Genomic DNA, 56,504 nt, shown 5'->3' on the forward strand with positions numbered 1-56,504 from the left:
GTTCGTTTCTTAGAGCAATTCAAATCTGCTTTATAATTGAAAAAAGACATTCACATTCCTGAAGTTTCCGGAGTTCAAATTATTGCTGTTTTAGAATATAACGATATCTACAAAACAGACGATTGGAACATCTACATCTTAAATGAAAAAGACGTAGACCTGGAAATGATCGTTATTGTATCTAAAGGTTTTGATGAAAAAGATCAAACTTCTGTGATGCGAAAGAAATTAGACACTTTACCTGCCAAGTCTTTTGCAAAAGTAGAATTGATTCAGCCCGAACTTTTTAAGTTGAACAATCAGTTTCAGGTAACTTTTTTTGCAGATAATACCTTGTTTGACAAAACATTTACGTTTTCTAAAAACACCATCAAAGAAGGAAATCTTCGAATGATTCCTGCCCTGAATAAGCGAGGTATTTTAGCTAAGTAATTCCTGTTTTTCCTTTTTCATCGAGAAAACAACTGTGTTTATCGACTTTTTTTCGTTTTCCTTCGTGTTGTTCTTTGCTTTGACCCAGAATAATTAAATTTAAAGCATTATGAAAAATCGAAGTTTTATCTTGTTGCTAAGTGTGTTACTTTTTAGCTCTTGTTTTGTAAAATCGTTACATCCTTTCTATACAAAAGATACCATCTCTTACAACGAAAATTTGATTGGAACCTGGAAAGACAACCAAGGAGCCACATGGGAAATTATTCCTTTTAAAAGTGAGTTCTATAAAGAACACAATATCATGGGAAAAACCGGTGAGGTAGAGTTTAATGGAACTGTAAAAATGGATCCTCCTTTAAAGGGAGAAGATTTGAAGTTTTATGAAGAATACAAGAATGGTTACTACATCAAAAGAACCAAAAAAGGAAAAGAAGCTGTTTTCTTTGCAAACCCATTTAAAGTTCAAGGTCAGTACTTTTTAGATTTTACTCCGTTAATGATCAATTTGGAAACAGAGTCTTTAATAGAAAATCATTTGGTAAGTACTCATTCGTTGGTGAAATTTGATATTGCCGAAGATAAAAGTGTTCGTTTAAACTGGTTGGATGAAAGTCGTTTGAAAGAACTTTTTAAACAGAAGAAAATAAAAATTGAGCATGAAAAAACCGGAATTGACAAAAGTGGTATTTTGCTAACTGCTAAGTCAAAAGAATTGCAGAAGTTCATAAAAAAATACATGGCTTCAAAAGATGAAGATAAGTGGAAATCGGACACAAAATTTACCTTAACTAAAGTCAATGCAAAACCTTAGATTTCTTTTCAATAAAAAAGGCAAACGCAGCACATGGATCTTTAACCTTGTGCTGTGGTTGGCTTCTTACTTTATCTTACTCTTCTTTTTTGCCGAGAGTTTTTCGCCTTTAAGAATTGATTATATCTATACAGGAGCTTTTATTTTTACCATTATTATTCCTGTTTTTATCAACCTCTACGTTCTCATTCCTCTATTACTGAACAAAGAGCGTTATTTTATTTTTTCGGTATTGTTTTTGGCAAACTTATTTCTCTTTACAGAAGTAAATAAGTTGTTTTTCAATTCGTATATCGATGTTATTTTTCCTGATTACTATTTTGTTTCTTACCATTCAAATACCACGCTATTTATCATCTTTACAGTCTTTTTAGTAGGCACAATGCTGCTTAAACTATCAGAAGATTGGTTCCGACTCAATAAGGCCAGAAATGAGATTCTTAGAATTGAGAACATGGAGATTCAAACTCAATTGAAATCTTTAAAATCTCAGATCAACCCTCATTTTTTATTCAATTCTTTAAATGTATTGTACTCATTGTCTTTGGAAGAAAAGGAAGAAACCTCATCTGCCATTCTTCAACTCTCTCATATTTTGAGATACGTTTTATATGATACCTCAGGAAAAATGATCTCCTTAAAAAAAGAGGTGGATCTCATTCAGAAGTACCTTGATTTTCAAAAATATAGATACCACGATTCTGCTGATGTTTCTTTTGAAGTTTCTATTGAAAATGAAGCCTATGAGTTATATCCGATGTTATTGCTTCCTTTGATAGAAAACAGTTTTAAACACGGAATCAAAGGTGAGATTGAAAACACTTTTGTTCACATGACATTAACTCAAAAGAAAAAAGAGCTCTCCTTTTATATTAAAAACAACGTGTCTGAAAACCAAGTGATCAAAGATGAAGAATATTCCGGTCTAGGAATTCAAAATATCCGACAGAACTTAGAATTGGTTTACCCGGGCAAACATACATTTGCTATTGAAGAAACAAAAGATTCGTTTGCTGTTACTCTAAAAATCACCACTGATGAAAATTAATTGCCTGATCATTGACGACGAACCAACCTCACAGTTGGTTTTAAAAAACTTTTTATCTAAGCTGGATTTTTTGCATCTGTCCGGTGTTTGTAACAATGCTATAGAAGCTATGTCGGTGCTTTCTCAGCAACCTGTTGATCTTATTTTTTTAGACATTAATATGCCTCAGATCTCCGGCTTGTCTTTTTATAAATCTCTGAGCAATCCTCCGGCAGTTATTTTCTCTACAGCTTATTCTGAACATGCAGTAGAAGCTTTTGATGTAAGTGCTGTAGATTACCTTCTCAAACCCTTTTCTTTTGAGCGTTTTTTGGTAGCAGTAAATAAGGCAGTACAGCAAATTCAATCAAAAGATGTAGGGAAACAAGCATCAGAAAGTATATTGATCAAAGCAGATAAGAAACTTCATAAAATAGAAACGGATAACATCTATTATATCGAAGCTTTTGGCGATTATGTGAAAATTCATTTAGAAAATGAGTTTATCATGACCAATAATACGTTTAAGAAGATTTTAGCCATGTTGCCAACAAACTTTGTTCGCATACATAAGTCTTATGCGATCAATTTAAAAGAGGCTTCTACAGTTGAAGGAAATTTGGTGGTTTTAAATGATAATAAGTTACCGATTGGTGTAAAGTTTCGTCCTGATTTTTTAGATCGTTTTAAAAACGAATGATCTTAACAAAAATTCTTGTGTTTTTAAGCTTCGTCTTTCTCGTGTTCTTCTAAATCTTTGGTAAGATCTAATGCTCTAAAGGATGGAGATACGATTCCGGTGGTAACAACTGTGATAAGTGTCATGGTTCCGCCAAAAACAACTGCGGTTACAGTTCCCATAAGTTTTGCTGTAAAGCCGCTTTCAAAGGCTCCTAACTCATTTGAAGATCCTACAAACATCGAGTTTACAGAAGAAACTCTTCCCCGCATATCATCCGGTGTTTTTAATTGTAAGATCGTTTGTCGTATTACCATAGAAACTCCATCTGTCATACCGCTAAAGAATAAGGCAACTAAAGAAATCCAAAAGACCGTTGAGATTCCAAAAACAATAATACTCACACCAAAACCAAAGATGGCCATGAGTAATTTCATTCCCGCATTCCTGCTAATTGGCATATAGGCTGTTATAAACATGGTTATAAATGCACCAACTGCCGGTGCTGCTCTTAGCGCTCCAAACCCAGCGGATCCTACTTCTAAAATATCTTGTGCATAAATAGGTAATAAAGCCACGGCTCCTCCAAACAATACAGAGATCATATCTAAAGTCATCGCAGTAAAAATTGCTTTTGTTTTAAATACAAACTTGACCCCTTCTTTTAGGCTTTGAATAACAGGTTCGCCAATTTTCGGGTTCAGTATCGGTTTCTTTTTGATAAAGAAGACCATAATAAGTGAAAAAAGTACTAATCCGAAGACAAAACACAAAGACCAGTGAACGCCTATCCAAAGAATAGAAAATCCTGCAAAAGCTGGTCCTAAAACGGATGCGATCTGCCAAGTAGAACTGCTCCAGGTTGCTGCATTAGGATATAGTTTTTTAGGAACGATTAAAGCAATTAATGAAAAGATGGTAGGGCTAAAAAACGAGCGTAAGAAACCGCCAAAAAATACTAGTCCGTAAATGCTATAAAGAATTGTATCGGTTGACCAGTTGGCCACTACTTCCGGCCATGTGAGTATAAACAATCCTAAACTAATGAGAGAAAAGGCAGCGATACAGAGCGCAAATAAATTTCGCTTTTCTTTTTGGTCTACAATATGTCCCGCAAATAATGCCATAGATACAGCGGGAATAACTTCCATCAATCCAATAATTCCTAAAGACAATGGATCTTTTGTAATACTATACACCTGCCATTCGATAATGATAAATTGCATAGACCACCCAAAGACCAAGGCAAAACGAAGAATTAGAAAAATATTGAATTCTCTAATTCGTAACGATGCGTAAGGGTCTTTCTTTACCTTTTCCACTGCTGGTTTGGGGCTATTTTGCTTTGATATCCATTAAGATGGCAAATGTTTGATTGATGTCTTCTTCTTTAACAACAATCGTCATTTCATTGGTGGTTGAGATTACCTCTTGAAGAGAGATATCTGCCCAGGCTAATTGCTTTAAAATAAAGTAATAGATTCCAGATTGTTCAAGGTTTTCTTTGGGAAGTTTAATGGTGATAGAAGCCAAGTTATTTACGCTACTAATCATTCTTTCTTCCTTAAAGAACTCTTCTACAAAAGATTGCAAGCTTTCGCTAATTACAATATTGGTTTCAAAAATCCCTTGAGAAACGGTAATAAAATAATCATTGCTTTCTGAAGCCTTGTTTAAAATTCTGGCAATCTCTTTTAAAAGCGAGTTTGTGTTCTTAAACGTGTAGTCACTTAGATCAGAACGCACAATAAAATCTCCCAAACTCAATGTAAACTTTCGAATATTTTTACGAATTCGTAGCTCACTGGCAGGAGATAATCGGTTAATGGCCATCATTACCGCTCCTACTTTTACTTCTTTTTGTAAAAGCTTAGATACGTCCGGTAAAATCTCTCTGGCTAAGGATGAAACATTGATCAACTTCTCATTCAATGCCTCTTCTATAAAGGGTGTTTTTCGTATGGTTCTTTCAACAGCTTCTTGGATTGTTTTCATGATTGTTGAATTTCTAACACTGTGTTATATTTTGTAAAAATATCAAATAAAATTGTACTTGATGATTGTCTGGCGTTCTTTTGTGATAAATTTTAACATTTATGGTGGTTATGAAGTTTGGAGGAACTTCTGTAGGAAGTTCAGAAAGCATCCAAAAAGTTGTAGAAATTGTTCGTTCAGAAGAGAGGCAAAAAATTGTTGTTTTGTCGGCTTTTTCGGGAGTTACCAATCTTTTGGTACAGATTAGTTGCGAACATGAGAGAGGTAATGAAAATGTTTTGGAAACCATTCAACAATTAGAAAAACGTTGTTTGGAGGTTGTGAATCCTTTGTTTCAAACAGCCACTTATTTACAGGTAGCCAAAGGTCTTATTCAAAAGAGAATAGACGGAATTAAAACTTTGATCCAAACGCCTTATCGCCCTGAATTGACCAAGCAAACTCTTGCGCAAGGTGAGTTGATCTCTACACATATTTTTGAACTCTATCTTCAAGAACGTAATATAGACGGCGCTTTGGTTTCTGCCTTAGATTTTATGGTTTTAGACGCCAATCAAGAGCCTGATATTGATCAGATCTCTCAGAATATTCGTCCTTTTATTGGCAATACCGATATTACCATTACACAAGGGTTTATTTGTAAAGATCATGAGGGTGTGATTGCCAATCTAGATCGTGGTGGAAGCGACTATACGGCTTCGCTTATTGGTGCTGCTGTAAATGCTGATGAAATTCAGATCTGGACAGATATAGACGGAATGCATAACAATGATCCTCGTTATGTTGATAATACATTTTCGGTAGAGGAAGTTTCTTTTGACGAAGCTGCAGAGTTGGCTTATTTTGGTGCTAAGATCTTACATCCACAGAGTTTGATCCCGGCAAAGAACAGTAATATTCCTGTTCTGCTGAAAAACACCTTTAACCCAGAACAAAAAGGAACTATTATAAAAAACTCTTCTGTGAACGAAGGGGTTACTTCTATTGCTGCCAAAGACGGAATTACAGCCATCAAGATCAAGTCGTATCGAATGTTAATGGCTTATGGTTTTTTAAAGAAGGTTTTTGAGGTTTTTGAAGATTTTAAAACACCTATTGATATGATTACCACTTCTGAGGTGGCGGTTTCTCTTACTATAGATCAAGACAAACATTTAGAAGAAATTGTAGAAGGTTTACAAGAGTTTGGGGCTGTAGAAGTAGATAGAGATTTGAGTATTGTTTGTGTGGCCGGAGATTTTTCTCAAAACAAAGAAGGGTTAAGCGCTCAGGTTTTTACAGCACTGCAAAACATTCCTATTCGTATGATCTCATACGGAGGTAGTAACTACAATATTTCTTTATTGGTAAAAACCTCTGATAAGGTAGAAGCATTGAATGCGTTGAATCAACAACTTTTTAAAAAGCAACTAGAGCCTTTTGCTTAATTGAGCTTTGTTGTTAGCTTTTCAAATACTTTTTTTGCCTCTTTTCCATCGTATAATACGCTGTACACAGCGTCGATGATGGGAGTTCTTGCTCCTTTTTCTTGGTTGAGTTTGTAAGCACTTTTGGTTGCGTAGTAACCTTCTGCAACCATACTCATTTCAAACATGGCAGATTTTACGGTGTATCCTTTTCCAATCATGTTTCCAAACATTCGGTTTCTACTAAAGGTAGAATATCCGGTTACCAACAAATCTCCTAAGTAAGCAGAGTTGTTAATGTTTCGTTTCATCTTGTGTACTTTTCGAATAAAACGCTTCATTTCTCGAATAGAATTACTCATCAATACAGATTGGAAATTGTCTCCATAACCTAATCCGTGACAGATTCCTGCAGCAATTGCGTAAATATTCTTTAACATTGCAGCGTATTCTGTTCCAATAATATCATCAGAAATTTTAGTTCTAATGTATCGTCCTTTTAAACGTTTGCTAACAAACTTAGCTTTGTCTTGGTCTTGACAGGCAATGGTTAAATACGACAAACGCTCCATAGCTACCTCCTCTGCATGACAAGGTCCGGTAATTACTCCAATATTCTCAAAAGGAATGTTGTATTCTTCAAAGAAATGTTCTCCTACGATATAACCGGATTCCGGCACAATTCCTTTAATGGCAGAAAAGATGATCTTTCCCTCTAAAGATTCGGTAAGTTTATCCAATTCCGATTTTAAAAATGCCGAAGGAATCGCAAAGATCAAATAATCGTAGTTCTTAACTGTTTCGTTGATATCGTATGATAGATCTAGTTGTTCCGGGTGTAGTTCTGCAGAACTCAGGTAGTTAGGGTTGTGTTTATTTCTTTTAATGTGTTCAACCGCGTAGACGCTTCGCATATACCATCCAATATTGTCTAAGTTCTCAGACAACATTTTAATAATGGCTGTAGCCCAGCTTCCCCCTCCTAAAACGGCAATCTTAGGATCTGTACTCATACGTATGGATTATTAGTTGCTTCAAAAGTACTAATTTCTTTTATCTGAAACCTAAGTGAATTAGTATATTTGTTTGTCTGTAAAATCAATCATTTTAGTACGTGTTGCATTCGTTAAAATGAATTATCACAATAAAATTTTTAAACCCGTTAGCAATTCAGAGAATGGTGAAGTTTCTGAAAGCTTGCGATTTCACTACCATCAAGAAGGAAATATCCTTACTTGCGAATACTCCGGAGGAGCTATTAGCAAAGGACATTTGATAGGAACTGTAGATGAACATGGTGTTATTGATATGCGATACCATCAAGTGAACAGTAAAGGCGAGCTAAACACCGGTGTGTGTACTTCTACTCCTGAGGTGTTGGCAAACGGAAAAATAAGACTACACGAATCTTGGCAATGGACATCCGGCGATAAATCGAAAGGAAGTTCTGTGCTAGAAGAAATCTAAACTATTTATTTATGAACTTACAAATCATCAACAAATCAAAACATCAAATTCCTGCTTACGAAACAGAACAATCTGCAGGTATGGATCTTCGTGCCAATATTGATGAGCCTATTACATTAAAACCTTTAGAAAGAGCCATTGTAAAAACAGGTTTATACATTGCGCTGCCGCCGGGGTTTGAAGCACAGGTTAGACCGCGAAGCGGTCTCGCGGCAAAAAAAGGGATCACTGTTTTGAATAGTCCCGGAACTGTTGATGCAGATTATCGTGGTGAGATTGGAGTAATCTTGGTGAATTTGTCTAACGAAGATTTTGTAGTACAAGATGGCGAGCGTGTGGCTCAGTTAGTTATTGCCAAACACGAGCGTGTAAACTGGCAAGAAGTAGATGTTTTAAACGAAACAGAACGCGGTGCCGGTGGCTTTGGAAGTACGGGAGTTTAAGTTCTATCTTCAAAAAGCTCCAACATTATTTCCATCAAATCATAAACATCTTTAGAAGCAGATAAATCTACCACTTCTAGAGCTACACAATAAGTAGCTAGATAATACACGTTTTTTAATGACTCATAGTATTGTTTAGCTTCTTTTGGTTCTAGTAGTTTTAAGAGTTCTTTTTGTGCGGGTGTAACTTCTATTAGTTCTCTTTTCATTTCCTTTTTTTTATGCTTTAAAGGAACTGTTTATTATTGATTCTATTCATGCCATATATGACAACTTTTTATTGATATTTGTGCCTTGGATCTAAGATTTGACTATGGAAGAGTTTGTAACGAGAAAACCCAAAAACCCTTTTTTACACGATACCATTTCTTATTACTATTTTCACACATCAGCTAGTGATTTGCTTCACAAGAAATATATCTATTACCCAAATTTTAAGAACGCCTTTACTATATACAAGAACTCGAAAGTTGTATATAGTGAAAACAATTCTATAAGCACACCAGACAAAAATGTAGATTTTAGTTTTTTGTATTCGGGTGTGCAAAAACAGTTTAGAACTGCCGAAATTATTGCTCCTTTTGATAAGATCGGAATTGTTTTTCAAGAGTTGGGAATCAATCATTTTATAGAAGTTTCTCTCTCTCAGATTGCTAATGATCCTATTGACAAGTCTTTTGATTACTACGGAGAAGAAATGATTCGGTTATGCGATGCTATCTATGCGGAAAAAAGTATTGATACAAAGGTGGAGTTGTTGGATTCCTTTTTTTTGAAAAAATATCGCGCTTTTGATGAGGATCGATTGAAAAAATCAATTCAACAGATCTTAAGCTCTACTCAAAAAATTCAAGTAAAAGAAGTTGCTCAAGCTTGTGATGTAAGCGAAAAGACCTTGTCTAGAATTTATAAAAAGCACTTGTGCTGCACACCAAAAGATTATATTGATGTGGTACAGTTTAGAAAAGCGTTGAACGATTATTTGTTGTTTAAAAAGAATTCATCACTAACAGAACTGGCTATTAACAATACATACTACGATCAGGCACAGTTTATCAAACATTTTAAAAAATTGACCGGCGTAAACCCAAAACGCTTTTTTAAAGACGTACAACATTTAGGCTACGAAGATACTTTTTGGACTTTTAGTTCGTAGGTGTCCGTTTTCACCAATTTAATTGTTTGTTTTTTGCATTTTTTTGCTAAAAAATTAAACACATGAGATCTTTATTTTTAGCAGTATTGTTTTTAGGTATAAGTCAACTAACTTTTTCTCAAACTCAAAGAGACAGTTTGCATAAATTACAATCAAAGTCTTTTAATGACCTCCGTGAGATTAAAGTTCATCTTCCTAAAGACATGAAAAAGGATGAGCGTCTTCCGGTTGTTTTTGTTTTTGATGCCCAGTGGGATCCGTATTACAAATTAATTACCTCTACTGTTGATTATCTTACAGAGATCAAAGAATTTCCAAGGAGTATTGTTGTAGGTATCAACAATAAGAAAAGGCAATATGAGTTAACACCTGCTCCTGTTAATGAAGATTGGAAAGTTCCTAATTTAGGCGGGGCCAAGCTTCTTGAGAGCCACCTTATGAATGAGGTAATTCCTTTTCTAAAAAAAGAGTACAACTCCGGTGATTATAGAATTGGTTTGGGCCATTCGTTAGGAGGAACTTTTGTTTTAAATAGCCTTGTTGATAACTCTAGTTTGTTTAATGCTTATATAGCAATCAGTCCAAACCTTCAGCTAGACGATGAAGAAATAACCTTAAAAATTCAACGAAACCTTTCTGCTCTTAAAAATAAAAAAGCCTTCTTTTATGTAACAATGGGTACCGAAGGAGGAACAGATACACAGTTCTTACCTCCTATCAAAAAGTTAGACGCTATTATGAAAGCACATAAAAATTCTAATTTCAAATGGAACTTTAAAATTCTTGAAGGCTATCACCATGGAACAACACCTCTTACTAGTATTCAAGCGGCTTTGTTGGCTTTTTCAAAAGATAGAAAAAAACAATAATGGTTCTCACGCAACCTTTTTGTAACTTACTCATCTATAGGGTATAAATCAAACTCGAAAAACTATGAAAACGAAACTAGTAGCACTCCTATTCTTTGTAAGTCTTTTTACCGCTTGTACCAAAAATGATGAAGCTCAGTTATCTCTTGATGAAGCTTTAATTGGTAATTGGAACTTAAAGAAAGTATATGGTGGTTTGCAAGGAATTAATATTGATTATTCGCAAGGTGAGGTAATCTGGACATTTAATTTTCAAACCAATGAAATTACGGTTGTAAACAACATTACTACAAATGGTCCGGAAGACATTCATGCCGGTTTAGATAGCGGAACTTATAGTTTTAATATTCAGCAAAACGGACAGTTGATATCTCTTTTTATTGAGGGAATTAAAAAGGGAGATCTTTTGATAGAAGATGATAAGTTGAGTATTGATGATGGCTTGGCTGCCGATGGTTTTGTCTCTGTTTTTGTAAAATAAGAGCTGTTGTTTTTTCGTTTATTAAAGAGTCTTTATTCTTGATAAAAACGATATGACAAATAAAAAAGAAAACTATTTTCAGGAAAAAGATGCTCTGTTAAAAGAGACTCTACAAAAGCTGAAGCCTGATGAAGTTAGCATACATGTTTTAAAAGATATTTATCTAATTTCTAACTATGAAATTCTTGTTATAGAGAAGATCTTAGAAAGAAAAACCAATCGAGAAATTGCCGATGAGCTAGATCGTAATCGTCCGGCAATTGATAATCTTATTAATAAAAGTATTTTAAAGAAATTAAACGTAAGCAGTAAGTTTAAGCTTATAGATTTTGTACAATCTAAACTTGGTTTAGATATCTAAGTCTCTAACAGAATGATTAAAAACCTCGTCTTTTTTGTTGGTTTGTTCTTCTCTTTTGTTGGCCTTGTTTTGGGTCTTATTTTTACGATCAATAGCTTTATTATTAAATCTAAATCTCTTCGGTTTTTAGGAATTGGTATTCTTTTAATTGGTATTCTTGTTTTTTCTATTTCCTACTATTGGTACTATTAGATCGTTAAAAAAGTAGTGTTTTACGCCGTTTTTTTTATTACTTATCTCTCTCGTTTGTAAGAAAGTTCCATAATATTGATTAACTTTAGAGAAATCAACATGTCCTCAATTTGTTGAAAGTTCTTATGAAAAAACGGGTTACTCTCTTATTATCAGTCTTTTGTTGCCTGTTTATCTATGGGCAAAAAAGCTATCAATATTCTGCTCCAAAAGAAACCGGTGATGGATGGAAAACTGACGGTTCTTGGTTTCAAAAGGTAGATACTTCAAAAATTTATCAACTTTTTCAACAGCTGTATAATGCAAAGCATAAGATCAATAGTGTTTTATTGGTAAAAGACAATGTGCTTATTCTTGAGGAGTATTTTAACAAGCGTTCTATAGATCAACAACAAGATCTAAGATCTACTTCTAAAAGTATTCGTTCTATCCTGTTGGGAATTGCTCTTGATAAAGGATTTATTGATGATGTAAATGATCCTATTTCTAAGTACCTGAAAACACATCAACCAAAAAAGAAATTAGATCCCCGTAAAGCTGATATTACTATTGCTAATTTGATTACTATGTCTACCGGACTGGAATGTAATGATTGGGATAGAAAGTCGAAAGGACAAGAAGATAGAGTATACAAGAAAAAAGATTGGATTCAGTACACCTTAGATCTTCCTATGGTAAATAACCCTGGAGAGGTGTCTAACTATTGTTCTATGGGTGTAGTAATTCTTGCTGAGATCATTAGTCAGGCATCCGGAATGAGCATCGATGAGTTTGCAGATAAGTATTTGTTTGCCCCACTTGGTATAGAAAATGTAAGTTGGGGACATACTTCCGAAAAAAAGGTGATTGCTTCCGGAAAACGATTGAATATGACTCCTCGTGATATGGCTAAGATCGGGCAATTGATCTTAAACAAAGGAATGTGGAAAGAAGCTCGAGTTGTTTCTCAAAAATGGGTAGAAAAATCTATCTCACCTAAGACTACCATCACCGGAATTAATTACGGGTATTTGTGGTGGAAGCTTCCTTTCTTTGTAAAAGATAAACTACATCTTTCTACTGCAGCAACCGGAAATGGCGGGCAGTATATCCTTATTTTTCACGAGATAAATATGATTGCTGTTTTTACAGGAAGTGCTTATAATTCTCAAGAAGATAAAATTCCTTTTGTGATTATGAAAGATGTTTTATTACCAACTTTATTCCGTCATTAACGGATCAATTCAAGGTTTTTACCATCTTATACATTCCTCTGTATTCTTTGTATACCAACGGAAATTCTATAAATACTTTATCTACTTCTTTGAAGTCTAATTTTTGGTAAAAGTAAAGTGCTTGATCTTGTTTTTCCATCACTTCTAACCACAGTTTTTTGTAGCCTTTTTTAGTAGCACTATTAATCAACCAAATCATAAGTTGATAGCCTATTCCTTTGTTTTGTATGGTTTGGTCTAAATAAAGTCTATGTAATTTTACATAGTTTTTATCTTCTTGATAGTGTGTATCTAAATTCCATACAACACGAAGAATACCAATGATCTTATCATCTAAAACAACAAAGTAATAATCGGCGTTGGTATCTTCTAATTCCTTCTGTAGGTTTTTACTATTATACAGATCGTTCACATACCATTCTCCATTGTCTTCCCAATAGTTGATATAGGCCGGTGGATAGATACGACACATAAGATCATACAATGTTTGATGATCTTTTAGTGTAATCTCTTTTAGGTTGATATTTTCTGATACTTGTATCATAAAAAAAGCTGCTAATTCACATTAACAGCCTTTGTTTTATAAGTTTAATGCTTATTAGTTATTCTTGATTATCGATAGCTTCTTTGATCTTTCCTTCCAACTCTTCCATTAGTTCCGGGTTGTCTTTGATCAAGCTTTTTACAGCATCTCTTCCCTGCCCTAGTTTGGTTTCTCCATAACTAAACCAAGAACCGCTTTTCTTGATAATACCTAGATCTACTCCAATATCTAACACCTCTCCTACTTTAGAGATTCCGGCTCCGTACATGATGTCAAATTCTGCCGTTTGGAATGGTGGTGCTACTTTGTTTTTTACCACTTTTACCTTGGTAGAGTTTCCTATCACACGATCTCCATCTTTGATCTGAGTTCTTCTTCTGATATCTAAACGAACAGACGCATAGAATTTTAATGCATTACCTCCTGTTGTAGTTTCCGGGTTTCCAAACATCACTCCAATCTTTTCACGCAATTGGTTGATGAAAATTACGGTACAGTTGGTCTTGCTAATAGTTCCTGTTAACTTTCTTAAGGCTTGAGACATTAAACGAGCGTGTAATCCCATTTTAGAATCTCCCATTTCTCCTTCGATTTCCGATTTTGGTGTTAAGGCAGCAACCGAGTCGATCACTACAATATCAATAGCTCCGGAACGGATTAAGTTATCAGCAATTTCTAAGGCTTGTTCTCCATGGTCTGGTTGCGAAATGATCAAGTTATCAATATCAACACCTAAACTTTCAGCATAAAAACGATCGAAAGCGTGTTCTGCATCAACAAAAGCAGCAATTCCTCCTGCTTTTTGAGCTTCAGCAATAGCATGTAATGTCAACGTTGTTTTACCCGATGATTCCGGTCCGTAAATTTCAATAATTCTTCCTCTTGGATATCCTCCTACTCCTAAAGCCAAATCCAATCCTAAAGATCCGGATGAAATAGCTTCTACATCTTCTACAACACTATCACCCATTTTCATTACAGCTCCCTTTCCATAAGTCTTATCTAGCTTATCTAAAGTTAATTGCAACGCTTTGAGTTTGGCTTGTTTTTCTTTATCTGTTGACATGTTCTATGCTCTTTTTTAAATTAAAAATACGAGATAGCAAGGTACGAAAAACAAGTAATATTTTGATGTGGTACTTATGAAGTTCTCAACATTTTAATATGAGGAATTCCATCTTCTAAATACCCTTCTCCTTGCTGTTGAAAGCCGTGAGAATTGTAGAATTTTCTCAAATATGTTTGTGCTGAGATTAAAATATTTTTTTCTGTAAAGTTCTGCTGAATGTAATCAATAGAATGCGCTACCAATTCGTGCCCATATTTGTATTTTCTCTCATCTTCTTTTACAACAATTCTTCCAATACTAGGAAGATTAAAATAGTAACCGGAATCGAATATTCTAGAATAAGCCACCAAGATATCCTCTTTATATCCTAATACGTGATATGCTTTTTGATCTTTGTTGTCTATATCTTGATATACACAGTCTTGTTCTACTACGAAAACCTCAGAACGTAATCGGAGCATTTCATACATTTCAACAGCTGTTAATTCGTCAAATATTTTGACTGTAAATTTTACCATTAACAAGCGGGAATTTTATTGACTCTGTTTTGATGTCTACCTCCTTCAAATTCTGTTGCTAAAAAGGTTTCTACCATTTGAAGTGCTTGAGGTATTGCAGTAAATCGTGCAGGAATACATAAGATATTTGCGTTGTTGTGTTGTCTTATCAATTCAACAATTTCTTTTGTCCAACACAAACCGGCTCTTACTTCTTGGTATTTATTGGCTGTCATGGCCACACCATTGGCGCTTCCACAGATTAAAATTCCAAAATCTGAGCGTTTTTCAACAATATCTTTGGCTACCGGGTGTACAAAATCCGGATAGTCTACACTATCAAAAGAATCGGTTCCGTAGTTTTCAACTTGAATCCCTTTTGATTCTAATAATTTTACAATTGCAAACTTATAATCTGTTCCTGCGTGATCATTTCCTATGGAAATCTTCATAATGTGTTGGTTTTAATTGTGTTGTTGCTTACAAAAATACAAATAGCCTCCGTTATTAACAGGTTTAAAAATTCATTTTTTTCATTTTCTTAATAACCTGTTCAAATAGAAGCTTTTAATAAGTTTTATCTTAATGTTAAGAACTATCAGTAAATTTTTAAAAATAAATTTGATTTTCTAGAAATTAATTACAATACCACAGTTTCTTTTAGATATGCAACAAGTTTTTTTCTTTTTTAATGAACATTTATCAACATAAAATTTACAATTTATTTACAGTTAACAACAAATAAGAAATTCAAAAAAAGCTGTTTATTGATGTTTATAACTTTTGTTAATAACCTAAAAATTTCTTTGATTTCTAAGACATTACCATATTCATAACCTGTGAACCTTTTTTAATAAGTAACAAATCAAAAAATATAACTCAGTTTTTATTGTGAATATTCACAATCTATAATAACAATCATATTTAAATTTTAAAAAAAGAAGAAAAAGATTATAATAAATAAGAATGTTAATAACGTTGATAAAACCGTTGTTTGATTAAACTGCTTTTTTATCCTTGTTGTCTTTTGATTGGGTTGAATCTGTAGAGTCTTTGGAAATTTCAACCGTCTCTATAGTGTTCTTTTGCTCTAATTTGTTGTTAATAGAAGCAATAGTAATTGCTGTTCCTACAACAAAGATGAAGATAAATAGAGCTATTATTTTACGTAAGTCTTTCACTTAAAAGAGATTGTTTCTTATAGTAAAGACGACGTATTTTAACAATCGTTACAATTTTCTTAAGATTTTTTTAACTTTATTAACCTTTCTTTGCAAATCAATTCAACTAAAAAATTATATGAAAAAACTATTACTTTGTGGTATTCTCTTCACAACTTTAAATATTTTTAGTCAAACCCAGTTAGGAAATAACATAACTGGAGTTTCTGGTGGTGATGAATCTGGATATTCTGTAAGCTTAAGTTCAGATGGCACCATTGTAGCTATAGGGTCTCCTTTAAATGATATGAATGGTCAAGATGCAGGCCTTATTCGTGTGTACAAGTTTAATAACGGTACACTAAGCTGGGAGCAACATGGAAATGATATTTTAGGAGCGGCAGCAGGCAATCAAGCAGGATATTCTGTAAATCTATCAAATGATGGCTCTATTTTAGCAATTGGTGAGCGTTTTAATGGTTCAAATAACGAGGGGCTAGTTCGTACGTATTCATACAATACTAATAACAATACATGGGAACAATTAGGAAATGATATAAATGGTGCATCAAGCGGAGATCAATCTGGACATTCGGTAAGTTTAAATTCAGATGGCACTATAGTAGCTATCGGAGCACCTTTTCATAATATAGATAATGGAAAAGTAAATGTGTTTTCTTACAATACCAATACTAGTATTTGGGAGCAATTAGGTTCAGATATAATAATTGGAAACTCAAGTAGATTTGGCTTTTCAGTAAGCTTGTCTTCAGATGGGCATACATTAGCAATAGGTGCAATATCAGGAATTGAAGGTGGTTCTCGTTCTGGATTAGTTCAAATATATACTTATAATACAAACACTGATGTATGGGAACAACAAGGTTCTACGATTCCTGGCGAGTCTAGTAATGATGATTCGGGTTATTCTGTAAGCTTATCGTCAGATGGTTCTATTGTGGCTATTGGAGCACCTTTTAATAACGGAAGTGGACCAAGTTCTGGTCATGTTAGAATTTATGGATATGATTCTAATTCAGGAGATTGGGAACAACTAGGAAATGATATAGATGGTGAATTTGCTGTAGATGATTCAGGAGTTTCAGTAAGTTTATCTTCTAACGGTTCTATTGTAGCTATTGGTGCTAGAGGAAGTAATGGTTTAAGAGGTCAAGTTAAAATTTACAGATATAATAATACATTAGAAATATGGGAGCAATTAGGAATGAATATAGTTGGTAATTTTGATTCAACAGCAGGTACTTCTGTGAGTTTAAGTTCCGATGGTTCTATTGTTGCTGTTGGTGCGCCTCATGATGATGATAGTAGTGCACCTAATACCGGTTATGTTGGAGTATATAGTATAGCAGAAATATTATCAACAAACGATCTATCATTACAAGAAACCATTTTTTATCCTAACCCAACAAATAATGAGTTTACCATTCAACTAAAGGAAGGAATTCAATTACAAAAAGCAAAAATATATAATCAATTAGGTCAATTAGTGAAAACATCGACAGATATAAACACTAGTATTCACGATTTATCATCAGGTATTTACTTTGTTAAAGTATATACAGATTTAGGAATTTTTAAGCATAAGTTGATTATTGAGTAGCTGGAATTATAATTTGTATTGCATTAGGTATAATAGATACGTTTAAAGATCCTTTTCCTAGCAATTCTCCATCTGCCTCAATATAAGAATGTTGCTCTTTATTTTCTTGTATTTCTAAAGAAGTAGCTTTGTAATTAATCACTTTTTTATGGTTGACTATTTGACCGTTGTATAGTTTAGGTAAGTTAAAAACCAGATCAAAAAAAGAGAAGTTCTTTGCAATGGTTATGTCTAATAGTCCATCTTTAGGATCCGGATCTTGAGTCATTTGCATTCCACCTCCGGAATATTGACAAAGTCCAAATAAGACCATCAAACACTTTTCTTCAATGAGTTGATCGTTGATTTTGATCTGATAAGATGTCTTTTTATAGAACAACAATCCATACAAACCACTTAATAAGTATGCAATAGGTCCAAATTTCTTTAAAGAATTCAACTTATTAACAACATATCCGTCATAGCCAATACCGGCAACATTGATGTAATATTCTTTTTGATTATTTGTATGATTGATCAATCCAATATCTTGATATTCAGTATGATCTTCAACTAAAACATCAATAGATTTTTCAATAGAATTTGGAATTTGATAGGTCTTAATCCAGTCATTTCCGGTTCCCATTGGAATAACACCTAGTTTTATTTCTGAAGTTTTTACATATCTTTGCGTCATAATTCCATTCACAACATGATGTAGGGTTCCATCTCCACCTACAGATATGATTTTCCTAAAGCCTCGTTTTAAAGATTCCTGAACAAGAGAAATCTCGTGTTTAGAATGTTGAGTTAATGAAAAAGAGAAATCTATCTCCTTGTGTTTTAAAATTTGCTGAATACGATTCCAAGCTTTTGAAAAATTACGAACTCCAGAATTAGGATTTACAATAAGAAACCAGGAAGAAGATGTGTGAGAATTCTCTTTAAGAGACATAAAAATGAATAATTAAGCAAGCAAAGTACAAAATAGAATCATAACTGTTTCTTAATAATTACAGACAAAGATTAATTTGTACTTTGTACACAATATATAAAGAAGAAAGATATATGAGTAGAAAGAAAAAAATGTACAAGAAAAAAGGAAAGGTAATTAAAGATCTAACCAGAAATATCTTTAAGATCCTGAATGAAGACAGTAGTAAATTTTATAATTACAAACAAATTGCAGCAAAAATGGGTGTTACCGATACAGATGGTAAAACCCAAATACTTAAAAAATTAGCAGAACTTAAAGCTAACAAAAAGATCAAAGAAATTGATAGAGGAAAATATCAGATCAATGAAGACAGAAAATATTTTATTGGTACTGTAGATGTAACCAGAACCGGAAATGCTTATTTCATTTGTGATGATTTTGAAGCTGATATCTTCATTCCTTCTGTAAACTTAGGCAAAGCACTGCATGAAGATACAGTTCGTGTATATGTGTATAAGAGAAAAAGAAGTAACAAATTAGAAGCAGATGTTGTAGAGATCCTAGAGAGATCTAAAGTAGAATTTGTAGGAACGCTTCAAATGAGTAAGAACTTTGGATTTGTTTTACCGGATAATGAACGAATTCCTGTTGATTTCTTCATAGCAAAAAGCAAAATTAATGGAGCTGAGCATGGTGATAAGGTTGTAGCGAAACTAACAGATTGGCCGGATAACTCTAAAAATCCGTTTGGTAAAATCACTCAAGTATTAGGAAAACCTGGAGATCATGATACAGAAATCCATTCGATTTTATTAGAATACGGACTTCCTTATGAGTTTCCTAAACATGTAGAAGACGATGCTTCTAAATTGTCTGTAGAGATCACGAAAGAGGAAATTTCAAAGAGAAGAGATATGCGATCAGATCTTACATTTACGATTGACCCAAAAGATGCTAAAGATTTTGATGATGCTTTATCTTTTACCAAACTCGAAAATGGAAATTATGAAGTAGGAATTCATATTGCAGATGTATCTCATTATGTTCAACCGGGAACAGAATTGGATAAAGAAGCATATGACAGAGCTACATCTGTATATTTAGTAGATAGGGTAGTACCTATGTTACCGGAAATGCTATCTAACGGAGTGTGTTCTTTACGACCTAATGAAGAGAAACTTACCTTTTCTGCTGTCTTTGAAATAAATGAAAAAGCAGAAATTGTAGATCAATGGTTTGGAAGAACAGTTACCTATTCTGATAAGCGTTTTGCTTACGAAGAAGCACAGGCAATTATTGAAAATAAAAATAATATTGTTCCAGAAAATGTTTCATTAACAGGAGAAACATATGAAGTAGATGAAAACATAGTAGAAGCTGTTTTAAAACTAGATGAATTAGCTAAAATTCTTCGTCAAAAACGAATGAAATCAGGAGCAATTTCTTTTGATAGAATAGAAGTAAAGTTCCATTTAAATGAACACTTAAATCCAACCGGAGTATATTTTAAAGAAGCAAAAGATGCTAACAAATTAATTGAAGAATTTATGTTGTTAGCCAATAGAAAAGTAGCTGAGTTTATTGGAAAAGGTAGGAGAGGACCTACCAACAAAACTTTTGTATATCGTGTGCATGACGAACCGGATGTAGAAAAATTAGCAGCATTACAAAACATCGTTTTTAAGTTTGGTTACAAACTAAATACACAAACACGAGAGAGTACAACAGAAAGTTTAAATCAGTTGTTAAAAGATGTTCACGGAAAAGCAGAATCCAACATGGTAGAAACTTTAGCAATACGTTCTATGAGTAAAGCTGCTTATACAACAATGAATATTGGACATTATGGTTTGGCATTTGATTATTATTCGCACTTTACCTCTCCAATTAGACGTTATCCGGATGTAATGACACATCGTTTGTTACAACACTATTTAGATGAAGGAAATTCTCCGAAAGCAGAAGATTATGAAGTAAAATGTAAACATTCATCAAAAATGGAGGAATTGGCAGCAAAAGCTGAAAGAGATTCCATTAAGTATATGCAAGTAAAATATATGGAAGATCACAGAGATCAGGAATTCCCGGGAGTTATTTCTGGAGTTACTGAATGGGGAATCTATGTAGAGATTGTATCTAATAAATGTGAAGGAATGGTGAGAATTAGAGATATTAAGAGTGATTATTATATTTTTGATGAAAAACAATTTGCGATTGTTGGACAATCTACAAAGCATATGTATCAATTAGGTGATGAAGTTATTGTGAAAGTAAAACACACAGATTTAGAAAGAAAACATTTAGACTTCGATTTGATCGAAGATTAAGTATAATTTAACCCTAACTGCTACAATAAATTGCCAACTTTGTCTTTATAATGGTATAATTATTGAAAGTTTCCCTAACCAAAACCAGAACTCATGAAAAGATTATTGTTTGTTATAGCTATTTTTTCCAGTAGTATATTAATCTCCCAAACAACTGTTACAAAACAATTAGGAGATTTTGATAAGTTAAAAGTTTATAACGGAATTGAAGTTGAGTTGATCAAATCTGATGAGCAAAAAATAGAAATTACCGGAGAAAAAGCAGAAAAAGTAAAAGTAAAGAACTCTAACAATGTTTTGAAACTCACATTAAAATTCCCGGATCTGTCTGCAGACGGCAAGGTAAATGTGAAGTTATATTATAATAAACCTATCAAGATTATTGATGGAAATGAAGGTGCTACCATTACCGGAAATAATATAGAACAACAACAATTAGAGGTAAAATCTCAAGAAAGAGCATTTATAAACTTAGTGATCAAAACTAAGCATTTGAAGGTAAAATCTTCTTCAGGAGGTATTATCAAACTAACTGGTAGTTCTAAAAACCAAGATATTGATGTAGATCTTTACGGTATTTATCACGGATATGGTTTAACTGTTTCAGATAATACTTCTATAAGAGCCGGATCGGGAGCTAAAGCAGAAGTTTCTGCCGGAGAAACCTTAAACGCTAAAGTTAGTTTTGGAGGATCTATCTTTTACAAAGGGAATCCAGAAGTGATCAAAGACAAAAAGGTTGCAGGAGGAATCATTAAGCAAGTAGATTAATTGATTGGTTTTTGTATCTTTGCAGCATAAAACAACATTGAAATGACAGCGTTAAACATGTTTTTATTAGGAATGCCAAGTGGAGGATCTTGGTTGATCATTGCTTTAGCAATTCTATTATTATTTGGAGGAAGAAAGATTCCTGAGTTGATGAAAGGACTAGGTGGAGGAATTAAGGAATTCAAGAAAGCTTCCAGAGAAGATAAAGAAGACGAGAAATTAGAAGAAAAGAAATAAAAAAAACCGAAGAGTAATCTTCGGTTTTTTGTTGTTTATAATTTTACTGCAGTTCCGGAGGCTGTTACCATTAACATTCCTCCATTAGCACCCACCGTTTCATAATCCAGATCAATACCTATTACAGCATCAGCTCCCATTCGCATAGCATTGTCTGTCATCTCTTTAAGAGCAGTGTCTTTTGCTTCTCGTAACACACGCTCATAAGATCCAGAACGACCACCTACAATATCTCTGATTCCTGCAAAAATATCTTTAAAGATATTCGCTCCAATAATAGTTTCTCCTGTAACCAATCCTAAATAATCTTGTACTGGTTTTCCGTCGATGTTGTTTGTTGTTGATAAAATCATACTTAATTTATTTTTTCTGTTTTTACTTCGTCTTCTGGGATTTTTAAACTGGTTTTAAATCCCGGTAATATTTGTTCTAAAAGCGCCTTATTTTTCATTTCATCAGCTTCTAAGAACAACCATTTTTTATTCTTTTTATCGTAAATACCTAAGAGAAAACTTTTCGATTTTATTCGAGTATCTCCTATTTTCATCTGATTAAAGTTCTCTACATAGCACCTATGTTCACCTTGCTCTTCTACAATATCAGAGACAGAAACAACTTCTACTTTTTCAAAAACAAACCCTTGTTGTATCATACCATCAAAAGTTGTTTTTAATAAGTTCTTTGCTTTCTCTTTACCTCCCATAATATCTAAAATAGAAGGAAAGGTATGCTCTAAAATAGTATTGATATCCAACTCTAAAGTCGCTTTCGCCACAATTTTAGCGTCTTTTAAAGCATCTTTCTTTGTTTGTGAATAAAAAGGTGATGAGACAAGAAGAAAAAGTAAGACTGTTATAAGTGTCTTATTCATCAGTGTTCTTTTTATTTTTAGCTTTCTTCATAGCCTCACCTATTTGATTACTAGCTGTAAAACTAGCTACCATATTGTTTAACATATCACTTCCTGCTTGAGGTGAATTAGGAAGTAAGATCAAGTTACTATTCGTTTCTTCTCCAATAGATTGTAACGTATCATAATGTTGTGTAACAACAATTAAAGCTGATGCTTCTTGAGAGTTGATTCCTACTTTATTTAAAACTTCTACAGACTCTTCCAATCCACGTGCAATCTCTCTTCTTTGATCAGCAATACCTTGTCCTTGTAAACGTTTACTTTCTGCTTCAGCTTTTGCTTTCTCTACAATTAAGATACGTTGCGCATCTCCTTCGAACTGAGCAGCGATTTTCTCACGTTCTGAGGCATTAATTCTGTTCATAGCTGCCTTCACCTGCGCATCAGGATCAATATCCGTTACAAGCGTTTTAATGATGTCATAACCGTATTCCATCATAGCATCATTCAATTCTGCTTTTACTGCAATGGCAATATCATCTTTTTTTACAAAGACATCGTCTAATTTCATTTTTGGCACCTCTGCACGAACTACATCAAATACATAAGATGTGATTTGATCATGTGGATAATCCAGTTTATAGAAAGCATCATATACTTTATCTCTGATTACTTTAAATTGTACTGAAACTTTTAGTTTTACAAATACATCATCTAAGGTTTTGGTTTCAACAATCACATCCAATTGTTGAATTTTAAGACTTAAACGACCTGCTATTCTTTGTACTAAAGGAATTTTCATATGCAGACCAGATTGTCTGATACTACTGAATTTTCCAAAAGTTTCGATAACAACAGCGGTTTGTTGCTTTACAATAAAGAAAGCAGAAAGAATTACTAGGACTGCGAGAGCCCCAAGAATGTACATAGTTGGGTTCATAACGTTCTTTTTTTAAAAATTAATAGTTGTATAAAGATACGAGAAATACGTATCTATATTACTAGACGCAAAAAAAAGAAAACGTTACAAAATTGTAATAGAGAAGGTTACTTCTTCTTTTTCTTAGTTTTATACTTGATCCACTTCTTGTATTGCTTTTTAGAAAGCACTTTTTCTAACGAAGCATCTAGTTCTTCGTCTTTCTTTTTAATGGCTTCAATTATAGGTTTAAAAGCAGCATCCATGTCTTTTTTAACTTGTGAGATTTTGGAAAAATCACCAGAATTTACTGCTTTTTTCTGAGTAGCTTCAACAGTGGTTTTCATACTATTCATGGTAAATGAATTAATACGCTTGATACCATTCAAGTCACGATTGAATTTTGTGATGATACTTTTAACCTTTTTAGCGGTTTCACTGTTCTTCTTTACACCGGATTTTTTAATTACACGTTCGTAGTCGTATGTAACCAATCCAACAGCTTTTAACACATTAAACTCAGGGAGTTTATCATTTGTCGGACGTTGCCTCGATGTTAAACGAGGATCTACACCTCTACCTATAAACTGTGCTTGCATAGAAAAACAAACAAGCAAAAAGAGCATTAATGTGAAAACTTTTTTCATGATAATTCTTTTATAATTTTTTGAATTCGATGAAGGGTTTCTTCCTTTCCGATCATCTCTATAATATCAAATAAATGAGGACCTTTTAAAGCACCAACCAAACTCAATCGTAATGGCTGCATTACTTTACCAAATCCAACTTCTTTTTGAGTAATCCATTCCTTTACTAAAGTTTCAATATTAGCAGAAGAGAAATCTTCAATAGAATTAATTACGCTACTCAATTCATCCAATAACGTGCCAGTTCCTTCTTTCCATTGTTTTTTTGCTGCTTTTTCATCATATCCGGCAGGTGTTTCAAAAAAGAAAGCACCTAAATCCCAGAAATCAGCAACAAAAACAGCACGTTCTTTAATCAAAGAAACTACTCTCTCTACATAAGATGAATCTGTTTCAATTCCTTTTTCTACCAACAAAGAACGGAAATTTTCTGCGAGAACACTATTTTCTTTTTGTTGTAAATACTGTTGATTGAACCATTTAGCTTTATCAGGGTTAAACTTTGCTCCTGATTTACTTACTCTTTTCAAATCAAATGCTTCAACCAATTCTTCTAAAGAAAAGATTTCCTGCTCAGTTCCCGGGTTCCATCCCAAAAAAGACAACATATTTACAAAAGCATCGGCAAAATATCCATCTTCTCTGTATCCACGCGAAACTTCGTTGGTTTGTTCATTGGTATATGCCAAAGGAAATACAGGAAAACCTAACTTATCTCCATCACGCTTGCTTAATTTTCCTTTTCCAACAGGTTTTAAGATCAATGGCAAATGAGCAAACTTAGGAGATTCCCATCCAAAAGCACGATATAAAAGTACGTGAAGTGGGAGAGAAGGTAGCCACTCTTCGCCACGGATTACATGGCTGATCTCCATCAAATGATCATCTACAATATTTGCTAGGTGATAGGTAGGCATTCCATCAGACTTGAACAAAACCTTATCATCTAGAGTATTTGTATCTATTTTGATGGTTCCCCTTATTTCATCCTCTAAAAAGATGGTTTCATCTTGAGGAGATTTAAAACGAATCACATAATTCTCTCCAGAATCAATTCTTTTCTGAACTTCTTCTTCTGATAAAACCAAAGAATTTACCAAACGACCTTTTTCTCTGTTGTGCCAATTGTAAATAAAGGTTTTTCCTTCTTGTTCGTGTTGCTTTCTATGTGCATCCAATTCTTCTGAAGTATCAAAAGCATAATACGCTTGTTCATTAGCAATCAATTCATCAGCATATTGTTTGTATAAATCCTTTCTTTCAGATTGACGATAAGGACCAAAATCACCTTTTCCACTTGTGCTGAGCGATGTAGAAGCAGGACCTTCATCAAAAGGAATTCCACACCAATTCAAAGAATCAATAATATATTGTTCAGCATTGGCTACATAACGAGTTTGATCGGTATCTTCTATTCTTAAAATAAAAGTTCCACCATGTTTTTTAGCAAACAAATAATTATACAAAGCAGTTCTTACTCCTCCCATGTGCAATGGGCCGGTAGGACTTGGTGCAAAACGTACACGAACATTAGAATTCATTCCTCTTCAATTTATGCGGCAAAGATACTTTTCTCTGTCAAGAAATAAAAGGAAAGCAGCTTTAACATAAATTTTGAAAAACAACACTTCAAAATATGCTATTTTTATAGGTTCATGAAGGAATTCAATAACATACAACGAAAATTAGAAGGGTTTTACAAGAAGTATTATACCAATGAGTTGATCAAAGGAGCGATTCTCTTTAGCTCATTAGGTCTCTTGTATTTTCTTTTTACTGTGTATATAGAATACTTTCTATGGTTAGAACCTATTTCAAGAACAGTATTGTTTTGGTTGTTTATTGGAGTTGAGGCGTACTTATTATTCAGGTTTATCATAACTCCGATCATACACTTAGTAAAATTCAAAGTAGGACTTTCAGAAATACAATCCTCTAAGATCATTGGAGACTATTTTCCTGAAGTAAGAGATAAGCTTTTAAACATACTTCAACTCAAAAGAGAGAATAACGAAACAGAATTGATCTTAGCGAGTATTGAACAAAAAGCCAAAGAATTACAACCTATACCATTTACCAGAGCTATCAATTTTCAGAAGAATGTGAAGTATGCCAAATATCTGTCTATTCCTGTGTTGATTTGGATCATTTCTTTGGTAAGCGGAACAAGCAAAGACTTATCTAACAGTTTTTCTCGAGTTGTTAATTACAAAACAGAGTACATACCTCCTGCTCCTTTTCACTTCGAGTTTGAAACAGAAGTTTTAGAAGTAATCCAGGGAAAATCATTTACTCTTGCCGTGACTACTATTGGTGATTTGGTTCCTGAAGAAGCTAAGATCTTTTACAATGGACAAACGTATTTTATGCAAGAAAAAACCAATGGTGTTTTTGTATTTACGTTTACCAATGTTACCAAACCGATAGATTTTTATGTTGAAGCGAATGATGTTAAATCAAAAACACAAACGCTTTCTGTAATTAAAACACCTACCATTCAAAACATAGTGCTCAACTTAGATTATCCTACTTATACACAAAAAAAAGATGAAGTTGTAGATAATAGCGGAAACCTGTTGGTTCCTGAAGGAACAAAAGTAGAATGGGAGGTAAGCACACATCAAACAGATTCCGTTATTTTTATAGAGAACAACAAGAGATTTGCTTTTAACCAAATCAAAGACAATACCTATAGTTACAAAAAGAATATTCGTAAGAACATTTCATACCAAATAAGTTCATCTAACAAAGAGCTAAAAGACTATGAAAAATTACCTTATGCAATTAAGATCGTAAAAGATGAATTCCCTTCTATTGTGGTTCAATCTAATATTGATAGTATTTCAAGAGGAGATGCTCAATTTGCAGGTCAAATATCGGATGATTACGGAATTAGTAAGTTAGAGTTGGTCTACTATGATCAAGACAATCCCGCTATTAAAAAGACAGTTTCACTTGATATTAATAAACAAAATATACAGACATTCTTTTACCAATTTCCTGACGGATTGGATTTAGAAGAAGGGATAGATTATGAATTGTTTTTCCGTGTTTTTGACAATGATGGAGTAAATGGAAAGAAAAAAGCCATCAGTAAAAAATTCAGCTATAGACAAAAATCAGAAGAAGAGATCAATGAAGAGATTTTAGAAGATCAAAGAAATACAATCAATGATCTAGAGAAGTCCATTCAAAAACAAAAAGACCAAAAGAAAGCTTTAGATCAACTTCAAAAGGAGATACAAAACAAAAAAGACATCAATTGGAATGATAAAAAGAAGGTTGATGAATTCATCAAAAGGCAACAGCAGTACAAGCAAATGATGGAGCGTCAAACAGAGAACCTTCAAGAAACCTTAGATGAAAGAAAAGAAGAGAACGAAACACTTCAAGAAAAGAAGCAAGAACTTCAAAAACGAATAGACGAGCTCAAAAAACTAAACAAACAACAGAAGCTTTTGGATGAACTTCAAAAGATGGCTGACAAGCTGAACAAAGAAGAGTTGGTAAGAAAAGCAAAGCAACTTTCACAAGAAAACAAACAGCAAGAAAGAAGTTTAGAGCGAATTTTAGAGTTAACGAAGCGTTATTACGTAGAAGAAAAAACAATGCAAATTGCCAATAAATTAGATCAATTATCTAAGAAGCAAGATAGCATTAACAACAATAAAGAAAACGCACTTAAACAACAAAAAGAGATTAACAAAGAATTTGATAAGATCTCGGAAGAGTTGAAAGAACTTCAGAAAGACAATGAGAAGCTAAAAGAACCGATGGAAATTCCTGAGATGGAAGAAGAACAGGAAGAAACCAAAGAAGATTTGAATAAGTCTGAGCAAAAACTACAAGAACAACAAAAAGGAGAAGCAAAAAAGAACCAAAAGAAAGCTTCTAAGAAAATGAAGCAGATGAGCCAGCAAATGCAACAAGCTATGGCAGATATGCAGGCAAACACGCTTGATGAGAATATTGACGATCTAAGGAAAATCTTAGAAAACCTAGTAACATTTTCTTTTAAGCAAGAAGATTTGATGAATCAGTTTGATGAGATTTCAGTAAGACACCCAGACTTTGGAAAAAGGATCAAACAACAAAACGAGATCAAAACCTATTTTGAACATATTGATGATAGCTTGTATGTACTTTCTATGAGAGTACCGCAACTATCAACAAAGATTCAAACAGATCTTTCCAGCGCACATTATAACTTAGGACAATCGTTAGAGAATTTTGCCGAGAACAGGTTTAGTAGCGGAATTTCCAATCAGCAATATGTAATGACTTCTGCGAACAACCTATCTGACTTTTTAAGTGATATGCTCAACAATATGCAAAATAGCATGAGCTCATCAGGAAAAGGTAAGGGAAAAGGAAAATCGTTTAGCCTTCCTGATTTGATTCAGAAACAACAAGGCCTTTCTGAACAAATGCAGAAAGGAATGCAAAAAGGCAAAGGAAAACAAGATCAAAAAGGACAAGAAGGAAAACAAGGAAAGAACGGAAATAAACAGAATAACGGACAAGGAGAAGGAAACGAAAACCAAGACGAAAGATTGAATGGTGATCTGTTTAGAATATATCAACAACAACAAGCTTTGCGACAAGAGTTGGAAGACGCAATTAAAGAGGGTGGAGAAGGAGCCGGAAATGCGAAAAAAGCATTGAAAACCATGGAGCAATTGGAAAACGAAATTCTAGAAAAAGGATTCAATCAAGGAACACTACAAAGAATGCAGCAATTAGAATATGAACTATTAAAATTAGACAAAGCAGCATTTGAACAAGGAAAGGATAAAAAGAGAAAATCCAACACCAATACAAGAGCTTACCAAAAGAAAAAAGCGAAAGAACTTCAGTTTAAAAAACGCTTTTACAACCAAATAGAAATATTAAACAGACAATCATTACCTTTGCAGGAAAATTTTGAGAAAAAAGTACAAGAGTATTTCTCAAAAAAGGGGACAAAATGATACAATTTAATTACGAAACTGATTTCGTATTAGATAATGAAGAACGTGCTTCTTCGTGGATAGAGAAGATCGTTACCAATGAAGGATCTACTCTAGGAGAACTCAATTACATTTTTTGTGATGATGAGTATCTTCATAAGATCAATGTTGAGTTCCTTCAACATGACACTTACACAGATATTATCAGTTTTGATTACACCCTTGGAAAGACGATTAGCGGAGATATTTATATTTCTGTTGAACGAGTGAAAGAAAACGCTGAAAAATTTAGTGTTACCTTTGACAATGAGTTACATAGAGTAATGATACATGGTGTTTTACACTATTTAGGAATTAAGGATAAAACAGAAGAGGAGAAAAAAGAGATGAGAAACAAAGAAAACGAATGTTTGTTACAGTTAAATAACTGATAATCAATATTTTAATTTTTTTTGTTTCACGTGGAACGATTATGAGTTTGTTTGAGACAACATATGATGTAATAGTAGTAGGTGGTGGACATGCCGGAAGTGAAGCTGCCGCAGCAAGTGCCAACATGGGAGCAAAGACTTTGTTGATTACAATGAACTTGCAGAATATAGCTCAGATGAGTTGTAACCCGGCTATGGGTGGAATTGCAAAAGGTCAAATTGTAAGAGAGATTGACGCATTAGGAGGATATAGTGCAATTGTTACAGATAAGACCGCTATCCAATTCAAAATGCTTAACAAATCTAAAGGACCTGCAATGTGGAGTCCAAGAGCTCAATCAGACAGAATGATGTTTGCTGAGACTTGGAGAAACATGTTAGAGCAAACAGAAAACTTAGACTTTTACCAAGACTCTGTGAACGGACTAATCTTCGATGGAGATAAAATTGTAGGAGTAAAAACAGCCCTTGGTTTAGAAATAAAATCCAAAACAGTTATTGTTACTGCCGGAACTTTTTTGAATGGTTTGATCCATATTGGAGAAAAAACATTTGGTGGAGGTAGAGCCGGAGAAAGTTCTTCAACCGGAATTACTGAAGATTTAGTTGCTAAAGGATTTGAGTCTGGGAGAATGAAAACAGGAACACCTCCAAGAGTAGATGGAAGATCTCTTGACTATTCTAAAATGGATGAACAACCTGGTGATGATAATCCTGAAACCTTTTCATATATAGAAACCTCGCCGTTAACAAAACAACGTTCTTGCTATTTAACTTATACGAACAAAGAAGTTCATGATTTGTTAAGAGATGGCTTTGATAGATCACCAATGTTTAATGGTAGAATTCAATCTACAGGACCAAGATATTGCCCATCTATTGAAGATAAGATCGATCGTTTTGCTTCAAAAGAAAGACATCAAATTTTTGTAGAACCGGAAGGTTGGAATACTGTTGAAATTTATGTGAATGGATTTTCAACATCTTTACCAGAAGATATTCAAGACAAAGCGATCCGTTTAATTCCGGGATTTGAAAATGTGAAATTCTTTAGATACGGATATGCAATCGAATACGATTACTTTCCGCCAACTCAATTAAAGCATTCTTTAGAAACAAAGCTAATTGAAAACTTATTCTTTGCCGGACAAATTAATGGAACTACGGGTTATGAAGAAGCAGCGGCTCAAGGATTAATGGCGGGTGTAAATGCAGCATTAAAAGTTCAAGAAAAAGAACCTTTTGTTTTAAAAAGAAGTGAAGCTTATATAGGAGTTTTAATTGATGATTTAATCACCAAAGGAACGGAAGAACCATATAGAATGTTTACTTCAAGAGCTGAATACAGAACCTTATTAAGACAAGACAACGCTGATTTGAGACTAACACCAATCTCTTATGAGTTAGGGTTGGCATCTGAAGAACGAATGAATAAGGTTATTGAGAAGCGAGAAAAAACACACAAACTAATTCAATTTCTAGAAGAAACAAGCGTTTCTAAAGAACAAATAAATCCGGTTTTAGAGAAGAAAGGTTTAACACCAATTAAGCAATCTATGAAGTTTTATAAGATTGCTGCAAGGCCACAGTTAACACTTTCAGATTTTGAAAACTTAGAAGCTTTAAAAGAGTTTATTGCCGCTGAAGAAATTGATCATATTATTATAGAACAAGTAGAAATACATTTAAAATACTCTGGCTACATAGAGAAAGAAAAAGCTAATGCAGACAAACTAAATCGATTGGAAAATGTTGTAATCCCCCAAGCTTTTAATTACAGCAATGTAAAATCTTTGTCTTATGAAGCTAGAGAAAAACTGACCAAAATTCAACCAACAACCATTTCACAAGCAAGTAGAATTAGTGGAGTTTCGCCTAGCGATATTTCCGTTTTATTAGTGCATATGGGAAGGTAAGAATTGCGGTTTTTAATTAATGTTCCATGTGGAACATCGTTTAAATTCATCAAATGAAAGAAAAAGAACTTCATAGGGGGGTTGTTCCTTTTTTAAACTGCAAAGACCATTTGGTCTCAAACGAAACGTATGAGATCATGCTCAATCAACAAAATGAGATGTTGGTAACATCTCCAATTCCGGCTGATCTTGATAAGTACTACGAATCTGATGAATACCAATCTCATCACAATTCACAGAAAACATTTCTAAATTTTTTATACAATACGGTTAAGAAACAATCCTTCAAAAGAAAAAGAAAATTGTTTCAAAACGGAAAGCCTAATAAAACTGTTTTAGACATAGGAGCAGGAAATGGAGATTTTTTATTGTACTGTAGAGAAAATAAATTTGATGTTACCGGAGTAGAACCAAATGCAACTGCTCGAGAAATTGCAAAAGAAAAAGGGTTGACACTTCACGAAAGTTTAGATCATCTTCTTGATAAAAAATTTGATGTCATTACAATGTGGCATGTTTTAGAACATGTTCCTAATTTGTTTGAATGTTTAGAACAGCTTAAAAAAATGCTGAACAAAAACGGAAAGCTGATCATAGCAGTTCCTAATTATAAAAGTTACGACGCAAACTATTATAAAGAATACTGGGCAGCCTATGATGTTCCAAGACACCTATGGCATTTTTCAAAAAAGTCTATTCACAGACTTTTTGAATCTGTTCAAATGAAAGTAACTAAGATTCATCCAATGAAGTTCGATTCGTTTTATGTTTCTCTTTTAAGTGAAAAACACAAAACAGGAAAATCAAATTATTTGAAAGCTTTTTGGGTAGGATTGAAATCAAATTTGAAAGCAAGTCAAACAAAAGAGTATTCTTCACTCATTTACGAGCTTGAACACGCTTAAAAAGCTGTTTAAGGAGATTTCAAGCGGTTTTTAAGCCCTCAATGTAAAATCACCTTACAAAAAATAAAAAAAGCCTTAAAAAGGCTTTAAAAAAGAGGTTAAAATAAATAACTCTTATTGTTTTTTGTTTTTAATATAAGAAAATCTTATACAAGCAAAGTGATTCCAAAAACAGCAATGATAAAATAAACTGCCAATGACATCGCTCCGGCATAATCTTTTGCAAGTCGCTGACCAATTAATAAGAAAATTAATGTGAGAGCTGATAATTCAATTCCGTACAAAGCAAATTCTTTTGCTCCAGAAGTAACAAGCTCATAAATTCCATAGATCATAAAAACGGAAGCAACAACTTCTATTAAAACGATAACAGCCAATAATAAAGGAACACTGTTTTTTAATGGTGAATTTTTAAAGTGATCTTTGATAAAATCCAAATTTCCTTTCCAATCCGTCAACTTATCAATTCCGGATTGAAGAAAAGTAACGATCAAAAACAACAAGATTAAGATCTCTGCAGGGTATTTAGTTAGTATATCCATAGGTTAAAAGGTTTAGAACCACGAACGTTTGTTAGTTTGATATTGATAGATAAATTCTTCGTCCGTTTTGGTTAGATAGATAATACCTTCTATAATTCCAATAATTCCGGCAATACCACAGGTAATAATTGTTAATGCAATCTGAATTAATCCTTCTGCGGTATACCCCAAAACGAATTTATGAATACCGAGTTCTCCAAAAACAATTGCCAAAACACCGGCCAGAACTCTTTTACTTTGTTGCTCAGGAATAGGATTTCCTTGGTCGTCTACAACTCGCATACTTTTTTTAGATTGGTTGGTTGAGTAAAGTTATAAAAAAGCATCATCTTTTGGCTCCCACAATTCTATTTTGTTCCCATCACCATCTAAGATCCACCCGAATTTTCCGTAATCATATTCCTCCATTTTTCCCACGATGGTCACACCCTCTTCTTCAAGAACTTTAAGTAGTTCAACTAGGTTTTCTACCCTGTAATTAAACATGAATTCTTTTTTAGACGGAGCAAAATATGTAGTGTCTTTAGGGAACGGACTCCATTGCGTAGAAGCTTTGTTTCCGTCAGTATCTTTCCACCAAAAAGTACAACCCCAATCATCTGTGTTAAACCCTAAGTGTTTTTTATACCAATCTTTTGTTTTTCCGGGATCATCAGACTTAAAGAACAAGCCTCCGATTCCCGTAACTCTATTTTTCATATATTATCTTTTTACGTTCGTTTCGTAGATATCAATCCATTGATCTACAGTTAGTTTTGTTGCTAGTTCACCGATAAGATCATAAGGAATATCATCCATTTTTTTAAAGCGAATACAACTTTTCCCCATGTCTAATTTTCTCTTAGAATAGTTAGGGTATTCTGCAACAAACCAGTCTAATAATTCCTTTTGAGCATAGACTCCTGAATGATAAACAGCCACAAAATTCTTTTGGGACGCAATGTTCATAAAAGGCAAAGGAAGTTTGGGATCACAATGATAACCTCCGGGATATGTTGCATGTGGAACAACATAACCAATCATTCCGTAACTCATAGTTTCTTCAAAACCCTTAGGTAGATTTTTGTTAATCACTTCTCTTAATTTAGAAAGAACCTCTTGCCTTTCTTCAGGCAATTGACTGATATAATCGTCTGGTGAAGATGCTTCGTATTTCATACTGTGATATTTTATTTACGTTGTAAAAACAATGCTGAAATTAAGGAAATTATAAAGCCTAACACAAAAACGGTCATGAACATGATCAAGGTACTCATAAAAGTGCTGGAAAACAGCTCTTTTTGAGCTTCTAACTCCTTTAACTTTGCTTGAAAATCTACTTCAGAAAGAGAGTTTCTATATTTTTCAACCATGTGCGCATAATACTCGGCAGTAAATTCGGGATTGATAATTTCAACATACACTAGGTTGATAACCCCAAAAACAAGAGCAACGATCAAACTGATTAAAACGCCAATTTTTAAAGAACTTCCAAAAGAAATAATGCCTTCATTTTCTTTGTCTCTTTGATGTTTGATAGCAAAGAAGATAAAAGAAAGAGAAAGAATCATGGTAGTGTACCCAATAACTTCTCTGACAGAATAATCTAATCCTTGACCGATATACAAACCAAGAACGAATAAAACGGCAAGAGTAATACCGCCATAAGATCCATAACGTAGAACTGTTTTTTTCATGATGATAAATTTTTGAATTTGTTGACTCAAAAGTAGCTTTGCAGCTTAGAAACAGACTCATACTAAAGTACCAAAAGCCTTCTCCTTTCGTATAAATTTAGAGAATAATGTTCAATTCTTTCGCTTTTTGGAGAGCTTGGGTTCTTCTTTTCGCGTTCAATTTTACCAAAAGATTTGAAACATGGGTTTTGATGGTGCTCTCGGATAAAAAGAGTTTCTGACCGATTTCTTTGTTAGATAATCCTTGAGAGATGAGTTCTAAAACCTCATATTCACGATCTGTAATTTCTAGTTGTTTGATCTTTTTACGATCGATGGTTTGAGTCTCAGAAGAAGGTTTTTTGGATTTCCGATTGAAGTAAATTCCGACAAAGAAAGACAGAACAGCAACAAAAGCGATCAGAAATTCAACATCAAGATCACCGGAAATGATCGAGTAAGTACTCAGTTGAAAGAGCACAAGCAGAGCTATAATTAGAGCACTAAAAACAAAGATGGTTTTCTTCACCTTAGCAATTTAGCAAAATTTCGCTTTGATCTTATCTACGATAGTTTGTGCTAGTTTTTCCTTGCTTTCTTGAGTCCAACCCGCCACATGAGGCGAAAGGATCACATTTTCTGAAGCAATCAAGTATTGAAAATCTTCAGGAAGTAGACCTGTAAATAAATTTTCGAACGAAGATTTTTCATACTCCAAAACATCCAATCCGGCTCCCAAGATTTTTCCTGCTTTAAGAGCATCAACAAGATCTCTGGTAACCACACTCTTTCCTCTGGCTGTATTAATGAACCAAAAAGGTTTGTGAAAAGCATTGATAAAACGTTCGTTGATCATATTGATGGTTAGTTCAGTTTGAGGTGTATGTAAGCTCAAAACATCAGCACTTTCTTGGAGGGTTTCTAATGAAACTTGAGTAGCATTTTCATCAGATAAACCTGTTTTCAGGTCATGAAAGATCACATCAACATCAAACCCACGAAGTTTTTTAGCAAAGGCCTTTCCCATGTTTCCATAACCGATGATTCCAACCGTTTTTCCGTCCAATTCAATACCTCTATTTTCCTCGCGTAACCACAACCCTTTTCTCACTTCATCATCCGCTTTATTAAGCTTGTTAAAGAGCGATAATAACATTCCTAACGAATGTTCTCCTACAGCATTTCTGTTTCCTTCCGGAGCAGCAATAAGAGCAATTCCCTTTTTTTCAGCATAATCACAATCAATATTTTCCAGTCCGGCACCTACTCTACCAATAAATTTTAGCTGAGAAGCCTTATCTAGAAAAGAAGTATCAATACGAAAGCGACTTCTAATAATAACACCATCGTACAGATGAATTTTATCCTCTATAATCTCTTTTGAGGAAGTATAATCTTCATGATTTTCAAATCCAAGATCTGAAAGTTGTTGAATAAGTAAAGGGTGATTTGTATCGAGATGTAGAACTTTCATTATTTCATTTGCTCATTAATCAATTATCTCATTGATACATTGAGTTAATATTGTTCCTTTTCATTCGGGAAATCGTGACTTTTTACATCAGATATGTAGCTTTCAAAAGCGTTGGTCATTTCGGCGTGTAGATCTAAATATCTACGTAAAAAACGAGGGTTGAACTCATGTGTCATTCCCAACATATCATGTGTTACCAACACCTGTCCGTCTACGCCTCCACCGGCACCAATTCCTATAACCGGGATACTGATAGATTTTGCTACTTTTTCGGCCAAAGCAGCAGGAACTTTTTCTAAAACCAATGCAAAACAACCCAATTGCTCTAGTAGTTTGGCATCTTCTATCAACTTATTAGCCTCCTCTTCTTCCTTTGCTCTAACAGTATAAGTTCCGAATTTATAAATAGATTGTGGAGTTAAACCCAAATGACCCATCACAGGAATTCCGGCAGTTAAAATTCGAGAAATCGACTCAGAAATCTCACTTCCACCTTCTAACTTTACTGCGTGCCCACCTGATTCTTTCATAATTCGAATGGCAGAATCCAAGGCATTTTTAGAATTTCCTTGGTAAGTTCCAAAAGGAAGGTCTACAACAACCAAGCAACGTTCTACAGCTCTAATAACAGAACTTGCGTGGTAGATCATTTCATTTAAAGTAATTGGCAATGTTGTTTCATGACCCGCCATAACATTTGAGGCAGAGTCTCCAACAAGGATCACATCAATTCCGGCACCATCTACAATTTTTGCCATGGTATAATCATAAGCTGTCAGCATAGAGATCTTTTCTCCATTGGCTTTCATTTCAACTAAAGATCGTGTGGTAATCCTTTTGTATTGCTTTTTCGCTACAGACATGTCAGTTGTTTTTAGATTTTGTAAAAGTAGTAAATATCAACAGAACAAAATCTAGTTAATCTTACGTTAATGTTGATTTTGAAAAAGAAAGAAACAGCTAAAATTTGATAGTTTTACCCCATAAAATCAACAAACTATGTCTAGAATTATCGTATTGCTACTACTATTAGTTAGCACAAACATTGTCAATGCACAGCAAGAAGAAAAAGAAAAAAGCGCCATAAAAAACGTAATCGAAACCTTTTTTGATGGATTACATAAAGGAGATTCTACCATTATGAAGAAAACTCTTCATAAAGACATTAAGATCCAAACAACTTTTACCAACAGAGAAGGAAAAAAAATGTTGAGAACAGAAACAAGAGATCGACTTTTGGCAAATGTTTCTAAAAAGAAACCTACAGATAAGTATTTTGAAAAACTATTGTCATACGATATCAAAATAGATGGAAATCTTGCCTCTGTTTGGACTCCGTATGAGTTCTATTTAAACGATAACTTTAGTCATTGTGGAGCAAATTCCTTTCAACTATATAACAACAACGGAACTTGGGAGATCATCTACTTAGTTGATATGAGAAGGCGAGGAAATTGCAAAGCATTAAAAGACAAAAAATAATGTATATTTGAGTTTTCATATTCAATGGCCCAACCAACAGTTGCATCACATCAATTAGACCCTAACCAATGGATAAGCAAATATTCTGACTATTTGTTTAACTATGCTATTGTAAGGGTTAACAACCACGATTTGGCAAAGGATCTTGTACAAGAAACCTTTTTTGCCGGATTAAAGTCTGCAAAGAATTTTGAAGGAAAATCAACAGAAAGAACTTGGCTGATCTCTATTTTAAAGAGAAAGATCATCGATTATTACAGAAAGATCAACTCTAAAAAAGGGCAAGCCGAAGTTCGTATGAATTTCTATGAAGATGGAGATAATGAAGGAAATTGGATTGAAGAAAGGGTGCCACAAACATGGGAAAATGAAGCAGAGAAGAGAATAGAATCAAGAGAGCTTCACAACCAAATAGATGATTGTATAGATTTTCTGCCTGAAAAATATGCGATGGTTTTTCGAATGAAAACGATTCAAGAATTTGATACAGAAGATATTTGTAAGGAACTAGATATAACTCCGTCAAACCTTTGGGTTATTATCCACAGAGCTAGAACTCAGTTAAGAAAATGTTTAGAGGAGAACTGGTTTAATAATTAAGGAAATGTTTAAAAAGCTAGAAATCACATGCGATGAAGCAACGACCATATGTGACAAAAATCAATATGGTGAAGCTACTCTTTTAGAGAAAATAAAGCTGAACATACATTTTTTAAAATGTAAGATTTGTGCTTTATATACAAAACAGAACGCGTTGCTTACAAAAATGTACAAGAAAAAGGCACATGCAGATCAACATAAATCTGCAACGCTCTGTATGAGCGAAGAAGAGAAAGAAAAGATGAGAAAAGAGCTGGAGAAACTAAGCGCTTAACTCTACTGTCTTTATAAGAAATACAACGAAGTTTATAATTATAGACTTCGTTTTTTATTGACCCTCACTGAGGGTTTTTGTATTTTAGCAGCATCGTATTTTACACATCAAGATGAATTTCTTACCCGAAAAAATAGATTCCTATGTAGTTGCTCATTCGCAACAAGAGCCTACAGTTTTAAAAGAATTGAGTAAAGAAACCTGGCAAAAGGTTTTAAACCCAAGAATGTTAAGCGGTGCTTTTCAAGGAAGAGTATTGTCGATGATCTCTAAGTTAATTGCACCAAAGAACGTCTTAGAAATAGGGACTTATACAGGGTATTCAGCGATTTGTATTGCTGAAGGTTTGGCGAAAGAAGGAATGATACACACGATCGACAAAAATGAAGAGTTAGAAGACCTTCAAAACAAATACTTTGAAAAATCGGGATATCGTTCTAACATCAAACAATATGCAGGAAATGCATTAGAGATTATTCCAACAATTGAAGAGAAATTCGACCTTGTTTTTATTGACGCTGATAAATCTAACTATCCCAACTATTTTCACTTGGTAATCGACCAAATGAACCCAGGAGGAATCATATTATCAGACAATGTTTTGTGGAGCGGAAAAGTAGTTGAAGAACTAGATCCTAAAGATATAGATACGAAAGCTTTATTAGAATACAACCAGCTACTAAATACAGACTCAAGAGTAGAAACGGTTGTGTTGCCAATACGAGATGGTTTGACTATTTCAAGAGTGAAGTAAGACTATCTATTTCTTTTAATAGGGCCTGTTAGGTCGTCGATATTGTCCTTTACTTCACTGATCTCTTTGTTGATATCTGAAGCTAAATCGGTATCTATACCTTGATTTTTGGCACTTTCGTTGATCTCTTTTTTGATGTCGTTGGTTGCATTTTTGATCTGACTCATTCCTTTTCCTAAGCCTCTGGCTATTTCAGGAATTTTATCTGCACCAAAGAACATTACCACGATCAATAAGATGATAAAGATTTCAGGTCCGCCAATAAATAAAAAAGTTCCCATCATAATTCGATACAAAGATAGTTATTTCTTTACCAACATTCGCTTGATTTCGTTTAACTTCATCAAGGCTTCTATAGGAGTTAACGCATCTATATTGGTCGATAGTATTTCTTCACGAATATCTTCTAATAAAGGATCGTCTAATTGGAAAAAACTTAATTGAAGATCGTCATGCTGAACCTCTTTTAAAGTTTCTTTTACCTCTTCGTTTGTATGATTTTTTTCTAACTGAGTTAAGATTTTAGAAGCTCTGTGAATTACTTGATTTGGCATTCCGGCTAACTTAGCTACATGAATACCAAAACTGTGATTGCTCCCTCCTACAACCAGTTTTCTCAAGAAGATAATAGTATCTTTTAGTTCTTTTACAGATACATTAAAATTCTTGATTCGTTCAAAGGTTGTGGTCATTTCATTTAACTCATGGTAGTGAGTTGCAAACAACGTTTTTGCTTTGGAAGGGTGTTCGTGCAAGTATTCTGCAATGGCCCATGCAATAGAGATTCCGTCATAGGTAGATGTTCCACGACCAATCTCGTCCAACAAGACCAAACTTCTGTCGGAAATATTGTTCAAAATAGAAGCCGTCTCGTTCATTTCTACCATAAAGGTCGACTCACCCATCGAAATATTATCGCTGGCTCCTACACGTGTAAATATCTTATCTACCACTCCTATTCGAGCATTCTGTGCAGGAACATAAGAACCCATTTGTGCTAGCAAAACAATCAATGCTGTTTGACGTAGAATAGCCGATTTACCCGACATATTAGGCCCGGTAATCATCATCACCTGTTGCTGATTTCTGTTCAACACAATATCATTGGCAATGTATTCTTCTCCAATTGGTAATTGCTTTTCAATAACCGGATGACGCCCGTTTTTGATCTCGATATCAGTACTGTCATCTACAATTGGACGCACATAATTATTATCAATAGCCAATCTGGCAAAAGACAATAGCCCATCTACCTTGGCAATGGTTTGTGCGTTTTGCTGAATAGGATTCACAAACTCAATGATGTATTGAACCAACTCAGCAAACAACTGTTGCTCTAATTCCTGAATCTTTTCCTCAGCACCCAAGATCTTGGTTTCGTATTCTTTGAGTTCTTCGGTAATATATCGCTCTGCATTTACCAAAGTTTGTTTACGAATCCACTCTTCAGGCACTTTATCTCTGTGTGTATTTCTTACTTCTATATAATATCCAAACACATTGTTGAAAGCGATCTTTAAACTAGGAATTCCTGTTCTTTCCGTCTCTCTTTTCAACATGTTGTCTAAGTACTCCTTTCCTGAATTAGAAATAGCGCGTAAATCATCTAGTTCTTGAGAAACTTCATGAGCAATCGCATTTCCTTTGTTGATGTTTACCGGAGCGTCATCAAACAATGTTTTCTCAACTTTTTCAATAACATCCGTACAATCAGTAAACTGATTTCCAATACTTTTTACCGAAGCGTTTTTGCTTTGCAAAGCAGCTTCTTTTACAGGAAGAATGGCTTTCAAAGAGTTCTTTAATAAAACCATTTCTCTTGGAGAAACTTTTCCTGTTGCTACCTTAGAAACCAAACGTTCTAGATCACTGATCTGCTGAATTTGATATTCGCAAATCTCTCTAAAATCGTCATTCTCAATAATATATTTTACCAGATCATGACGTAGTTGAATCTCTTCAATATTCTTTAAAGGTAGTGCCAACCAGCGCTTTAACAAACGACCTCCCATAGGAGAAATCGTTCTGTCAATTACATCCAAAAGAGTGACTGCATTAATAGCGGTAGAATGATACAGTTCTAAGTTGCGAACCGTAAATCTGTCCATCCACACATAATGATCTTCTGCAATTCTGCTGATGTTTTGAATGTGCTGTAGTTTGTTGTGTTGTGTTTCCGATAAGTAGTACAACACGGCTCCGGAAGCTACAATACCTTCTGTAAGTTCATCTACCCCAAAACCTTTTAAAGAACCTACTTTAAAATGACCTTCTAAGGTTTCTCTTCCGTAATCTTGCTGAAATACCCAATCGTCTAAATAAAAAGTGTAAAAACGATCTTCAAACAACTCTTTAAAACGTTGTTTGTTCTGTTTTTCAACTAGTACTTCAGAAGGGCTAAAGTTTTGCAATAACTTATCGATGTATTCTTCATTTCCTTGAGCCAATAAAAACTCACCCGTAGAAACATCTAAAAAAGAAACACCCAATAGTCGTTTTCCAAAATGAACGGCAGCCAAAAAGTTGTTGGACTTGGATTGTAGTACTTCATCATTCAAAGAAACTCCCGGAGTCACCAGCTCGGTTACACCTCTCTTTACAATCTTTTTAGTCAGCTTAGGGTTTTCTAACTGATCACAAATGGCAACTCTTAATCCGGCTTTTACCAATTTTGGTAAATAGGTATTTAGCGAGTGGTGTGGAAACCCCGCTAAAGCCGTTTCGCTTTCACTTCCGGCGCCTCTTTTGGTTAAAATAATTCCTAAAACCTCAGCGGCTTTTTTTGCATCATCACCAAATGTCTCATAAAAATCTCCTACTCGAAACAACAGGATCGCATCAGGGTATTTAGCCTTGATAGAGTTGTATTGTTTCATTAAAGGAGTCTCCTTTTTCCCTTTTGTTTTTGCCAAGTTTTTGGAATTTTTCAGTTAGTTTTACCATCACTAACAATTAGCGTTTAAAAGTACATGAATTTTTTCATTTGTATTCGGTGAATTTTCAAATGAAACAAAAATATATGAACAAAAAACGCTTAGATTTTATAGAAGAAAGACAGAACTTTTTATGAGAAAACTACGGAATAACGAACTAGGAAGAATCTCTGTTGATGAGTTTAAAGAAACTCAAAAAACACCCATTATTGTGGTGTTGGATAACATTCGTAGTTTGAACAATGTAGGCTCTGTTTTTAGAACCAGCGATGCTTTTTTAATTGAGAAGATCTACTTGTGTGGTATTACGGCAACACCTCCTAATAAGGAAATTCACAAAACAGCTTTGGGTGCTACCGAGTCTGTAGATTGGGAATACAGAGAAGACGCCTTAAGTCTGATTAAAGAACTGCAAGAACAAGGCGTAAAAGTTGCTTCTATAGAACAAGCCGATCAGAGCATCATGCTAAATTCCTTTGCTCCAGAGCCAAAAAAGCGGCTAGCAGTGGTGTTTGGAAACGAGGTAAAAGGCGTGCAACAAGAGGTGGTTTCTGCCTCAGATTACTGTCTGGAAATCCCTCAGTTAGGCACCAAACATTCCTTGAATATCTCTGTGAGCTGCGGGGTAGTTTTATGGGACCTGTTTCTTAAAATTTCCTAAAATCTTTTGATTTTAACATTCATTCTTCTAACTTTAAAGAACAGTATCCCTAATTATTAACCCTAAAACAAAGGATTATGGACATTAAAAAAACACTCAGAGAATTACAAATGATGAATCTTCGTGACACTGGAGGAACTGGTGTCGGTGGCGGCGGAACCGGTACTGGTGGATCTGGCGGGTCTGGCGGAGGAGAAGGCGGCGGCGGAAAACTTTAAAACATCAAACACCTGAAAAGGTGTTTTTCCTTTTTTATGAAACTATTCCCTATTTTTTTCTTGATTTCTTTTTTGTGTTTTGGTCAAAATATTGATCAAAAGCGAGATTCTATTATCCAAACAGGACTTGATTATTACTTCAAGAGAGATACTGTAGGATTAAAAGAATCCAATATACTTCTCAAAGAGCTTTATGAAAGCTACGGAGACTCACTTTCTTTAGCTAAAATATATCACTTTAAAGCACTTAAATTTAGAATTCAATATCGTCTAGACAGCTCTTACTATTATTACCATCAATCAAAAGACATATCCAAACAAATTAACGATTCTTTGGAAGTAGGTAGAAGGCTGTTAAGTATGGCTTATATGCAAAATGACGAAAGAGATTATGTAGGAGCTAAGGATGTAGCTATAGAAACATTAAGATATTTAGAACCTTTAAAAGAAATTAGTTACACTGGGGATGGATATAATATACTAGGCAATATACTCACAAACTTAGGGGAATATAATGAAGCTAGAAAATCATATTATAAATCTCAGGAAATTTTCAAATTACATAAAAACGAAAACTTTAAAGAAGGATGGAATTTGTTTTTATTAAATAATATTGGGAACACTTATCTTTTAGAAGGCAATCACACTAAAGCAATAGAATATTTAAATTTAGGTTTAAACAGTATTTCAGATAAAGAAAAAAGGTTTAATCAATACATTCTCCTTCTCGGAAACTTGGCAGATTGTTTGTATGAAATAGATGAAAAACAAGAAGCTTGGGAAAAATATTTATTGATTTTAGATTTAAGAGAAAAAGCAAAGAACACATACGGTTTAAGTCTTTCTCACAATGGTCTTTCTCAACGGTTTTTAGAAGAGGGGAATAGAATCAAAGCTAAATATCATGCAGAGAAAGGATATGAATTAGCTAAAAAAGTCAATAACAATGCAACCCGCCTTTCTGCTCTGCTAAAACTAGGAGAATTAACTAATGGCTTACAATCCAAACAATATTATCAAGAATACGCTCAATTAAACGATAGTTTGAATAAGCGAGAACGTTATTTAAAAGGTCAATTTGCTTTAGTTCGTTATGAAACGGAAAAGAAGGATAAGCAAAATGAAAAACTTAGAATAGATAAAGAAGAACAAGAGCGAGAAACAGAAAGGCAACGTCAACAAAAACTGATTAGTTGGCTGGCTTCCGGATTAGCAATTTTAGGACTTGGTTTTAGTTATGTTTATTTTAGAGCGAGAAGAAAGAAATTGATGTACGAAGCTCAGCTACAAAAAGCATCTGTTCGTGAAGAAGAACGTCAGCAAATAGCCAAATCATTGCATGATGAGGTAGCCGGAGACCTGAGAATGCTGCACCAAAAACTCTCGAAAACAGAACTTCAAAAAGAGGCAGACAATCTGGAAAAGATCAAAGAGAACGTACGAAACTTATCTCATCAATTGAGTAGTGTAAGCTTTGATGAGGTGTCTTTTAAAGATCAGATCGTAAACCTAATTGCTGATTCGTTTTCACCATCTTTTAGAATTTCTACGGAAGGAATCAACGATATTGGTTGGAAAGAAATCAATAATACACTCAAAAGAACATTGTATTTATGTATTAGAGAAAGTCTCCAAAATACACTCAAATATGCAGAGGCGAGTAAATTTTTTATTCATTTTTCTATAGAAAAGAAAGAAATCGTGCTACTTTTGAAAGATAATGGAAAAGGGTTTGACCTAACCAAAGGCAAAAAAGGGATTGGGTTAAAGAATTTAAAAGAGCGAGCTGAAGAGATTCATGGTTCTTTTGACATAGAAAGCTCGGAAGAGGGGACAAAAACTACGATACGTATTCCGATACATGGCAGATAAGATTAAAATTCTTGTTGTTGATGATCATCCTTTGATGATTGATGGTATTATCAATGCTTTAAAAAAGCATGATCAATACGAGGTGTCTTATTGCAACACCTGTGATGACGCCTACAAAAAATTGAAAGAAAATACTTTTGATGTATTGTTTACAGACTTGAGTTTTGAGAACTTGAATGATGAGTCGGAATTAGACGGTGGTGAGGCTTTGATCCGAAAGGTAAAAAGCGACGAGATTCCTGTTAAAATAGGCGTAGTTACCGGTCATACAGAAACCAATCGAGTGTTTAATGTAATCAACAACTTAAAACCCAATGCTTATATATTAAAAAGTCATTGCTCTGGAGATGAACTTCATTTTGCTGTTCAGCAAATGCTCAAAAACATGCCTTTTTATACTCACGAGATCCACCAAAAGATCTTAAAACGAAACATCGTTCAGATTCAAATGGACGAGGTAGCTATTCAAATTCTAAAAGAACTTCCTAAGCAAAGTAAGATTGTAAACCTGGAAGGGAAAATCAGAAAATCGGATGGAAATTTTATGAAAATCCGAGCTATTGAGAACAAATTAGCAAATCTTCGCATCGACCTAAATGCTAAAAATAATACAGATTTAGTTCTGAAAGCCAAGGAGTTAGGTATTATAGATTGATCTTTTTTTGCGGAAAATCGCACTTTAAACTGCAGAAAACCGCAATGTAGTGTCTCTTATTGTTTCTAAGTTTGATACTCTGAATGTTTTTAAAATAATACAAGCAGGGAATATTGCTGGTTACTTTAGGGGACGGTAATCAGAAAAAGGAAAAAGGAAATACCTCTCGATGCAAATCGAGGGGTTTTCTATTTTTTAGAAATGAAGCATCATCTTTGCGATCATAAAGAATAAGAAGATCCCAAAAATATCATTACTGGTTGTAATAAAAGGACCAGTAGCAATTGCAGGGTCTATCCCTCTTTTGTCTAGAATAATAGGAACAAAAGTACCGATCAGAGAAGCTACTATAATTACACAAAGCATAGAAATAGACACAGTATAGCTTAAATTGGCCTCTAAGCCCATTAAAGGAGCCACAGCAATCAAGATAACCCCTAAGACCAAACCATTAATTAAACTTAAGCCAACCTCTTTTAAAAGACGTTTCCACAAGCTTCCTTTTACATTGTCATTGGCCAAACCTTGTACGATAATTGCAGAAGATTGAACTCCTACATTTCCTGCCATTGCGGCAATTAAAGGAGTAAAGAAGAACAATTCTTTGTATTTGTTCATCGCGTTTTCAAAACCTTCCATAATAAACACACTACCCAAACCTCCAAATAAACCTAAGATCAACCATGGCAATCGTGCTTTTGTCAATTCCAGAATACTATCATCCGCCTCAACATCTTCTACAATACCCGCTGCTAATTGATAATCTTTATCGGCTTCTTCTTTCATAACATCTACCATATCGTCAATGGTAATTCTTCCTAGAAGAACATGTTCATCATCTACTACAGGAATGGCTTCCAAGTCGTATTTTCTCATCTTATTGGAAACCTCATCCAAGTCGTCATTAGCAAAAACGTAATCTACTTTTGGAATGTAAACCTCTGAGATGGCAGTTTTGGTTGAAGCGATCAACAGATCTTTTAGAGACAATCTTCCTTTGAGTTTTCCTTCGTTGTCAATTACATAGATAGAGTGAACACGAGTTACCTCTTCTGCCTGTGCACGCATTTCTCGAACACACTTCAAAACGGTCCAGTTTTCGTTCACTTTTACCAATTCTTTGGCCATCAAACTACCGGCAGTATCATCGTCATACGCTAAAAGCTCTTCAATTTCTTTGGCGTGTTCTTCGTCTTCTATTTGAGACATTACCTCTTCCTGACGTTCTTCTGAAAGCTCACCAATGATATCGGCAGCATCATCGGAATCCAGCTCTTCAACCTCCTCGGCAATCTCTTTAGCAGAAAGGTTCTTTAAGATCTTTTCTCGCACATCATCATCAACATCCATTAAAACCTCGGAGGTTTTTTCACTGTCTAATAATTTGATGATGTAAACGGCTTCGTCAAAAGAAAGTTCATCCAGAATTTCAGCAATATCTGCGTGGTGCATCTCTTCAAAATAAGAGATAAGCGCAGTATCGTTTGATGCTTCAATGTAGGACGTTACTGTTTCTAAAAGCTCTTTGGTAATTTCAAACGACATGATTTGCGATTTTATGCGTGAGTTCAATAAACTCGCTCACAGACAATTGTTCTGGACGCATCGCAAATATAGTATCTTCTTTTAAGGTATCCGAAAGATTGAAAGATTTTAAACTGCTTCGAAGCATTTTTCTTCTTTGGTTAAATGCAGTTTTTACAACTCTAAAAAAGAGTTTTTCGTCTACAGGTAATGTATAATCTTTCTTACGAGTAAGGCGAATAACACCCGACTCTACCTTTGGAGGTGGGTTAAAAACAGAAGCAGGAACCGTAAACAAATATTCTGCATCGTAAAAAGCTTGTGTTAGTACAGATAAGATACCGTAGATCTTGCTTCCTTCTTTGGCAGCTACTCGTTCTGCAACTTCTTTTTGAAACATCCCAGAGAATTCAGGAACAACATCTCTGTTTTCAATAGCTTTAAAAACGATCTGAGACGAAATATTGTAAGGAAAGTTTCCAATAATTGCTACTTGTTGCTGCTTAAAGAAACTTTTTAGATCCTGCTTTAGGAAATCTCCTTCTACGATCTGAAATTTTTCTGAAGAAGTATTTAGAGTGATGTACTCTTTTTTAAAATCGTCTTGCAAGAAAGCAACAGATTCCGAATCTAATTCCATCACGGTTACTTTGCTTTTCCCTTGTAATAAATACTTGGTTAACACACCCATTCCCGGGCCAATTTCCAAGATATTTTTATACCCTTCCTCAGAAAGAGAATTAGCAATCTTTTTTGCAATATTCTCATCGGTAAGGAAATGTTGACCTAAATGTTTTTTGGCTCTAACAGACATCTTAATTACTTACGCTTGTAGGGTAAAATTCGTTAACCACTTTTAATTCTGTTCTAAAAGCTACCATTTTATCAGCAAACTTTTTCATCCCGTCACTGCGGAGCTTTGGAGCATCAACTTTATAATATTCATCAAGATCTTCACGAGTTTTTGCTGTGTACTGAACGGAGTACGTTATTCCGCCCATTTCTTCTTCTACAAGAACCTGAGTCAATTTAGCTGAAACAAATTTTCCGGTGTCTAAAACTTCTTTGATATGTTCTTGAATCCACGAAAGCCATTCGTTATGAGCGCTCTCGTCAATATTGATTGTTACGTTGTATATGTACATGTTGTGATTAATGATTTAATGAAACAATGGGCTAGTGAATAAATTATTTCATTAACTCATTATTTAATTGATAGTATCCCCCCGCAATTCTCGGTATTTCTTTCTTGCATCTACAAGGTAGATGCTGGAAGGATATTCAAAAATAATCTTTTGGTAGTATTCTTTTGCCTTTTCCGGCAGATTTAATTGTTTATTGTAAAGTTCAGCCATTTCATAGTACACATCATCATTTAAAATACCCTGTGGGTCTAATGCCACCACTTTAGCAAATGTGAGAATAGCTTCATTATATTTCTTTTGCTTTACAAGTATCTGAGCTTGTTTAAAAAGAGCTTCGTCTTCTACAGGAAAACCTTTGTATTTGGATAGGATGCCGGTTAAAATAGTCATGGCTTCACTATCTTTATTTTGATAGGCAAGCAGATCGGCTCTGGCGTATTCTTTTAATCCGGAAGGGATAGAATCTTTAGGCTCATTATCTGAGATTACAAGAAAAAGATCTACAGCATCATTTGCGATTAATTGACTAGTTGACCCTTTAAGCACCTTTAGTTGAGCCATAGCCCATTTAAAATCTCCCTTAAAATATGAAGTTTGCGCAACCTTAAATCGAGCTTGCTGAGACAATGGATGATTTTTTAGCTTGGTTTGAACTTGTGAAAAGTAGATCAGAGCTTTGTTAAATCTTCCTGTAAAAACCAACACATCTCCTAATTTTAGTTTGATTCGAGCTTGTTGAAATTTAGACTTAGAAAAGCTCAATGCATTCTCTAGAATGTTCTCTGCTTTTTCCGGGTTTCCGGACTTGAAAGTCAAAAAATCTGCATAAGCAATTTGAAGCGGAATGGTTTTACTGTTGATGCCATAAGTGCTTAGCACAGTATCAAAACGTTGAGTGATATTTTTCTCTCCGGTTTCTATTCCAACTTTTAGAAGGTATAACTCTGCATTTAGTTTTTCATCAATAAAATTGGTGTTCTCTAGAAGAAAAGCAAAGCAATCTTTTGCGGCAGCGTAATCACGATCATTAAAAGCAATCTTTCCTAAGGTAATAATGTTATCTATGTATTCAGGGTTTCTTTTAAACAAAGCTTTTTCCTGAATAAATGCTTTTTGATATTCTTTTTGTTTTGCAAACAACCAGCTTAATAACTCGTTCCAAACATCTTTTGGATTGCTGACTGATTTTCGTAAAAGAGCTCTTTTTAAGGAAACATTATTTTCATTCTTGGAATCATCGGTAATGTATCTGCTGGTTAATCTTTGAACAGTTCCTAAGTAACTTTCATTTTGATCAACTAGCTCAATATAGGCACCAAACATTTTATCGAACTCACCTTTCTCACCATAGATTTGAGCTATTTGAAACTGATAATTAGCATTTTTATTCAGTTCCATTGTTTTTGTGTAGGCAATAATTGCATTGTCTAAAGAATTATTCTGTCGGAACATACGACCAATAATTCCTCCCAAACTAGGATTGATGTCTATAGAATTCAAGGCAATTTCATATTCTCTTTTGGCCAATATCATTTTTTGCTGACGCTCAAAATTATAGCCAATTTCTACATGCAAATATTTTTGCCCCGGATTGTTTTTTAGAGTTTCCCTCAAAAGAGTTTCAGCTTTTAAATATTGATCTGTTTCCTGAAAACAAGTGACCAATCTTTTTAAGTAAGTTGTATTAAAAGGGTTTCTTTTTAAGAGTGATTCATAAATCTGAGCTGCTTTTTTATACTCTCCCTGTCTCATGTAATCCTCAGCCAACATAAAGTTGTTTTGACTAAAGGCAAAACAGCTGTATAACAAGGCAATAATGATAAAAGCTTTCTTCATATGAAATCAAAGATATGCAACATATATGTTAATTTTTTATTAAACCATCATCTTTTCTGAGGGTATACTGTAACATTTTGGCACAATAATTGTCTTACTAGTAAATAACCAATCGAAACAAGAAAATGAAAGACTTAACTAGACAATACGAAACTGCCAAGCAAAACTCGATAGAGTTTATGAAAATGGGACAAATAAGCGACTATTTTAACGCGTTGCTTGAAATGAATAAATACAAAAGATTAATGGTTGCTGTTTCAGCAAACTAATCGATCATATCAAAACCAGTGTAAGGAATCAAGGCTTCCGGAACTTGAATTCCTTCTTCAGTTTGATAATTCTCTAAGATACCCGCCAAAATTCTAGGCAAAGCCAATGCGCTACCATTTAGCGTGTGAGCTAATTGACTCTTACCTTCTTTATTTTTAAAACGCAGTTTTAATCTGTTTGCTTGAAAAGTTTCAAAGTTTGAAACAGAGCTTACTTCCAACCATCTGTCTTGGGCTGTAGAAAACACTTCAAAATCAAACGTAAGAGCAGAAGTAAATCCTAAATCACCACTACACAAACGTAAAATCCTGTAAGGAAGTTTTAACTCCTTTAAGATACCTTGTATATGCTCTACCATATTGTCTAAAGCCTTGTAAGAATTCTCAGGATGTTCTATTCGAACGATTTCTACCTTGTCAAATTGGTGTAAACGATTCAATCCTCTTACATGAGCTCCATAAGACCCTGCTTCTCTTCTAAAACAAGGAGTATATCCTGTCTTTTGAATTGGAAAATCAGTTTCTTTTAGTAAAACATCTCTATAAATGTTTGTTACCGGAACTTCTGCAGTAGGAATTAAATACAAGTTTTCGTTTCCAACATGGTACATTTGACCTTCCTTATCCGGTAACTGTCCGGTTCCTCTTCCAGAATCTTCATTTACCAAATGAGGCACCTGAATTTCATTGTAACCGGCAGCGGTATTTTTATCTAGGAAGTAGTTGATCAAAGCACGTTGCAAACGAGCACCTTTTCCTTTATACACAGGAAATCCTGCACCGGTGATCTTGGTTCCTAACTCAAAATCTATGATGTCATATTTTTTTGCTAATTCCCAGTGAGGAAGTGCGTTTTCATGCAAAACAGGAACATCTCCTTCTCTGTAAATCTCTTCGTTATCCTCATCTGTATTTCCTACAGGAACAGATGGGTGAGGAACATTAGGGATTTGATACAAAAGCTCTTTCAACTCTTCTTCTGCAGCACTTTTTTGTTGCGCAAGAACTTCTCTTTGCTCTTTAAGTTGAGTTGTTTTTTCTTTGACCAAATTGGCTTTTTGTACTTCGCCAGACTTGAAAAGCATTCCAATCTCTTTGGACAATTTATTAGACTCAGCCAACACGTTGTCTAAAGACACTTGTGCCTTTCTTCTGGCATCATCTGTAGACAATACCTGATCAATAATTTTTTCAGCGTCAGCAAAATTTCTCTTTGCCAAGCCATCTAAAACAGTCTGTTTGTGATCTCTAATAAATTGAACTTGTAACATAACGAAGCTTCTTTTTTGAAGCGCCAAAGATACAGCAAGTATAGGAATATCGCAATCTATAGAGAAAGATTGTTCTGAAGAAAAGCAAGAGCGTTTTCTTTGTCTTTTTTCAGTTGAACGATCAAATCATCAACCGAATCAAATTTTTGCTCTTCACGTAAGAAAAACAAGAGGTCTATTTTTATTTCTTTACCGTAAAGATCTCCATTAAAATCAAACAAATGAGCTTCTATGGTTTGATGTTTTCCATCCAAAGTTGGGCGATAACCAATATTCATCATTCCATGTCTAACCTGCCCTTCAATAGAAGTTTTAATAACATAAACCCCTGTTTTTGGAATTAGCTTATAATCTTCTTTGATGTCAATGTTTGCAGTAGGAAAACCGATTTTACCACCAAGCTTTTTTCCGTTGACAACAGTTCCGTTCAACATATAATTATAACCTAAATAACGGTTTGCAGTTTTTAACAAACCATTGTGCAAAGCTCTTCGTATTTTGGTTGAACTAACAGATACATCGTCAATATCCTGAGCAGGAATCTCTTCAACATCAAAATCAAAAAGCAAACTATACTCTCTTAATTGATCGATGTTTCCTTCTCTGTTTTTTCCAAAGTGATGATCATAACCAATGATCAATTTAGAAGTATTCAATTGGTTGATCAGGATATCCCTTACAAAATCTAAGGCTGTTAATCGAGAAAACTCTTTACTGAACGGATGGATGATCAAATAATCCAAGCCCATTTCTTCCAATAATTGAGACTTTTCATCAATAGTATTAAGCAATTCTAAGGAAACATCTTTCTGCAAAACCATTCTTGGGTGTGGAAAAAAGGTTAAGAGAACAGATTTTTTGTTTTGCTCTTTAGCAGATTGAATAAGGTCTTTTAGAATCTTCTGGTGACCGATATGCACACCATCAAATGTTCCAATGGTAACAAAACAATCGTTTTCCGAAGAGAAGTTTGAAATGGAGTGAATAACTTTCAAAAGGAGTAAAATTTTGAAAGCAAAGTTACAATTCATTCAGAATAAAAACCTAAAAAAATCAACTATGAAAATTTGGAGCAAAAACACCCATAGAAATGCAATTTTTAGGCGATTTTTTTACAGATTTCGAAAAAAAAAGAGATAAAAAGAAAAAAATTGTATTTTCGTTTGAGTTAACAAATAATTTACAAGATGATAAAAAAGATAATTTTTTTTGCATTTGTAATGTTTAGTTCAGCCATTATGGTTGCACAAACAACAACAGTAACGGGTACTGTGAAAGATGCAAAAACGGGGGAGACACTTTTAGGGGCAAATATCAAAGTGTCCAGAAAAGCAGTTGGTACAACAACTGACTTTGATGGAAAATTTACCTTGAAAGTGAATGAAGTACCACCTTTTACCATCGAAATTTCGATGCTAGGATTTCAAACTGCAAAAGTTGAAATCACAAAAGACAAACAGGTAGTAGAAGTTTCACTTACAGAAAATGCTACTGCTCTTGATGAAGTAGTTGTTTCTGCATCTAGAACACCGGAACGTATTTTAGAATCACCGGTAACCGTAGAAAGGTTAGATGCCAGAGCAATTAAGAATTCGACTGCTCCTTCTTTTTATGATGGTTTAGAGAACTTAAAAGGAGTTGACATCAACACAAACAGTTTAACATTTAAGTCTGTAAATACCAGAGGTTTTGCAACATTTGCCAACACAAGATTTATGCAGTTGGTAGATGGAATGGACAATTCTTCTCCGGCGTTGAACTTCGCTATTGGTAACCTTTTAGGGATGTCTGAACTAGACGTAGCTACAGTAGAAATTCTTCCGGGAGCGTCATCTGCATTATATGGGGCAAATGCGTTTAACGGAATTATGTTTATGACTAGTAGAAGCCCGTTTGACGATCAAGGAATCAGCTTCTCTCACAAAAGAGGATACACAGTTCAAGACGCAGCAGGAGATAATGAGTTTACAGAGTACAACTTTAGAATGGCTTATGTATTCTCTGATAAGTTTGCTGCAAAAGCTACCTTATCTATCCTAGATGGAACAGAATGGTTTGCAACAGATTATAGAAATACATTAAACGGACAATATATTGCTGGAGACAGAGCTTCAGACATCAATTATGATGGATTGAACGTTTATGGTGATGAAGTATCAACAAACATTAGAGGTGTTGCTCAAGCATTGGTAGGATTAGGTATTTTACCTTCAGGAGCAGATGCATTAGTACCTAGTGTTAATGTAAGTAGAACAGGATATGAAGAAAGAGACTTGATGACTTACAATGCAAGAAGTGTAAAGTTCAATACAGCATTCCATTACCGTCCTTTCGGAAATGACCGTTTAGAAATTATCTGGAACTCAAAGATTGGTAGAGGAAATACAATCTATCAAGGATTGAACAGATATAACATCTCTGATTTCTTCTTAGCTCAGCATAGATTAGAATTAAGAGGAAAGAACTTCTTCTTAAGAGGGTATTTAACAACTGAAGATGCAGGAGACTCGTATGATACACGTTTTGCTGCGATTAACATCAACAGAAGATGGAAAGATGATAATACTTGGTATGGACAGTATGTAGGAGCATTTGTACAAGGAACTTTAGGAGGTTTATTACCTGCTCAAGCTCATGCATTGGCAAGACAAACTGCAGATACTGGAAGATTGGTTCCGGGAACAGCAGGGTTCCAAGAAGCATTTGATGCTGTTACTGCAGATCCTAATTTAACTACAGGATCTAAATTCCAAGATCAAACAAAATTATACCACGTAGATGGTAACTATAACTTAAGAGATTATATCGATTGGGGTGAAATTCAAGTAGGAGGTTCTTACAGACAGTACTCTTTGAACTCTAACGGAACGATCTTTACAGATTTTGACGGACCAATTGACTATAGCGAATATGGTATTTATACGCAGCTTCAAAAGCAATTCTTAGACGAAGATCGTTTAAAATTAACTGCTTCTATTCGTTATGACGGTGCTCAAAACTTTGACGGAAACTACTCGCCAAGATTATCGTTGGCTTATGCAGCAGGAGAAAACAAAGAGCACAACTTCAGAGGGTCTTTCCAAACAGGATTCAGATACCCAACTACTCAAGATCAATACATCGGGTTGGATGCAGGTAGAGCTTTATTAGTAGGTTCTGCTCCAGATAACTTAGACAGATATTTAAGTTCACCACTTTCAGTAAGTGGAGCAGGTCAAGCATTTACCGGATCGGCAACAGTACAATTATCAGGAAGAAGCGCTTATGAAAACGCATTCTCTTTAGCTTCTGTAAATGCCGGAACTCCAACTGCGATCAACACTCCTTTGGTATCTCCAGAAAAAGTAACTGCTGTTGAATTAGGATATCGTGGTGTATTTGATGTTGAAAACAGCAAAGTAAGTGTAGATTTAAGTGGATATTATAACACCTATCAAGATTTCATTGCAACAAGAACTGTTTTAGTTCCTTATTACGGACAAGCAGGAGATAATGGATTGTCGTTATTGGCACTTCAAAATGGAGATTTCAAACCATTCTCAGCTTATACAAACTCAGCTGCTGATGTAAACTCTTATGGAGTTGCAATTGCGATCAACACAAAAGTATTGAATGGAATCAATGTTGGATTTAACTATACGTATTCTAAATTTGATTTTGACCAAGCTTCTGATCCTGATTTCGAACCTTCGTTCAACACTCCAGAGCACAAGTTTAAATTACAGATCGGAAAACAAGAGTTGTTTAAAAACTTCGGTTTCAATGTAAATCTAAGATGGCAAGATGAGTATTTATGGCAGTCTACTTTCCATGATGCGATTATTGACTCTCGTACTGTAATCGATGCTCAAATCAATTACACAGTTCCTGAGATCAAGTCAGTATTTAAATTAGGAGGGGCTAACCTTACAGGTCAAGAGTACTTGAGTGCACCTGGAGTTGGAGCAATCGGTTCTCAATTCTACCTGTCTTGGACTATTAACAACTAAACAAAAGAAGAAAGATGAAAAAATTTAAATATATATTCTTAATGGCATTGGCGGCGAGTTTTGCTGCTTGTGATGTTAACAATGAGTTGGATGAAATTCCAGCAGAAGTAGTTGTTTTACCTACACCAACAGCAGGAACAGCAGACTTCTCAAAATATGTGTCAATAGGGGCTTCTTTTACTGCAGGGTTTTCTGATGGATCCGTTTTCTTAGCGGCTCAATCTAGATCTTTCCCAAGTATTATGGCTCAGATGATGAGTAATGTAGGCGGAGGGAATTTCGTTCAGCCTCTAGTAAGTGATAATGTGGGAGGTTTGACCTTAGGAGGTCAGGTGATTTCAAACCCAAGATTGTTCTTTAATGGAGCAGGGCCGGCTGTTGTACCAGGAACTCCAACAACAGAAGTTTCTAACATTCTTACAGGACCTTTTAACAATTATGGAGTACCGGGAGCTAAGAGTTTCCATATGGTAGCACCAGAATATGGAAATATTACCGGAGTTGGAACTACAGCAAATCCATATTTTGTGAGAATGGCATCAAGTCCAACAACAACTGTTTTAGCAGATGCAGCAGGAGCAGGAGCAACGTTCTTTACAATTTCTGAAATTGGAGGAAATGATGTATTAGGATATGCAATCTCTGGAGGAACAGGAACTGTACAAACAGGAAACCCAAACCCAGCCACCTACGGGTCTAATGATATTACAGACCCAGGACTTTTTACTCAGGTATTTAGTTCTATGGTAACTACAATGACAGCTGGTGGAGCAAAAGGAGCAGTAGTAACTGTACCTTCTATTGTGAACTTACCGTTCTTTACAACAGTACCTCACAATCCTGTACCGTTAGATGCAGCAACGGCAGCACAATTAAATGCAGGATATGCAGCATACAACGCAAACTTATTACCAGCGATAACAGGAGCAAATGCCTTGGGTAATTTAGGGATGACACCTGAAGAAATTGCAGCAGAAGTAGCTAGAAGAACAATAACCTTCTCTGCAGGGCAAAATGCCGTAGTAATTATAGATGAAGATTTAACAGACATA

Annotated in this window: 61 protein-coding genes (2 of these 61 cut by a window edge); 30 read left to right on the top strand and 31 right to left on the bottom strand. The window is 34.5% G+C overall.

All coding sequences use genetic code 11. The annotated features are described in order from the left end of the window. The 5 genes from pheS to ACFSRZ_RS06150 form a co-directional block, all read left to right on the top strand. Positions 1 to 36 carry the final stretch of a phenylalanine--tRNA ligase subunit alpha gene (gene pheS / locus ACFSRZ_RS06130; RefSeq protein WP_379665652.1) on the top strand. The gene continues 984 nt to the left of window position 1, outside the view, so 36 of the gene's 1,020 nt are visible here — the last part of the coding sequence; its start codon lies beyond the left edge, outside the window; the stop codon is at positions 34 to 36. Further along, complete coding sequence (locus ACFSRZ_RS06135; protein ID WP_379665653.1) at positions 37 to 432, top strand: hypothetical protein; 396 nt, start codon at positions 37 to 39, stop codon at positions 430 to 432. It begins immediately after the preceding gene. Between the two features lie 109 nt (positions 433 to 541). Further along, entirely contained in the window at positions 542 to 1,246 is a 705-nt protein-coding gene (locus tag ACFSRZ_RS06140; protein ID WP_379665654.1) for a hypothetical protein, read from the top strand. After that, on the top strand, positions 1,233 to 2,294 hold the full coding sequence (locus tag ACFSRZ_RS06145; RefSeq protein WP_379665655.1) for a sensor histidine kinase: 1,062 nt from the start codon (positions 1,233 to 1,235) through the stop codon (positions 2,292 to 2,294). The genes ACFSRZ_RS06140 and ACFSRZ_RS06145 overlap by 14 nt, the downstream gene beginning before the upstream one ends. Next, positions 2,284 to 2,973 carry a LytR/AlgR family response regulator transcription factor gene (locus ACFSRZ_RS06150; RefSeq protein WP_379665656.1) on the top strand — a complete coding sequence of 230 codons (690 nt, stop codon included), beginning with the start codon at positions 2,284 to 2,286 and terminating at the stop codon, positions 2,971 to 2,973. Before ACFSRZ_RS06145 ends, ACFSRZ_RS06150 begins: the two co-directional genes overlap by 11 nt. Positions 2,974 to 2,996: 23 nt before the next feature. Here the strand turns inward: ACFSRZ_RS06150 and ACFSRZ_RS06155 are convergent, their stop codons facing one another. Continuing rightward, positions 2,997 to 4,274: an MFS transporter gene (locus ACFSRZ_RS06155; protein ID WP_379665657.1), complete on the bottom strand. Its 1,278-nt coding sequence runs from the start codon at positions 4,272 to 4,274 to the stop codon at positions 2,997 to 2,999. Between the two features lie 13 nt (positions 4,275 to 4,287). Next, complete coding sequence (locus ACFSRZ_RS06160; RefSeq protein WP_379665658.1) at positions 4,288 to 4,947, bottom strand: hypothetical protein; 660 nt, start codon at positions 4,945 to 4,947, stop codon at positions 4,288 to 4,290. A 101-nt stretch (positions 4,948 to 5,048) separates the two neighbouring features. On the opposite strand from ACFSRZ_RS06160, the gene ACFSRZ_RS06165 reads away from it, so the two are divergent. Next, positions 5,049 to 6,374 (top strand): aspartate kinase, encoded by a 1,326-nt coding sequence (locus ACFSRZ_RS06165; RefSeq protein WP_379665659.1) that lies wholly within the window; start codon positions 5,049 to 5,051, stop codon positions 6,372 to 6,374. Here ACFSRZ_RS06165 and ACFSRZ_RS06170 read toward each other — a convergent pair. Beyond that, on the bottom strand, positions 6,371 to 7,366 hold the full coding sequence (locus ACFSRZ_RS06170; RefSeq protein ID WP_379665660.1) for an NAD(P)H-dependent glycerol-3-phosphate dehydrogenase: 996 nt from the start codon (positions 7,364 to 7,366) through the stop codon (positions 6,371 to 6,373). The genes ACFSRZ_RS06165 and ACFSRZ_RS06170 overlap by 4 nt on opposite strands. 118 nt (positions 7,367 to 7,484) lie before the next feature. On the opposite strand from ACFSRZ_RS06170, the gene ACFSRZ_RS06175 reads away from it, so the two are divergent. Continuing rightward, positions 7,485 to 7,820 carry a n-acetylglutamate synthase gene (locus ACFSRZ_RS06175; protein WP_379665661.1) on the top strand — a complete coding sequence of 112 codons (336 nt, stop codon included), beginning with the start codon at positions 7,485 to 7,487 and terminating at the stop codon, positions 7,818 to 7,820. Between the two features lie 11 nt (positions 7,821 to 7,831). Continuing rightward, positions 7,832 to 8,263: a dUTP diphosphatase gene (gene dut, locus ACFSRZ_RS06180; protein WP_379665662.1), complete on the top strand. Its 432-nt coding sequence runs from the start codon at positions 7,832 to 7,834 to the stop codon at positions 8,261 to 8,263. On the opposite strand, the gene ACFSRZ_RS06185 is transcribed toward dut, so the two are convergent. Next, positions 8,260 to 8,472 (bottom strand): hypothetical protein, encoded by a 213-nt coding sequence (locus ACFSRZ_RS06185; RefSeq protein WP_379665663.1) that lies wholly within the window; start codon positions 8,470 to 8,472, stop codon positions 8,260 to 8,262. The two genes, dut and ACFSRZ_RS06185, sit on opposite strands and share 4 nt — an antisense overlap. Positions 8,473 to 8,576: 104 nt before the next feature. On the opposite strand from ACFSRZ_RS06185, the gene ACFSRZ_RS06190 reads away from it, so the two are divergent. From ACFSRZ_RS06190 to ACFSRZ_RS06210, 5 genes are all read left to right on the top strand, one after another. Beyond that, complete coding sequence (locus ACFSRZ_RS06190) at positions 8,577 to 9,419, top strand: helix-turn-helix domain-containing protein (RefSeq protein ID WP_379665664.1); 843 nt, start codon at positions 8,577 to 8,579, stop codon at positions 9,417 to 9,419. Positions 9,420 to 9,481: 62 nt separating this feature from the next. Next, a complete protein-coding gene (locus tag ACFSRZ_RS06195; RefSeq protein WP_379665665.1) occupies positions 9,482 to 10,288 on the top strand; it encodes an alpha/beta hydrolase in 807 nt (268 codons plus the stop codon). A gap of 64 nt (positions 10,289 to 10,352) precedes the next feature. After that, entirely contained in the window at positions 10,353 to 10,769 is a 417-nt protein-coding gene (locus ACFSRZ_RS06200) for a lipocalin-like domain-containing protein (protein WP_379665666.1), read from the top strand. A 52-nt stretch (positions 10,770 to 10,821) separates the two neighbouring features. Continuing rightward, positions 10,822 to 11,130: a helix-turn-helix transcriptional regulator gene (locus ACFSRZ_RS06205; protein ID WP_379665667.1), complete on the top strand. Its 309-nt coding sequence runs from the start codon at positions 10,822 to 10,824 to the stop codon at positions 11,128 to 11,130. 317 nt (positions 11,131 to 11,447) lie between these two features. Beyond that, entirely contained in the window at positions 11,448 to 12,536 is a 1,089-nt protein-coding gene (locus tag ACFSRZ_RS06210; RefSeq protein ID WP_379665668.1) for a serine hydrolase domain-containing protein, read from the top strand. 4 nt (positions 12,537 to 12,540) lie between these two features. On the opposite strand, the gene ACFSRZ_RS06215 is transcribed toward ACFSRZ_RS06210, so the two are convergent. From ACFSRZ_RS06215 to ACFSRZ_RS06235, 5 genes are all read right to left on the bottom strand, one after another. After that, positions 12,541 to 13,080, bottom strand: a complete 540-nt coding sequence (locus tag ACFSRZ_RS06215; protein WP_379665669.1) for a GNAT family N-acetyltransferase — start codon at positions 13,078 to 13,080, stop codon at positions 12,541 to 12,543. A gap of 58 nt (positions 13,081 to 13,138) precedes the next feature. After that, positions 13,139 to 14,146, bottom strand: coding sequence for a recombinase RecA (recA, locus tag ACFSRZ_RS06220; protein ID WP_379665670.1), 1,008 nt, complete (start codon positions 14,144 to 14,146; stop codon positions 13,139 to 13,141). Between the two features lie 74 nt (positions 14,147 to 14,220). After that, on the bottom strand, positions 14,221 to 14,667 hold the full coding sequence (locus ACFSRZ_RS06225) for a GNAT family N-acetyltransferase (protein WP_379665671.1): 447 nt from the start codon (positions 14,665 to 14,667) through the stop codon (positions 14,221 to 14,223). Continuing rightward, positions 14,667 to 15,098 carry a ribose 5-phosphate isomerase B gene (rpiB, locus tag ACFSRZ_RS06230; RefSeq protein ID WP_379665672.1) on the bottom strand — a complete coding sequence of 144 codons (432 nt, stop codon included), beginning with the start codon at positions 15,096 to 15,098 and terminating at the stop codon, positions 14,667 to 14,669. The genes ACFSRZ_RS06225 and rpiB overlap by 1 nt, the downstream gene beginning before the upstream one ends. A 546-nt stretch (positions 15,099 to 15,644) precedes the next feature. Next, complete coding sequence (locus ACFSRZ_RS06235; RefSeq protein WP_379665673.1) at positions 15,645 to 15,827, bottom strand: hypothetical protein; 183 nt, start codon at positions 15,825 to 15,827, stop codon at positions 15,645 to 15,647. Positions 15,828 to 15,945: 118 nt separating this feature from the next. Here ACFSRZ_RS06235 and ACFSRZ_RS06240 point away from each other — a divergent pair, with 118 nt between their 5' ends. Continuing rightward, positions 15,946 to 17,427, top strand: a complete 1,482-nt coding sequence (locus ACFSRZ_RS06240; protein WP_379665674.1) for a T9SS type A sorting domain-containing protein — start codon at positions 15,946 to 15,948, stop codon at positions 17,425 to 17,427. On the opposite strand, the gene ACFSRZ_RS06245 is transcribed toward ACFSRZ_RS06240, so the two are convergent. Next, the gene (locus tag ACFSRZ_RS06245; RefSeq protein ID WP_379665675.1) at positions 17,417 to 18,361 is read right to left on the bottom strand and encodes a diacylglycerol/lipid kinase family protein; all 945 of its coding nucleotides are present in this window, start codon (positions 18,359 to 18,361) and stop codon (positions 17,417 to 17,419) included. The genes ACFSRZ_RS06240 and ACFSRZ_RS06245 overlap by 11 nt on opposite strands. Before the next feature lie 113 nt (positions 18,362 to 18,474). On the opposite strand from ACFSRZ_RS06245, the gene rnr reads away from it, so the two are divergent. The 3 genes from rnr (at position 18,475) to ACFSRZ_RS06260 (ending at position 21,678) form a co-directional block, all read left to right on the top strand. Then, positions 18,475 to 20,670, top strand: coding sequence for a ribonuclease R (rnr, locus tag ACFSRZ_RS06250; protein WP_379665676.1), 2,196 nt, complete (start codon positions 18,475 to 18,477; stop codon positions 20,668 to 20,670). Positions 20,671 to 20,763: 93 nt separating this feature from the next. Further along, positions 20,764 to 21,441 carry a head GIN domain-containing protein gene (locus ACFSRZ_RS06255; protein WP_379665677.1) on the top strand — a complete coding sequence of 226 codons (678 nt, stop codon included), beginning with the start codon at positions 20,764 to 20,766 and terminating at the stop codon, positions 21,439 to 21,441. Between the two features lie 42 nt (positions 21,442 to 21,483). After that, positions 21,484 to 21,678, top strand: coding sequence for a Sec-independent protein translocase subunit TatA/TatB (locus ACFSRZ_RS06260; RefSeq protein WP_379665678.1), 195 nt, complete (start codon positions 21,484 to 21,486; stop codon positions 21,676 to 21,678). Between the two features lie 35 nt (positions 21,679 to 21,713). Here the strand turns inward: ACFSRZ_RS06260 and ACFSRZ_RS06265 are convergent, their stop codons facing one another. From ACFSRZ_RS06265 to gltX, 5 genes are all read right to left on the bottom strand, one after another. Further along, positions 21,714 to 22,031 (bottom strand): YbjQ family protein, encoded by a 318-nt coding sequence (locus ACFSRZ_RS06265; RefSeq protein ID WP_379665679.1) that lies wholly within the window; start codon positions 22,029 to 22,031, stop codon positions 21,714 to 21,716. A 2-nt stretch (positions 22,032 to 22,033) separates the two neighbouring features. Beyond that, positions 22,034 to 22,549, bottom strand: coding sequence for a hypothetical protein (locus ACFSRZ_RS06270; protein WP_379665680.1), 516 nt, complete (start codon positions 22,547 to 22,549; stop codon positions 22,034 to 22,036). Further along, positions 22,542 to 23,471 carry an SPFH domain-containing protein gene (locus ACFSRZ_RS06275; protein WP_379665681.1) on the bottom strand — a complete coding sequence of 310 codons (930 nt, stop codon included), beginning with the start codon at positions 23,469 to 23,471 and terminating at the stop codon, positions 22,542 to 22,544. The genes ACFSRZ_RS06270 and ACFSRZ_RS06275 overlap by 8 nt, the downstream gene beginning before the upstream one ends. Positions 23,472 to 23,578: 107 nt before the next feature. Then, on the bottom strand, positions 23,579 to 24,097 hold the full coding sequence (locus ACFSRZ_RS06280; RefSeq protein ID WP_379665682.1) for a hypothetical protein: 519 nt from the start codon (positions 24,095 to 24,097) through the stop codon (positions 23,579 to 23,581). Beyond that, on the bottom strand, positions 24,094 to 25,638 hold the full coding sequence (gltX, locus tag ACFSRZ_RS06285; protein ID WP_379665683.1) for a glutamate--tRNA ligase: 1,545 nt from the start codon (positions 25,636 to 25,638) through the stop codon (positions 24,094 to 24,096). Before gltX ends, ACFSRZ_RS06280 begins: the two co-directional genes overlap by 4 nt. Before the next feature lie 114 nt (positions 25,639 to 25,752). On the opposite strand from gltX, the gene ACFSRZ_RS06290 reads away from it, so the two are divergent. The 4 genes from ACFSRZ_RS06290 to ACFSRZ_RS06305 are packed head-to-tail and all read left to right on the top strand — an operon-like array spanning position 25,753 to position 32,298. Beyond that, a complete protein-coding gene (locus ACFSRZ_RS06290) occupies positions 25,753 to 29,067 on the top strand; it encodes a DUF4175 family protein (protein WP_379665684.1) in 3,315 nt (1,104 codons plus the stop codon). Beyond that, a complete protein-coding gene (ybeY, locus tag ACFSRZ_RS06295; RefSeq protein WP_379665685.1) occupies positions 29,064 to 29,477 on the top strand; it encodes an rRNA maturation RNase YbeY in 414 nt (137 codons plus the stop codon). The genes ACFSRZ_RS06290 and ybeY overlap by 4 nt, the downstream gene beginning before the upstream one ends. A gap of 41 nt (positions 29,478 to 29,518) precedes the next feature. After that, the gene (gene mnmG / locus ACFSRZ_RS06300) at positions 29,519 to 31,393 is read left to right on the top strand and encodes a tRNA uridine-5-carboxymethylaminomethyl(34) synthesis enzyme MnmG (protein WP_379665686.1); all 1,875 of its coding nucleotides are present in this window, start codon (positions 29,519 to 29,521) and stop codon (positions 31,391 to 31,393) included. Positions 31,394 to 31,446: 53 nt separating this feature from the next. Next, the gene (locus ACFSRZ_RS06305) at positions 31,447 to 32,298 is read left to right on the top strand and encodes a class I SAM-dependent methyltransferase (protein ID WP_379665687.1); all 852 of its coding nucleotides are present in this window, start codon (positions 31,447 to 31,449) and stop codon (positions 32,296 to 32,298) included. A gap of 146 nt (positions 32,299 to 32,444) precedes the next feature. Here ACFSRZ_RS06305 and ACFSRZ_RS06310 read toward each other — a convergent pair whose 3' ends face one another. The 8 genes from ACFSRZ_RS06310 to panB form a co-directional block, all read right to left on the bottom strand. After that, on the bottom strand, positions 32,445 to 32,840 hold the full coding sequence (locus ACFSRZ_RS06310; protein WP_379665688.1) for a DoxX family membrane protein: 396 nt from the start codon (positions 32,838 to 32,840) through the stop codon (positions 32,445 to 32,447). Positions 32,841 to 32,852: 12 nt separating this feature from the next. Then, positions 32,853 to 33,122 (bottom strand): TM2 domain-containing protein, encoded by a 270-nt coding sequence (locus ACFSRZ_RS06315; protein ID WP_379665689.1) that lies wholly within the window; start codon positions 33,120 to 33,122, stop codon positions 32,853 to 32,855. Positions 33,123 to 33,152: 30 nt separating this feature from the next. Then, positions 33,153 to 33,539, bottom strand: a complete 387-nt coding sequence (locus ACFSRZ_RS06320) for a VOC family protein (RefSeq protein ID WP_379665690.1) — start codon at positions 33,537 to 33,539, stop codon at positions 33,153 to 33,155. A 3-nt stretch (positions 33,540 to 33,542) separates the two neighbouring features. Beyond that, the gene (locus tag ACFSRZ_RS06325) at positions 33,543 to 33,998 is read right to left on the bottom strand and encodes a DUF1801 domain-containing protein (RefSeq protein ID WP_379665691.1); all 456 of its coding nucleotides are present in this window, start codon (positions 33,996 to 33,998) and stop codon (positions 33,543 to 33,545) included. 11 nt (positions 33,999 to 34,009) lie between these two features. Beyond that, on the bottom strand, positions 34,010 to 34,516 hold the full coding sequence (locus tag ACFSRZ_RS06330; protein ID WP_379665692.1) for a DUF4199 domain-containing protein: 507 nt from the start codon (positions 34,514 to 34,516) through the stop codon (positions 34,010 to 34,012). A 97-nt stretch (positions 34,517 to 34,613) separates the two neighbouring features. Beyond that, on the bottom strand, positions 34,614 to 35,024 hold the full coding sequence (locus ACFSRZ_RS06335; protein ID WP_379665693.1) for a response regulator transcription factor: 411 nt from the start codon (positions 35,022 to 35,024) through the stop codon (positions 34,614 to 34,616). A gap of 9 nt (positions 35,025 to 35,033) precedes the next feature. After that, positions 35,034 to 35,969, bottom strand: a complete 936-nt coding sequence (locus tag ACFSRZ_RS06340) for a 2-hydroxyacid dehydrogenase (RefSeq protein WP_379665694.1) — start codon at positions 35,967 to 35,969, stop codon at positions 35,034 to 35,036. Positions 35,970 to 36,013: 44 nt separating this feature from the next. After that, complete coding sequence (gene panB / locus ACFSRZ_RS06345) at positions 36,014 to 36,832, bottom strand: 3-methyl-2-oxobutanoate hydroxymethyltransferase (protein WP_379665695.1); 819 nt, start codon at positions 36,830 to 36,832, stop codon at positions 36,014 to 36,016. A 136-nt stretch (positions 36,833 to 36,968) separates the two neighbouring features. Between panB and ACFSRZ_RS06350 the strand changes: the two genes are divergently transcribed. The 4 genes from ACFSRZ_RS06350 (at position 36,969) to ACFSRZ_RS06365 (ending at position 39,079) form a co-directional block, all read left to right on the top strand. Continuing rightward, entirely contained in the window at positions 36,969 to 37,451 is a 483-nt protein-coding gene (locus tag ACFSRZ_RS06350; RefSeq protein ID WP_379665696.1) for a nuclear transport factor 2 family protein, read from the top strand. Positions 37,452 to 37,475: 24 nt separating this feature from the next. Beyond that, positions 37,476 to 38,051, top strand: coding sequence for a sigma-70 family RNA polymerase sigma factor (locus tag ACFSRZ_RS06355; protein WP_379665697.1), 576 nt, complete (start codon positions 37,476 to 37,478; stop codon positions 38,049 to 38,051). 4 nt (positions 38,052 to 38,055) lie between these two features. Then, a complete protein-coding gene (locus ACFSRZ_RS06360; protein ID WP_379665698.1) occupies positions 38,056 to 38,325 on the top strand; it encodes a hypothetical protein in 270 nt (89 codons plus the stop codon). Between the two features lie 112 nt (positions 38,326 to 38,437). Next, positions 38,438 to 39,079 (top strand): O-methyltransferase, encoded by a 642-nt coding sequence (locus tag ACFSRZ_RS06365; RefSeq protein WP_379665699.1) that lies wholly within the window; start codon positions 38,438 to 38,440, stop codon positions 39,077 to 39,079. A gap of 2 nt (positions 39,080 to 39,081) precedes the next feature. Here ACFSRZ_RS06365 and ACFSRZ_RS06370 read toward each other — a convergent pair whose 3' ends face one another. Then, on the bottom strand, positions 39,082 to 39,363 hold the full coding sequence (locus ACFSRZ_RS06370) for a Sec-independent protein translocase subunit TatA/TatB (RefSeq protein ID WP_379665700.1): 282 nt from the start codon (positions 39,361 to 39,363) through the stop codon (positions 39,082 to 39,084). 18 nt (positions 39,364 to 39,381) lie between these two features. Then, positions 39,382 to 41,991, bottom strand: a complete 2,610-nt coding sequence (gene mutS, locus ACFSRZ_RS06375; protein WP_379665701.1) for a DNA mismatch repair protein MutS — start codon at positions 41,989 to 41,991, stop codon at positions 39,382 to 39,384. A 154-nt stretch (positions 41,992 to 42,145) separates the two neighbouring features. Here mutS and ACFSRZ_RS06380 point away from each other — a divergent pair, with 154 nt between their 5' ends. The 3 genes from ACFSRZ_RS06380 to ACFSRZ_RS06390 all read left to right on the top strand — a co-directional run bounded on the left by ACFSRZ_RS06380 (position 42,146) and on the right by ACFSRZ_RS06390 (position 45,418). After that, positions 42,146 to 42,673: an RNA methyltransferase gene (locus ACFSRZ_RS06380; RefSeq protein WP_379665702.1), complete on the top strand. Its 528-nt coding sequence runs from the start codon at positions 42,146 to 42,148 to the stop codon at positions 42,671 to 42,673. Positions 42,674 to 42,951: 278 nt separating this feature from the next. Further along, positions 42,952 to 44,763, top strand: a complete 1,812-nt coding sequence (locus ACFSRZ_RS06385) for a tetratricopeptide repeat-containing sensor histidine kinase (RefSeq protein WP_379665703.1) — start codon at positions 42,952 to 42,954, stop codon at positions 44,761 to 44,763. Next, on the top strand, positions 44,753 to 45,418 hold the full coding sequence (locus ACFSRZ_RS06390) for a response regulator (protein WP_379665704.1): 666 nt from the start codon (positions 44,753 to 44,755) through the stop codon (positions 45,416 to 45,418). The genes ACFSRZ_RS06385 and ACFSRZ_RS06390 overlap by 11 nt, the downstream gene beginning before the upstream one ends. Before the next feature lie 195 nt (positions 45,419 to 45,613). On the opposite strand, the gene mgtE is transcribed toward ACFSRZ_RS06390, so the two are convergent. From mgtE to ACFSRZ_RS06420, 6 genes are all read right to left on the bottom strand, one after another. Further along, entirely contained in the window at positions 45,614 to 46,963 is a 1,350-nt protein-coding gene (gene mgtE, locus ACFSRZ_RS06395; RefSeq protein ID WP_379665705.1) for a magnesium transporter, read from the bottom strand. Further along, complete coding sequence (gene rsmA / locus ACFSRZ_RS06400; RefSeq protein WP_379665706.1) at positions 46,953 to 47,756, bottom strand: 16S rRNA (adenine(1518)-N(6)/adenine(1519)-N(6))-dimethyltransferase RsmA; 804 nt, start codon at positions 47,754 to 47,756, stop codon at positions 46,953 to 46,955. The genes mgtE and rsmA overlap by 11 nt, the downstream gene beginning before the upstream one ends. 1 nt (position 47,757) lies before the next feature. Then, positions 47,758 to 48,087 carry a DUF4286 family protein gene (locus tag ACFSRZ_RS06405; RefSeq protein ID WP_379665707.1) on the bottom strand — a complete coding sequence of 110 codons (330 nt, stop codon included), beginning with the start codon at positions 48,085 to 48,087 and terminating at the stop codon, positions 47,758 to 47,760. A 63-nt stretch (positions 48,088 to 48,150) separates the two neighbouring features. Continuing rightward, complete coding sequence (locus tag ACFSRZ_RS06410; protein ID WP_379665708.1) at positions 48,151 to 49,923, bottom strand: tetratricopeptide repeat protein; 1,773 nt, start codon at positions 49,921 to 49,923, stop codon at positions 48,151 to 48,153. A gap of 265 nt (positions 49,924 to 50,188) precedes the next feature. Continuing rightward, positions 50,189 to 51,463, bottom strand: a complete 1,275-nt coding sequence (gene serS, locus ACFSRZ_RS06415; RefSeq protein WP_379665709.1) for a serine--tRNA ligase — start codon at positions 51,461 to 51,463, stop codon at positions 50,189 to 50,191. Between the two features lie 56 nt (positions 51,464 to 51,519). Next, entirely contained in the window at positions 51,520 to 52,458 is a 939-nt protein-coding gene (locus ACFSRZ_RS06420; protein WP_379665710.1) for a bifunctional riboflavin kinase/FAD synthetase, read from the bottom strand. A gap of 192 nt (positions 52,459 to 52,650) precedes the next feature. On the opposite strand from ACFSRZ_RS06420, the gene ACFSRZ_RS06425 reads away from it, so the two are divergent. Next, positions 52,651 to 55,452 carry a TonB-dependent receptor gene (locus ACFSRZ_RS06425; RefSeq protein ID WP_379665711.1) on the top strand — a complete coding sequence of 934 codons (2,802 nt, stop codon included), beginning with the start codon at positions 52,651 to 52,653 and terminating at the stop codon, positions 55,450 to 55,452. A 14-nt stretch (positions 55,453 to 55,466) separates the two neighbouring features. Continuing rightward, a protein-coding gene (locus ACFSRZ_RS06430; RefSeq protein ID WP_379665712.1) for a G-D-S-L family lipolytic protein crosses the window boundary here: on the top strand, positions 55,467 to 56,504 show its 5' portion. It continues 495 nt past the right edge of the window; only the first 1,038 of its 1,533 coding nucleotides appear in the window; it begins with the start codon at positions 55,467 to 55,469; its stop codon lies off the right edge, out of view.

This window comes from Pseudotenacibaculum haliotis (genome assembly GCF_042684245.1).
In the GTDB taxonomy this organism is placed as follows: Bacteria; Bacteroidota; Bacteroidia; order Flavobacteriales; family Flavobacteriaceae; genus Polaribacter; species Polaribacter haliotis_A.

Bases quoted from the DNA above. Each gene is read 5' to 3' on its own strand.
- rpiB (WP_379665672.1), bottom strand. From the start codon at position 15,098: ATGAAGATTTCCATAGGAAATGATCACGCAGGAACAGATTATAAGTTT.
- ACFSRZ_RS06360 (WP_379665698.1), top strand. From the start codon at position 38,056: ATGTTTAAAAAGCTAGAAATCACATGCGATGAAGCAACGACCATATGT.
- ACFSRZ_RS06255 (WP_379665677.1), top strand. From the start codon at position 20,764: ATGAAAAGATTATTGTTTGTTATAGCTATTTTTTCCAGTAGTATATTA.
- ACFSRZ_RS06365 (WP_379665699.1), top strand. From the start codon at position 38,438: ATGAATTTCTTACCCGAAAAAATAGATTCCTATGTAGTTGCTCATTCG.
- ACFSRZ_RS06175 (WP_379665661.1), top strand. From the start codon at position 7,485: ATGAATTATCACAATAAAATTTTTAAACCCGTTAGCAATTCAGAGAAT.
- ACFSRZ_RS06340 (WP_379665694.1), bottom strand. From the start codon at position 35,969: ATGAAAGTTCTACATCTCGATACAAATCACCCTTTACTTATTCAACAA.
- ACFSRZ_RS06150 (WP_379665656.1), top strand. From the start codon at position 2,284: ATGAAAATTAATTGCCTGATCATTGACGACGAACCAACCTCACAGTTG.
- ACFSRZ_RS06330 (WP_379665692.1), bottom strand. From the start codon at position 34,516: ATGAAAAAAACAGTTCTACGTTATGGATCTTATGGCGGTATTACTCTT.
- ACFSRZ_RS06370 (WP_379665700.1), bottom strand. From the start codon at position 39,363: ATGATGGGAACTTTTTTATTTATTGGCGGACCTGAAATCTTTATCATC.
- ACFSRZ_RS06390 (WP_379665704.1), top strand. From the start codon at position 44,753: ATGGCAGATAAGATTAAAATTCTTGTTGTTGATGATCATCCTTTGATG.
- ACFSRZ_RS06225 (WP_379665671.1), bottom strand. From the start codon at position 14,667: ATGGTAAAATTTACAGTCAAAATATTTGACGAATTAACAGCTGTTGAA.
- ACFSRZ_RS06310 (WP_379665688.1), bottom strand. From the start codon at position 32,840: ATGGATATACTAACTAAATACCCTGCAGAGATCTTAATCTTGTTGTTT.
- mgtE (WP_379665705.1), bottom strand. From the start codon at position 46,963: ATGTCGTTTGAAATTACCAAAGAGCTTTTAGAAACAGTAACGTCCTAC.
- ACFSRZ_RS06165 (WP_379665659.1), top strand. From the start codon at position 5,049: ATGGTGGTTATGAAGTTTGGAGGAACTTCTGTAGGAAGTTCAGAAAGC.
- ACFSRZ_RS06325 (WP_379665691.1), bottom strand. From the start codon at position 33,998: ATGAAATACGAAGCATCTTCACCAGACGATTATATCAGTCAATTGCCT.
- ACFSRZ_RS06280 (WP_379665682.1), bottom strand. From the start codon at position 24,097: ATGAAAAAAGTTTTCACATTAATGCTCTTTTTGCTTGTTTGTTTTTCT.
- ACFSRZ_RS06260 (WP_379665678.1), top strand. From the start codon at position 21,484: ATGACAGCGTTAAACATGTTTTTATTAGGAATGCCAAGTGGAGGATCT.
- gltX (WP_379665683.1), bottom strand. From the start codon at position 25,638: ATGAATTCTAATGTTCGTGTACGTTTTGCACCAAGTCCTACCGGCCCA.
- panB (WP_379665695.1), bottom strand. From the start codon at position 36,832: ATGTCTGTAGCGAAAAAGCAATACAAAAGGATTACCACACGATCTTTA.
- ACFSRZ_RS06205 (WP_379665667.1), top strand. From the start codon at position 10,822: ATGACAAATAAAAAAGAAAACTATTTTCAGGAAAAAGATGCTCTGTTA.
- ACFSRZ_RS06160 (WP_379665658.1), bottom strand. From the start codon at position 4,947: ATGAAAACAATCCAAGAAGCTGTTGAAAGAACCATACGAAAAACACCC.
- ACFSRZ_RS06190 (WP_379665664.1), top strand. From the start codon at position 8,577: ATGGAAGAGTTTGTAACGAGAAAACCCAAAAACCCTTTTTTACACGAT.
- ACFSRZ_RS06140 (WP_379665654.1), top strand. From the start codon at position 542: ATGAAAAATCGAAGTTTTATCTTGTTGCTAAGTGTGTTACTTTTTAGC.
- ACFSRZ_RS06425 (WP_379665711.1), top strand. From the start codon at position 52,651: ATGATAAAAAAGATAATTTTTTTTGCATTTGTAATGTTTAGTTCAGCC.
- ACFSRZ_RS06405 (WP_379665707.1), bottom strand. From the start codon at position 48,087: ATGTACATATACAACGTAACAATCAATATTGACGAGAGCGCTCATAAC.
- ACFSRZ_RS06320 (WP_379665690.1), bottom strand. From the start codon at position 33,539: ATGAAAAATAGAGTTACGGGAATCGGAGGCTTGTTCTTTAAGTCTGAT.
- recA (WP_379665670.1), bottom strand. From the start codon at position 14,146: ATGTCAACAGATAAAGAAAAACAAGCCAAACTCAAAGCGTTGCAATTA.
- ACFSRZ_RS06245 (WP_379665675.1), bottom strand. From the start codon at position 18,361: ATGTCTCTTAAAGAGAATTCTCACACATCTTCTTCCTGGTTTCTTATT.
- ACFSRZ_RS06265 (WP_379665679.1), bottom strand. From the start codon at position 22,031: ATGATTTTATCAACAACAAACAACATCGACGGAAAACCAGTACAAGAT.
- ACFSRZ_RS06210 (WP_379665668.1), top strand. From the start codon at position 11,448: ATGAAAAAACGGGTTACTCTCTTATTATCAGTCTTTTGTTGCCTGTTT.
- ACFSRZ_RS06240 (WP_379665674.1), top strand. From the start codon at position 15,946: ATGAAAAAACTATTACTTTGTGGTATTCTCTTCACAACTTTAAATATT.
- ACFSRZ_RS06185 (WP_379665663.1), bottom strand. From the start codon at position 8,472: ATGAAAAGAGAACTAATAGAAGTTACACCCGCACAAAAAGAACTCTTA.
- ACFSRZ_RS06305 (WP_379665687.1), top strand. From the start codon at position 31,447: ATGAAAGAAAAAGAACTTCATAGGGGGGTTGTTCCTTTTTTAAACTGC.
- ACFSRZ_RS06200 (WP_379665666.1), top strand. From the start codon at position 10,353: ATGAAAACGAAACTAGTAGCACTCCTATTCTTTGTAAGTCTTTTTACC.
- ACFSRZ_RS06215 (WP_379665669.1), bottom strand. From the start codon at position 13,080: ATGATACAAGTATCAGAAAATATCAACCTAAAAGAGATTACACTAAAA.
- mnmG (WP_379665686.1), top strand. From the start codon at position 29,519: ATGAGTTTGTTTGAGACAACATATGATGTAATAGTAGTAGGTGGTGGA.
- serS (WP_379665709.1), bottom strand. From the start codon at position 51,463: ATGTTACAAGTTCAATTTATTAGAGATCACAAACAGACTGTTTTAGAT.
- ACFSRZ_RS06145 (WP_379665655.1), top strand. From the start codon at position 1,233: ATGCAAAACCTTAGATTTCTTTTCAATAAAAAAGGCAAACGCAGCACA.
- ACFSRZ_RS06315 (WP_379665689.1), bottom strand. From the start codon at position 33,122: ATGCGAGTTGTAGACGACCAAGGAAATCCTATTCCTGAGCAACAAAGT.
- ACFSRZ_RS06275 (WP_379665681.1), bottom strand. From the start codon at position 23,471: ATGAACCCAACTATGTACATTCTTGGGGCTCTCGCAGTCCTAGTAATT.
- rnr (WP_379665676.1), top strand. From the start codon at position 18,475: ATGAGTAGAAAGAAAAAAATGTACAAGAAAAAAGGAAAGGTAATTAAA.
- ACFSRZ_RS06410 (WP_379665708.1), bottom strand. From the start codon at position 49,923: ATGAAGAAAGCTTTTATCATTATTGCCTTGTTATACAGCTGTTTTGCC.
- ACFSRZ_RS06290 (WP_379665684.1), top strand. From the start codon at position 25,753: ATGAAGGAATTCAATAACATACAACGAAAATTAGAAGGGTTTTACAAG.
- ybeY (WP_379665685.1), top strand. From the start codon at position 29,064: ATGATACAATTTAATTACGAAACTGATTTCGTATTAGATAATGAAGAA.
- ACFSRZ_RS06195 (WP_379665665.1), top strand. From the start codon at position 9,482: ATGAGATCTTTATTTTTAGCAGTATTGTTTTTAGGTATAAGTCAACTA.
- ACFSRZ_RS06270 (WP_379665680.1), bottom strand. From the start codon at position 22,549: ATGAATAAGACACTTATAACAGTCTTACTTTTTCTTCTTGTCTCATCA.
- ACFSRZ_RS06380 (WP_379665702.1), top strand. From the start codon at position 42,146: ATGAGAAAACTACGGAATAACGAACTAGGAAGAATCTCTGTTGATGAG.
- ACFSRZ_RS06170 (WP_379665660.1), bottom strand. From the start codon at position 7,366: ATGAGTACAGATCCTAAGATTGCCGTTTTAGGAGGGGGAAGCTGGGCT.
- ACFSRZ_RS06350 (WP_379665696.1), top strand. From the start codon at position 36,969: ATGTCTAGAATTATCGTATTGCTACTACTATTAGTTAGCACAAACATT.
- ACFSRZ_RS06355 (WP_379665697.1), top strand. From the start codon at position 37,476: ATGGCCCAACCAACAGTTGCATCACATCAATTAGACCCTAACCAATGG.
- rsmA (WP_379665706.1), bottom strand. From the start codon at position 47,756: ATGTCTGTTAGAGCCAAAAAACATTTAGGTCAACATTTCCTTACCGAT.
- dut (WP_379665662.1), top strand. From the start codon at position 7,832: ATGAACTTACAAATCATCAACAAATCAAAACATCAAATTCCTGCTTAC.